Here is a 57,671-nt window from a genome sequence, read left to right on the forward strand (position 1 = left end):
TCTTCCACGCTAACCACAGCTGAGAAGCAATAAATAGTGAAGAATAAGCTCCAATTATTAAACCAATTAGAAGAGCGATCGAGAAGTTTTGGATGGATTCACTTCCAAAAATAAGAAGAGCGATGACAGTAATAACAACCGTTACGATTGTGTTAATAGAACGAGTAAATGTTTCTCGTAAACTTAAGTTCACGATATTTGCAAGCTCTTTACTTGTTTTCGGTTTGAAAATCCCCATATTTTCTCGGATTCTGTCAAACGATACGATTGTATCATTGATGGAATACCCAATAATAGTCAGAATGGCAGCAATGAATGTTACGTCAACCTCTAGCTGGAATAAGCTAAAGAGCGTAATAATAACAAATGCATCATGAAGCAACGCAATGACAGCGGCAAGTGCCATCTTCCATTCGAAACGAATGGATACGTAAATTATAATTCCAAGTGATGCAATTAAGACCGCGTAAAGGGCATTTTTAGCAAGCTCTCGACCAATTGTCGGAGAAACTGTACTGATGCTTGGTTCTGTTCCGTATTTCTCATCAAAATGGTCTTTAATTTTAGCAATTTCGTCTTTACTTAAAGCTCCTTTGAACTGTGCTGTTGCACGTTCATTATTTTGACCTGAAAGGGTAATATCCTCTGTTTCCATATTAATCTCAGCTAATTCTTTTGTAACTTCTTGCTGTGTTAAAGCAGAATCAGCTTTAATATCAACACGTGTACCACTTGCAAAATCAATTCCGAGATTCAACTTCATTGTTGAAAGCAGAATAATTCCAGCAATAGTAATCACAATAGAGAGCGTGAAAAACTTTTTACTATGTTTAACAAAGTCTACTTTATCAAACTTTGTCTTTGGAAAACTCTTTCCTTTATCCTCAGATAAATCTTCAATATCTTTTGGATTAACACCAAAAATTCTTGGTTTTTTATTTAATGCGCGGCTGTGCACCCATAATCCTAGGAATAAACGTGTACCATATACACAAGTAATAAAACTAATTAAAATCCCGACAATAAGCATTGTTGCAAATCCTTGAACAGAACTTGTTCCAAAATAGAAAAGAACTGCTCCTGCTAAAAGAGTCGTAATGTTTGCGTCAAAAATGGTGACAAGCGAGCGTCGGTTACCTGCTTTGTAAGCGGAAGGTATTGAACGCCCACGCTTAATTTCGTCTTTAATCCGCTCATACGTAATAATGTTCGCATCGACGGCCATCCCAACGTTCAGAACAAGCGCCGCGATTCCTGGCAGTGTTAAAACAGCTCCCATCCAATCATATACGAGTAGAATAAGGAAAACGTAAATCGCTAATGTAATACAAGCGATAAATCCTGGGAAGCGATAAAACGCTAGCATGAATAAGAACACAAGCCCAATACCAATTATTCCAGCGTACACCGTTGTTTCAAGAGCTGTTTGACCAAACTGAGCTCCAACGGACGTGGAATATACTTCTTTAAGCTGAACTGGAAGAGCTCCAGCATTGATAAGCTTCGCTAAATTTTGAGCTTCCTTAATATCAAAGCCGCCTTCAATTGTTACTTCTTTTTGGCTTAGCTTCTGGTTTACACTTGCTGCTGATAAATATTTTGGATCTTGTTTTTGGCTCTCAGCTTTATATGAATCTTTTCCTTTTTCATAATCAAGCCAAATCACAAGCAGGTTTTCACCAGTTCCAGCTTTTTGCGATAGCTCTTTCGTAATTTCTCCAAACTTCTTCGGATTCTTCAGTGTCAGCACTACGTTAGGCTGATTGTTTTGCGTATATGCTTGCTTGGCACCTTCAATTTCCGAGCCGTTAAGAAGGACTTTGTCATTCACATCTCGAAACGTTAAGTTCGCCTGCGTTGAAAGCAAATCACGTGCTTCATTTTGATCTTTTATGCCCGCAAGCTGAACACGAATGCGATGATCTCCTTCAATTTGAATACTTGGTTCGTTAACACCAAGCGCATTAACACGCTCCTCAAGCGCACCTGCCGCACTTTCTAGGGTGTCTTTTGTTAGTTTCTGACCATCAATCGGCTTGACGTCATAGAGAACTTCAAAACCACCTTGCAGATCCAATCCTAAGTTAATACGGTTGGCAATCCCATTGACTGTCGATCCCATGGTACTAAACAACAAAATAACCAAAAGAAAGAAAGCGACAATCCGACCTCTCTTTACCATGAGTTTAAAATCCTCCTTCGTTATGTAAAAAAAACATGATGATTTTCTAATCAGTACCAAACATTACAAAAAATGAGTATTTAAAGCAAAACTTACTCAACATTCCTATTATGTTCGATAGACTACAAAGTGTCAAACAAGCTTCATTTACAAAAGGTCTGAAATATCTTCAAGTCCTTTTTTAGCCCGATCATTCTTGAATACTTCAATTGTCATAAAGTTCATCACTTCAGATATTTTTACAGCAAGAATATCATTCACAAGTTCATAAAGCTTCAATTCTTCAATTTTTCGGTTCTTCCACTTCTTTTGCTGAAGAAACTGCCAAACAATTTCTTCTGTTACCTCTTCATAGCCGAAAAGTCGAAATTCTTCCATCTTGCTTCTCATAGCAGGTTCTACTAATCTTCGCGACGTTCTACTAACAGCTTGTCCCATGCTCGCATTCTCCTACCTTTACTTTATCTTTAATATCTAAAAAGATTTCCTCATACTTGTCATGCTTGGCCTATTATATTGCATATGTTTTATTGTATACAATATTAATTCGTTTGAGAAGGCAGGCGAATATATGTCAAAATTTTTACAAGGCACAATAATCCTTATCATCGCAGGCTTTATAACTAAAATATTAGGATTTGTTAACAGAATTGTCATTGCTCGACTCATCGGTGAAGAAGGCGTTGGTTTATATATGATGGCAGTGCCCACATTTATCTTAGCCATCACCATTACACAACTTGGACTACCCGTTGCGATTTCAAAACTGGTTGCAGAAGCAGAGATTAAGGGAGATAGAGCACGAATCAAGAAAGTACTTGTTGTCTCGCTCTCCATCACTCTTAGCATTAGTCTTATTTTTACAACTGCTATGCTATTTTTTGCTCCAGCAATTGCTCAAACCCTTTTAACAGATGAAAGAACCTATTACCCACTTATGGCCATTATCCCAGTGATTCCTATTATTGCTGTCTCAGCCGTTATTCGTGGTTATTTTCAAGGAAGACAGCAAATGCGACCTGCTGCTTATTCACAAATTATTGAGCAAGTTGTCCGCATTACGCTTGTAGCATTCTGTATTACTCTCTTCGCCCCATATGGAGTAGAATACGCAGCAGCAGGAGCTATGCTTTCTTCGGTATTTGGAGAACTTGCATCCCTTCTCTATATGGTATACACATTTAAGAAGAAAAAGCGAGTAAAGGTGCGAAAGCGTTTCTTTCATACTCTAAAAGGTGGAAAAGAGCCTCTTTATGATTTATTAAAAATTGCACTTCCTACAACAGGTGGTAGAATGATTGGCTCCCTTTCTTGGTTTCTAGAGCCCATTGTTGTTACGCATTCACTTGCCATTGCAGGAGTCGCCACAGCTCTTGCTACAAAACAATATGGGATGTTAGCAGGTTTTGCTCTTCCTGTTCTTATGCTTCCATCCTTTATTACAAACTCGCTCTCAACATCACTTGTTCCTGCTATTAGTGAAGCAGCAGCAGAAAATAAAAACAGGCTTATTCAATACCGCCTTCATCAAGCACTACGCTTATCTTTTCTAACTGGTGGACTTTCTGTTGTTGTTTTATACGTTTTTGCCCAACCGATTATGCTGCTTATGTATGGTACAGTAAACGGTGCCTTTTTTATTCAAATTATGGCCCCTTTGTTTATTTTCTATTACTTGCAAGGGCCTCTTCAAGCAACGCTTCAAGCCTTAAATTTGGCTCAAGCCGCCATGATTAACAGCCTTATTGGAGCGATTGCTAAGCTTAGCCTTATTTTTGCGCTTGCAACACAGCCTCATTTTGGAATCAAAGGAGCAGCATTAGGCATTATGGCGGGAATGACTATTGTTACATTTCTTCATCTTGCAACTGTTATAAAGGCAATCTCTTTTGTCGTATATATAAGAGATTATATAAAAAGCTTTATTGTAATGGTGATAACAGGGGTTGCAGGGCACTATATATACGAAACTATTCCCTCATCTGTTTCACTTTCATTACGAACAATCTTTTCCATCATTGTGCTTAGTTTTATCTATATTATTCTTCTGAAAGGCTTTAGGCTTGTAAGCCAAGAAGAACTAAAGCGATTTTCTCCGCTTCGGTTCATAAAAAAACACACTAAACGCTAAATGTTTAGTGTGTTTCTATGTCTTTTTCATCAATGTAAAACTTCCCTTGATTAAAACTGCAGTACGAAATTTTTTCAAAACTGCTATATCCTCTTTTCCCCAGCTCTTTTTGAAGCCATGGCAGGTCTTTGCCTGATCGTTCTAAATGATCAAATTGAATAATCCCATCTAATATTAAAGGAAGAGTAAGTGATTTCACACCTTGTTCTTTCTTAATTACGGAGAGCTTTCCTGAGGTTTCTAGAATTGCAAATTCTACATCTTCAATATTTGAAATATCTTTTTCACGAAGTTGAATAAGCAAATCGTTAAAATTATAACGCTGCTTTTTCATCTCTCTCTCCCTAATTTGACCATTTTCAATAATAATAGAAGCTCTGCCATCTAGAATTCTCCGGATATGCTGATTTTTAAGAGCCCAGACTGCAAATCCAATTTGAAGAACTGTTAATGTTACCATTGGAAGAAAGTTGTGAAGGAGTGGAGATTCTGTGTCTTCAATTGCTATAACAGCTATTTCTGCAATCATTAGAAAGACCACTAAATCTAGAATGCTAAGTTCACCAATTTCTCTCTTTCCCATTAGCCTGAAGATAAGCACAATGACTAAGTAAAGAAGAACAGTTCGACCAACAAGTAAAAGAAGTTCCATCTTTTCGATCCTTTCCAACTGTTTTTTATAGTTTGTACCTTTTCCGCTGAAACATGAATTCTAAATTCCCTTTCACCTGAATATGCTCGTACTAGAACACTTTTATTAAAGGGGGCTTTATATGGAGAGGTCAGGAATACCGCAAGCCATCTTAAAAGGAGTTATTGCCATTTTTATGATTGCCTTTTTAACAAGCATTGTGTTTGCTTTTCTCCTTAAATTTACAACGATTGCAGAACATTCACTTCAGTGGGTAATCACCGCTCTGTCGTTTATCGCTTTTTTTATTGGCGGTTTTATTTCCGGAAAATCAGGGGGAGAAAAAGGCTGGCTCTTAGGAGGCGCTACTGCTCTTTTATTTTCATGCCTCGTCTTTCTTCTTCAGTTCTTAGGCTATGATGAACAGTTTTCTCTTCTTCAACTTCTTTATCATGGAGGCTTTCTCGTTGCAGCTTGCTTTGGTGGCATCATTGGAGTAAATATTGCTACAAATAAAACATAAAAAAAACGCAGCCATATGGCTGCGCTTTTTTATGAATTTGTTACTTCTTGTTTAACTTGTGTTACTTCACGAATCGCTTGACGATCAAATGTTAGTTTTGAACCGTCTAAGCTTTTCACAACAATTTTGTTCTCATCAATTGCATCAATTGAACCGTGAAGGCCTCCGATTGTTACAATACGATCGCCTTTTTTAAGTTCAGACTGCATGTTTTGTACAGCTCTTTGGCGCTTTTGCTGAGGGCGAATCAGCAAGAAATAGAAGATAACAAACATCAATAAAAGGGGCCAAATGGTATTTAGAATTTGCATGGTGTTTCCTCCTTGAAAGTATATTCTTAAACAGGCAATCTCTAATTATAGAAGTAACCTGCTGTTCCCTAGAAGTTTTTAGCGTTTGGTTTATTAAATCCATATTGTTCAAAGAATTCGTCTCGGAAATCTCCAAGTCTGTCTTCGCGGATTGCTTGACGAACTTGTTCCATTAATTTTAGCAGAAAATAGAGATTATGGTAAGACGTTAATCGAAGACCAAATGTTTCATTCGAACGAATTAAGTGACGAATATATGCTCTTGAGTAATTTTGGCATGTATAGCAATCACAATTTTCATCAATTGGTCTGAAATCCTCAGCAAACTTCGCGTTACGTACAACAAGACGACCTTCGCTTGTCATGAGAGTTCCATTACGGGCAATACGTGTTGGTAAAACACAGTCAAACATATCAACGCCTCGAATAGCACCGTCTACAAGTGAATCAGGCGATCCTACTCCCATTAAATAACGAGGTTTATCAGTTGGAAGAAGAGGTGTTGTAAATTCAAGTACGCGATTCATTACATCTTTCGGTTCACCAACAGACAAACCTCCTATAGCGTAACCCGGGAAATCAAGAGAAATCAAATCTTTCGCACTTTGTTTACGAAGTTCTTCATATTCTCCCCCTTGAACAATTCCAAATAACCCTTGATCATTTGGTCTAGCATGGGCCTCAAGGCAACGCTCAGCCCAACGGCTTGTACGTTCAACAGACTTCTTCATATATTCATATGAAGCCGGGTATGGAGGGCATTCATCAAAAGCCATCATAATATCAGAACCTAAAGCATTTTGAATCTCCATCGCACCTTCTGGTGATAAGAAAAGCTTTTCACCACTTAGATGATTACGGAAATGAACGCCTTCTTCTTGAATCTTGCGGAATTCACTTAAACTAAACACTTGGAAACCACCTGAATCTGTCAAAATTGGACGATCCCAATTCATGAACTTATGAAGACCACCTGCTTTTTTGACAATTTCATGTCCAGGACGAAGCCAAAGGTGGTATGTGTTGCTTAAAATGATACCTGCTCCCATTTGTTTTAACTCTTCAGGTGACATTGTTTTTACAGTTGCAAGTGTTCCAACAGGCATAAAAGTTGGCGTCTCGAAAGTTCCGTGTGGCGTATGCACACGGCCAAGACGCGCTCCTGTTTGCTTACATGTTTTTATATGTTCATATCTTATTGCTGTCATTGCTGTTTTCCTTTCTCATCAAAAGTTCCCTTTTTAAGTTTTATCGAATAAACATTGCGTCGCCAAAGCTAAAGAAACGATATTTCTCTTCAACGGCCTTATTGTAAGCATGAAGAACATTTTCTCTCCCTGCAAGTGCACTAATAAGCATAATAAGCGTTGACTTTGGAAGATGGAAGTTTGTAATCATACCATCAATCCCCTTAAACTCATAGCCTGGAAAGATAAAAATGCTCGTCCATCCAGAAGAAGCTACAAACTGACCCTCGTGTTTAGAAGCAATTGTTTCAAGTGTACGAGTTGACGTTGTACCAACAGACACAATGCGTCCTCCCTGCTCTTTTACATTGTTTAAAAGAGCAGCTGTTCCTTCTGTCATCTGATAAAATTCAGCATGCATATCATGTTCTTCTAAATCTTCAGCACTTACAGGTCGGAACGTGCCAAGACCAACATGAAGCGTAATAAATGCAATATGAACTCCTTTTTCTTTCAATTGTTCAATCAAATCTTCAGTGAAATGCAAGCCAGCTGTTGGAGCCGCCGCAGAACCTTGCTCACGAGCATAAACAGTTTGATATCGTTCACGATCTTCTAGACGTTCTTTAATATATGGAGGAAGAGGCATTTCTCCAAGGCTTTCTAATACTTCATAAAAAATGCCTTCATAGTGAAACTCTAGCATTCTTCCGCCTTGATCCATTTCTTCTTGGCAAATGGCCTTCAAACGACCATCTCCAAACGTAATAACTGTCCCTTTTCTCACACGTTTTGCTGGTTTTACAAGCGTTTCCCATACATCGCCTTCTTCCTGTTTCAAAAGAAGAACTTCGATATTTGCACCTGTTTCTTCTTTCGTGCCAAAAAGCCGAGCAGGCAATACTCTTGTATCATTTAAAACAAGACAGTCTCCCTCTTGTAAGTAGTCTCCAATATTGTAAAAGTGATCATGAGCAAGCTCACCTGTTTTTTTATCTAATACCATTAAGCGTGACTTATCGCGCTCTTTCAATGGAGTTTGCGCAATTAACTCTTCTGGTAAGTGGAAATCAAATAAATCTACTTTCATCTCTTTCACCTGTTCCTATTATATTACATATTCATTTTAATCGATTAATCACGAAAAAAACGAGCGATAAAATAACACTGACGATAATGCATGTTACAATCGGAAAATAAAATGTTGTATTTCCCTTTTTAATCAAGATATCTCCGGGAAGCTTGCCGATAAATTGTATCAGTATCCCAAGCAAAAGTAAAACTGCTCCAGCACCCATTAATAACTTTGCAATTTCGCCCACTATTCATTAACCTCAATTCCAAAATGTTCATAAACTAAGTTTGTTACAACACGTCCACGCGGAGTTCGCTGTAAAAAACCAATTTGAAGCAAGTAGGGCTCATACACATCTTCAATTGTATGAGCTTCCTCTCCAATTGTAGCGGAAATGGTATCAAGACCAACAGGCCCTCCCCGGAATTTTTCAATAATCCCCATTAATAATTTATGGTCAATATTATCGAGGCCTAAACGGTCTACTTGCAGAAGCTCTAAAGACGTATCTGCCAGTTCTTTTGTGATTACACCTTCCCCTTCAACTTGGGCAAAGTCTCGAACACGTCTTAATAGACGGTTAGCAATTCGGGGTGTTCCTCTTGACCGTCTCGCAATCTCGGTAGCAGCCCGTGGATCAATTTCCACATCAAAGATTTGAGCTGTACGCACAATAATATTTTGTAAATCTTCTTCCTTATAATATTCTAATCTGCTTAATACACCAAAACGATCGCGTAAAGGTGCTGAAAGAAGCCCAGCTCTTGTTGTGGCGCCAACGAGCGTAAACGGCGGTAAATCAAGCCTTACAGAACGAGCGCTTGGCCCTTTTCCAATAACGATGTCTAAACAGAAATCTTCCATCGCTGGGTAGAGAACTTCTTCAATTGAACGATGCAGACGATGAATCTCATCAATAAACAAAACATCTCCTGGTTCAAGACTCGTTAATACAGCCGCAAGATCTCCTGGGCGTTCAATTGCAGGACCTGAAGTTGTCCGTAAATTCACGCCCATCTCGTTTGCAATAATGGCTGCAAGTGTTGTTTTACCGAGACCAGGGGGACCATATAATAAAACATGATCGAGTGTTTCTTCCCTCATTTTCGCCGCTTTAATAAAAACCGATAGATGACTTTTCACCTTATCTTGTCCAATATACTGCTGTAAAGTTTGTGGGCGTAAGCTATATTCCACGAGCGCTTCTTCGTTCAAAGCATCTCCTGTCACAATTCTTTCGTCCATTTAATCACCCTTTATTTTAAAAGCTTTTGCAATGCTTTCTTAATGTATTGATCCGTCGCTAAATTCTCTCCTGCAAGTGTTGGCAGTACTTTATTGATTTCACGTTCTGCATATCCCAGTACTTTAAGCGCTTCTTTTGCTTCTTGCATTGCTTTTTCATTTTCTGTTCTTTGCTCATGTTTTTCATGAGTGAACAGTGTAAACGTTTCGTCTGTAGCTAGATCATTTAGCTTTCCTTTTAAATCTAAAATCATCTGACGAGCCGTTTTCTTACCAACGCCAGGAAATTTCACCAGAAACTTTTCATTTTCTTCTTCTACCGCTCGAATAAGCCCTGCCGTATCACCTGAAGCAAGGACAGCAAGCGCTCCTTTCGGCCCAATTCCTGAGACGCTAAGGAGTTTTTTGAATAAATCTTTATCTTGGCGCGATAAAAAACCAAAAAGCGCGCTTATATCTTCACGTACGTGATGGTACGTATATACCGTAATTTCCTCCATCTCGTTAACTTGGAATAAAAACGGATTTGGGGTAAAAATCTGATATCCTATCCCTCCGTTTTCTACCGTTACATATTCAGGATTAAGGTATGTTACATATCCTTTAATATAGTCAAACAAAAAATTCCTCTCCTTTAACAAATTGAGAGCTCGTGCGTCCGTGTGAGCTAACATTCACTGTGTTCTATTTTATCATAACTTCACAATATTAGCGTAGTTTCAAACAACAAAAAACAGGGCAGCGTCTTTCACTACCCTGTTTTTGTTGCTGTTGTTTTTTTGGAGAAGGTTTTATAAAAATTAAGCAATGCTGTGTATTGCTCTTTCGTTTGAATCCGAATACCATCTTCTAGCTTTTTATAATCAAAGCTTTGCATCATTTCTACATCAAGTTGAAAAAATGATTGAATAACCCGCGTTGATTTCTGGTGGGGTGCACCTTCATAAACAGATAAAATTCCTTCTCTGTCCATCCCAATATATCCGTTCTCTTTTAAAAGCGGCGAGATATCATCCACTTCTTTTTGAAAAACTACTTGATCATCTTGCTCGTCAATAAGTTCCCAGCTTTTGAATTTCTCATACATTCCTTCTCTATTTTCACTATTAACTTCTATAATCTCTTCTTCTGTTACTCCATCTACATAGATGCGTTCTAATAAAATGGTCATTTTCTCATCTTCACCATTTTTGGCTAAAGCTTGTGAACCTACAAATAGAAAAAGTGACAAGCTTAAAAGAAGAAGGGCGCTTTGATAGGTTCGATTCATCGTATCTTCACCTCTTTAAAAACTTTTGAAAACAATCTAGTTATAGCTTCTCCTCTTTTAATATCTTTATCCATTTGTACAGATTCACCGAATCCTGCTAAGAAAAAACTGAATTTGTGGTATAAGCATTCTCTTCCTTAATTTATTTAAAATAAGGGCTTTTTCTATTTCATTTCGATTGCTTTTTTGAAGAAGTTTTGGCCATGCTTTGAAAAGATCATCTTGATAGAGCAAAGCATATAGGAAGCGAGGCTCTCTAAACCATGAAAGAAGCTCATTATGTAGGAATAAAGGAGTTAGAGAAGCATTTGTATAACATAAAAAACGCCTTGTCAATTGTAAATAATCATAGAAGACAGAATCATAGTGAACACGGTCAAAATCAATTAAGCGCACCATATCTGCACTTTTTAAAAAGTTATGTGAAGCAACATCACCATGATTAATTGCTTGTAGAGAAGGGTGAATCAATGAAGTTTCTCGTATTTTTCCAAGAAGAAAAGCTCCATCATATAGAATGTCTTCTCGCTCTCTTTGATGAAGAAAAGTGGAGTTCTGCTCGAAGTAAGAGAGTCTCTTTTCCCATCTCTCCTCAAGTAATAAAGGTGCAAGATTGTACGTATTGTTTGCCTTTGTGCTGTTATGAAAAGAGCTTAAAAGGCTAAGTGCTTCCTTTCGCTCGCTTCTCTTATAATAATTAAGCGCTCGTCCTTCTCTATAGTTCATAAGTGCCCAATACGCTCCCTCATATGAAAAGGTGAGCGTTCCATCAGGATAAGGAATAAAATTTATACTTTTGGTGAAAGACTTTTTTGAAGCTTCTTGTAATAAGTTATAAGTGTGAATAATCTTTTCCTTTTCTTTGTACCTCTTCATTACATATCTTCCTGTTTTGGACTCTAATTTCAAAACATGAGGCCTAATACGACTTACTTTTCCAACTTCGATTCCCTTCTTTTTTAAAAGATAGAGAAAAAGGCGATCGTAAACGACCTCGCCTTTTTCTAATTTCCTATTATTAATCATCGTCTTCCTCATAACGAGGCATACCGAACATTTGATGGTCTGGCGATTGTGGCATTGGCTCCTCATATCCCATATTGGCAAAACTTTGTGGGTAATATCCTTGTTCACTTTGCGGCTGTGGATAATAAGGCTGTGACATACCACCACACCCACAATCCTCCTGTTGACCGTGCATCATGCCGTATTGATGCATCTGTTCGTTTGGATCGTGATACTGCATTCCCATCTGTTCTCCATAGTGGTGCATTGGCATATATGGATTTTGAACAGGCATTTGATGCATTGGCATATATGGATTTTGAGCAGGCATTTGATGCATTGGCATATATGGATTTTGAGCAGGCATTTGGTGCATTGGCATATATGGATTTTGAACAGGATGGTGGTAGTGCTGTGGCATCGGCATGTAATCATGCTGTGCTCCCATTACGTATTCATCACTGTCATTATCATTTTCATCCTCCATATGATGCATTCCCATATTAGGCATTTGATGTTCATATGGATATGGTGTATTCGGATATGGAGCATTCATTGGCATATGAACAGGCATCGGCGGCATGCATGGATTATAACATGGTATATAATTAAATCCGCATCCTGGCATTACTGGTGTTAACGGCACTGGCATGCAATGTTGCATCGGCATTTGCGGCATCATTGGCATCTGTTGGTGCATCATCGGCATTTCGAAGCTTTCATTGTCCTCATAAGATTCTTCAAAATCGAGTATTGGCATCGGCTCTACTTTTGGAATTTCAATCGGCTCTTCTTTTTTAGGCATTTCTTTCTTTGGCTCTTTTTTCTTTGATTCTTCCTTTTTAGGCATTTCTTTCTTCGGTTCTTCCTTTTTAGGCATTTCTTTCTTTGGCTCTTCTTTCTTTGGCTCTTCTTTTTTTGGTTTTTCTTTCTTCGGTTCTTCCTTTTTAGGCATTTCTTTCTTTGGCTCTTCTTTCTTTGGCTCTTCTTTTTTAGGCATTTCTTGTGCCGGAAGTTGAACATTTAGGTTGTAATAATTGTTGACGTCAATCTCAGGAAACATCGGTTTCATCTTTGGCATCTTCGGCATTTTTGGCATTTCCTTTTTTGGAGAAGAAGGCATCTCTTTCGGCGGCATCATTGGCATTTCTTTTTTAGGAGAAGAAGGCATCTCCTTTGGCGGCATCATTGGCATTTCTTTTTTAGGTGGCATGTTCATATTATTCGGCTGTTGCGGCATCATTGGTGCTCCATTATAAGGGCCATTATAAGGCTGTTGCGGCATCATTGGGAGTTCATTATAAGATTGTTGTGGCATCTGTTGCTGCGGTTGTTGTGTCATTTGTTCATCTGTATCAATCTCTGTTATTGGAAGTTGTTTTTGCGGCATTTCTTTATACGGATGGTCCATATTTTGCATTTCATTTTTAATTTGTATACTATTTGTCGGCACCTTAATCTTCATTCCTGGCATAATCATATCAGGGTTGCTTAACTGTGAATTGACTTCTTTAATTTCTTCAAAATCAACTCCATATTTCTTTGCAATTTTCCAAAGGGTATCCCCTTTTTGGACGATATGGATTTTCAACGTTTTTCCCCTCCTGCAACAATATCTTTACAATGTATATTCAGACTGGGTGTCTTGCTAATTCAGACTTCCTCACAACATATGCTTGTAAAAAAACATTTATTCATAAGGTGGAAAAACATTAAAAAGGATGAGCTCCTTTTCTCACATAAGAGTTCATCCTTTTCTTATATTAGAGCATTCTTCCAATAGCTGCTAATGCTCCGTTTTGCACTTCTTCAGGAACTTTTATAATATTGATTGGCTTGTTATCCTCAATGCTCTCAAGCGCCCATGCAAGGTGTGGTAAGTCAATTCGATTCATTGTTAAACATGGACACATATAAGGATTCAAGGACATAATTTGTTTGTCAGGGTTGTTATCAATCAATCGTTTAACAAGGTTCATTTCCGTACCAATCGCCCACTTTGATCCTTTTTCAGCTTCATTAATTTTATCAATAATAAAAGAAGTTGAGCCCGAATAGTCCGAGGCTTGAACAACCTCATAACAACATTCAGGATGAACAAGAATATTAATATCGCTATGTGTTGCTCTCAATGCTTTAATATTTTTCACTGTGAAGTTTTGATGAACAGAGCAGTGCCCTTTCCATAAAATAATTTTGATGTCTTCATAATTACCTTCATATTCAAGCTTTTCTTGAATTGGATCCCATACAGCCATCTCTTCTAGCGAAATACCTAACTCGTACGCTGTATTTCTTCCGAGATGCTGATCAGGGAGAAATAAAATTCGTTCTTTTTTACCGAGCGCCCACTGCACAATTTTGGCTGCATTTGAACTTGTTAACGTTGCTCCATCATTTTCGCCAACAAATGATTTAATCTCAGCTGTTGAGTTTACATATGTGAGCGGCACAATCGTGTCTCCAAACTGTTCAGTAAGATATGACCATGCTACTTCTGTTTGTTGAAGGTTTGCCATATCGGCCATTGAACAGCCTGCTTGCATATCAGGTAAAATTACCTGCTGGTGAGGACTTGTTAAAATATCAGCGGTTTCAGCCATAAAATGCACACCACAAAAAACGATGTAGTCTGCTTTTGTCTGTTCTGAAGCGACTCTTGATAGAGCAAGAGAATCTCCTGTCACATCGGCAAACTGGATAACTTCATCTTTTTGATAATGGTGACCGAGAATAAACAATCTATCGCCAAGGTTTTTCTTTACTCGCTTAACAGTTGCAATAAGTTCTTTCTCATCTTGTTCCTTATATTTTTGTGGAATGATCGATAACTTCTCTTCAAAACCTGCTAAAATGCTCATTTTCCTTCCCCTTCCTTCTGTGAGGCAATATTAAAGCTAATATCAAGTCCTGAAACAGAATGTGTTAATGCACCGATTGAAATATAGTTCACACCTGTTTCTCTATACTGATGAATATTTTTGAGCGTAATGCCTCCCGAAACCTCTGTAATAATATCGTCTGGAACGTGCCTCATCCAGCTCTTAATTTCTTCTGGAGAACGATTATCAAACATAATGATATCTGCTTTCGCCTCTACTGCTTGGAGAAGCGCTTCTTCTGTTTCAATTTCTACTTCTATACGAATCATGTGACCAACTCGCCCTCGAACTTCTCTAATTGCAGCTCCTGTTGATCCTACGGCAGCTACATGGTTGTCTTTTAACATCACTCCATCATAAAGACCAAAGCGATGATTATAGCCCCCACCACATGTCACAGCGTATTTATCAAATATTTTTAAACCTGGCATAACTTTTCTTGTATCGCAAATCCGGATTCCTGAGCCATCAAGAACATGTACAAATTCATTTGTCATTGTCGCAATTCCACTCATTCGCTGCACAAGATTCAAAATCACTCGCTCCCCAGCCATAAGTGTTGAAAAAGTCCCTTCAACAGAAGCGATAATATCTCCCTTCATGACGCGATCACCGTCATGTTTAAAAAGAATCACTTCAACATCCTTACTAATCAATGAAAAACCTAACTTAATAATTTCTTCTCCTGCAAAAAGACCGTCTTCTTTTGAAATAAAATGACCTTGAATCCACTGATCCTTGTTTGGAAGAGAGCTAGTCGTTAGATCCCCACATCCAATATCTTCAATTAAAAATTCGGTTAACTTTTCTTTCACTTTTAACTCATTCATGATTCTATCTCCTATCCGATAAATTCTCGCTGACCTATCTCTTTTGTATCACTCCGCATATGCACGCCTAAACTTTCTCGGCGTTCCAAAGCAGCCAAGAAAATAAGAAAGCTTGTTCTAAGCATATTGATTTTTTCGATTGCATCTCGCTCATAAAGGTACAGCTTTTCTTCTGACACTTTTTCTAGATATTGAGCACACCAATTCATGCATCTTTCCAGTTCTTCCCTACACCGAACAATCCCAGCTCCCTCTTCATGATTTCTTTGAATCTCTTGAATAGATGGCAAGGTTATTTTTATTGTTTTTTTCGGTTTGAGTGGTGTAAAAAAGCTTCCTTGAATATTGCCTTCTCCTTCATTGTTTAAATGAGCAGCTAAGCGACTTCCATAAACAAGAATCTCTAATAAAGAATTACTTGCCAGTCGATTTGCTCCGTGAACTCCTGTACATGCAACTTCTCCAATTGCATAAAGATTAGGAATGGATGATTCGCTATTTTCATTTACAGCAATTCCACCTAGTTGAAAATGCGCACCAGGAGCGACAGGAAGTAAAGAAGGCTGATACCCAAATGCTTTTACACAATTGTGATGAATGGTTGGAAAGCGTTCTGGGAAGTTTGAGATATTTGTAATATCTAAAAATACTTTGCTTCCCTTTTTTAACTTCATATCAATGGTTTGTGCAACAATATCACGAGGTGCTAAATCTTTTAGGGGATGATGATCCATAACAGCCTTTCCATTTTCATCTATAAGCTTTCCGCCTTCTCCTCTTACAGCTTCTGAAACTAGTCCAAATGCTTTTCCATCTCTATGAAGAAGAGTAGGATGAAATTGGATAAATTCAAGATCTTTTAATGTAGCACCTGCACGGTAAGCAAGAGCTATTCCGTCTCCTCTGTTTTCATCTGGATTTGAGCTAAAACGATAAAGACCTCCACATCCACCTGAAGCTAGTACAGTATGGCGGCCGTAATAATGTTTTTTTTCGGTGAACACACCAATACAATACCCATTCTCAATATGTAATGTATGAACAGGCTCGTGTTCTACGATTGTTATATTTGATTGACCACATACTTTTTTTCGGAAATGGCGAACAAGCTCTCTCCCTGTTGCATCACCACCAGCATGCAAAATACGTCGTTTGCTATGCGCGCCTTCCATACCTAAAGCCACTTGGCCATTCTCTTTGTCAAAGGTCATTCCTTCATTTATTAGGATGTTTATTTCGGTTTGAGCTCTTCTAACGAGCATAGAAACTGCTTTCTTATCATTGTAATAATGACCAGCTTTTAAAGTATCTTCATAGTGATACCTCCAATGATCATCAGGTGACATAACAGCAGCAATTCCACCTTGTGCAAGACTAGAACTGCTTTGTTTCAATTCATCCTTTGTAATGACAAGAATCTTTTTGTTATCTGATAGCTTCGCTGCTGTCACAAGTGTTGCAAGGCCACTTCCAATCAAAATGACATCATATATCATAATCACCACCCCTTAACTTTACATGTGTCTTGACACCTATATTTACATATTATTTAATAAAATACAAGACTTTGATTTTTATAAAGGAGAAACAAAAATGATTTATTTAGACTATGCTGCAACAACACCAATAAGTAAAAATGCGCTACAGGCTTATTGTGAAAGTGCTAAAAAATTTTATGGAAATACAAATAGCCTTCATGATGAAGGAATAAAAGCGAAAGAAATGATGAAAATGTGTCAGGGTGAACTCGCTTCTTATATCCAAGCTAGCGAGGAAGAAATATATTTTACAAACGGTGGGTCTGATAGTAACTTGCTTGCTGTTAGGAGTATATTAGGGAGTTCTCCCTCTTCTAAAAACCATATTATTACTTCAAAGCTCGAACATTCGTCACTTCTGAGTCTTTGGGATACACTAGAAGAAGAAGGATATGATATCTCTTATGTATCCATTAGAGAAGATGGGACAATTAATCTTGAAAACTTGCGTGAATGTATTACAGATGCCACATGTCTTATCGCAATTCAACACGTCAATCATGAGCTTGGAACGATTCATCCTGTAAAAGAAATTGGAGAGATTGCAAAAATGCACAACATCCCTTTCCACTGTGATGGAGTTCAATCTTTCTTGAAACTTCCTATTAATGTAAGAGATATGCACATTACAAGCTTATCTATCGCAAGTCATAAAATATATGGACCAAAAGGAACTGGTGCTCTTTATCTTTCTAAAGAAATTCCTAAAATAAAGCACCATGGTACGATTGATTTGCCAAGTATTGTTGCGTTTACTGTTGCTGCGCAGGAACAAAAGAAAATATTGGCGGATACCTACAACAGTCATGTAAACTTAAGAAGAGAGCTTATCAATCATATCCCTGTATCAGCTGAAATTATAAGCCCTCCTGATGCTCTTCCTTCTATCGTTGGAATGAAGATGGAGAACTTAGAAGGTCAGTATGTTATGCTATGGTGCAATAAGTACAATATTGCCATTTCAACAGGAAGCGCTTGTCTTGTTGGACAGCAGGAACCTTCCCCATATATGATAGCAATGGGAAAAAACGTTCATGAAAGTAAACAGCTTTTTCGCATTTCATTTGGTACTTCAACAACGATTGAAGACATTAAAGCTTTTACAGACTGCTTAAAATTATTAACAACCTCATAAAGGAGTTCAAAAATGAAGGATGAACAAAAAAAGATTTTAGGGGAAAAAAGACGAGACCTTTTGCTTCAATGGTTAAAAGATTCGAACGCTCCGTTAACAGGCAGTGACCTATCAAAACGTACAAATGTGAGTAGACAAGTTATCGTACAAGACATCTCGCTATTAAAAGCGCGAAACGAGCCTATTATGGCAACAAGTCAAGGCTATCTTTATATGTCGAGAACACAAGCAGAGCAAAAACAAACGCGCATTATTGCTTGTAAACACGGCCCAGACGAATCGGAACGCGAGCTTCTTCTCCTTGTTGACCATGGTGTTACAGTAAAAGATGTAATTGTTGAACATTCTGTTTATGGAGAGCTTACGGCTTCGCTTGGTCTTCGCAATCGCAAAGATGTCGCGAACTTTATTGATAAAATCCGCTCAGCGAAAGCTGCTTTCTTGCTTGAACTAACAAAAGGCGGTCACCTTCACACAGTTGAAGCTGATTCCTCAAAACAGCTTGATGAAGCGTGTGACGCTTTGCGTGAGGCAGGTATTTTAGTCGAAGAATAAAATACTTTTAGCTACAGAAAAAAGAACGCTTGGAACTACAAGCGTTCTTTTCTTTATAGCTAAAAGGCTCCTAAGCTATACTAGGTTCCTATTTGATAATGTAGTAAGGATAGCTTCCTAAAAGAGTTACGTTACACCCTAATGCTTCGATTTCAGCAATTGCTCCAGGGATCAATACATCATCAAGCTTTTGCTCGATATCGATAATAAAGAAATAATTCCCAAGTCCTGTTTTCATTGGACGTGATTCAATTTTTGATAAGTTAAGATTACGCCAAGAAAAAGCAGACAACACGCGGTGTAGGGCTCCTGCTGGGTTTTCAGATAGTGTAATCATCAGCGTTGTTTTATAACCGTTATGTTCTAAAAGTGTTTGTTCTAGTGGGGCATTTTCTTGATTTAAAATGAGAAAACGCGTTGTGTTATGATCATAGTCATGCACATCTTTTTTGACAACTTGTAATCCATATTTTTTCGCCGCAAACTCGTTTGCAATTGCCCCTATCTTCTCATCTTCCTTTTCATAAACATGTTTTGCTGCATAGGCCGTTGATGTTACTTCATGTAGAGGTGTGTTACGAAATGTATCATGAAGAAATTTATGACATTGAGCAATTGCATGTGGATGTGAATATACGCCTTCAACATTTTGCCACTCATCTACATATTTAGGATGCACCATAAAATGCTGACGAATCGGCAGCACAATCTCTCCTACAATTGGCAGACGTTTTTCATGGATTAAATAATCGAGTGTTAAGTTTACGGAGCCTTCAAGAGCATTCTCTAACGGAACAACCGCATAATCTACTTCTCTGTCTGTTACGCCATCAATGCACGAAGGAATGGTGCGATACGGATGTGAGGTTATCTGTTTGAAAACAGATTCTACGGCAATATGTGTAAATGTTGCTTCTGGTCCTAAATATCCAACTTTCTTCACAGTTCTCTCTCCTATGTCTTTATTTTTTTATTTTTCAAAATTTAATATGTAAAGAAAACAGCTTGATTGATCGTCAAGCTGTTTTTATTAAGCTCCCGAGCCTAATACATCTACTTTATCAACAAATTCCAATGCCCGCAATCTCGAAAGAAGGTCTTCTAGATCTGTTTTTAAACCAGAAACATCTAGTGAAAGGGTTACATTTGCACGCCCTTGCAGTGGAATAGTCTGGTGAATTGTTAATACATTACACCCGCTTGAAGCAACAAGACCTAATAGATGTGAAAGAGTACCAGAGCGGTCTTCCAAGTGGAAGAAAAGCGAGATGATACGTTCTTTCACCATAGTATGAAACGGAAATACCGTTTCTCTATACTTGTAGTAAGCGCTGCGACTTAAATCAACAAGCTGTACAGCGTCAGCAATTGAGTCCGCCTTTCCACGTTCAAGCAGAAGTTTTGCATCAAGCGTCTTCTTCATTGCTTCTGGTAAGACATCCTCCCGAACTAAATAAAATTTCTGATCGATTTTCTTCAACGAGAACTCCCCTCTCTGTTCCCTTTTACCATCTACTCTAAGAATTCAAATTCATATTCAAGAAGTTTTACAATATCCCCATCTTGCGCTCCACGTTCACGCAATGCTTCATCAACACCCATGCCTCGAAGCTGACGAGCAAAACGGCGTACAGATTCATCTCTTGAGAAGTCTGTCATCTTGAATAGTTTCTCAATCTTCTCACCTGAAAGTACATAAGCTCCTTCACTATCACGTGTAAGATGGAACTCTTTATCTTCCTCTTGGAACTTGTACATAACATGTTGATTTGCAAGCTCTTCTTCACTATAAAGAGGAAACTCTGGTGTTGTTTCAAGAAGATCAGCAACGGTGAATAAAAGATCACGAAGTCCTTTACGTGCAATAGCTGAAATTGGAATAACTTTTACTTCTTCGCCAACTTTCTCCTGAAACGCTTTTAAGTTCTCTTCTGCTTCAGACACGTCCATTTTATTTGCTACAACAACTTGAGGACGCTCTGTTAAACGAAGATTATATTCCTTAAGCTCCTTGTTAATTGTAACGTAGTCTTCATAAGGATCTCTGCCTTCCATGCCAGACATATCAATCACGTGCACAATAACTCTTGTACGCTCGATATGGCGAAGGAATTGATGACCAAGTCCTACTCCCTCATGTGCCCCTTCAATAAGCCCTGGCAAGTCAGCCATCACAAAGCTACGATTATCTTCTGTTTCTACAACACCTAAGTTAGGCGCAATTGTTGTAAAATGATAAGCAGCAATTTTAGGCTTTGCTGCAGATACAATAGAAAGAAGGGTTGATTTCCCAACGCTTGGGAAGCCTACAAGACCGACATCTGCTAGCACTTTAAGCTCCATCACAATATAGCGCTCTTGACCTGGTTCTCCTTTCTCAGAAAGCTCTGGTGCTGGGTTTGCCGGTGTTGCGAATCGCGTATTTCCGCGTCCGCTACGACCACCTTTTGCAATGACCGCACGCTGACCATGCTCTGTTAAATCAGCGATAACTTCACCTGTATCATCATCTTTTACAACAGTGCCAGGCGGGACCTTTACAACAAGCGGCTCTGCATTACGACCGTGTTGGTTTTTAGGCATTCCGTTTTCACCATGTTTTGCTTTAAAATGGCGCTTATAACGGAAATCCATTAGTGTACGAAGTCCTTCTTCAACTTCAAAGACAACGTCTGCTCCTTTACCACCGTCACCACCTGCTGGTCCTCCATTTGGTACATACTTCTCGCGACGGAAAGCAACCATTCCATTTCCGCCGTCTCCACCTCTTACGTAGACTTTGACCTGATCGACAAACATTTCCTTTTCACTCCGTTCCCTATATCACGTTCTTACTTTTTATGAATTGCTGTGTTGCTTTTCATTCATAACAAGCTGAACCGTCAATTCATCTTTTGCTATTTTGTAGCAAGCTATATTAAACATGGTTAACGTTTCTTTTGATAACCATTCTTCTATCTTTTTTTCATTCTCTATTATGCCACTGAAATCAAAAAACAATGATGGACCTTCTTCAAGATAAAAAGAAACATCAAGGTGATGATTACTTTCTTTATTTGCTACATTTTCTAGTACATAAAAAAGCGATTCACACCAATCCGCAAGCTCTTCATCATAAGGAGATAAATCACACACTTCGCCGTTCACTTCGATATCGAGCTTTAAAACCGTTTCTCTAAACCCATATGTTAAAAGAAGCGCAGTCAACTTATGTGCCCCTGTACTCGTTAGCTTTGATTCATTTTTAGAGATGGCAATAATCTCTTCAATCGTTTGTTGGACACGGTCAAGACGATTCAATGATAAATTTCCCTTAATGAGCTGCAGCCTATTTAGCCAGTCATGGCGTGCATGCTTTAAAAGTTCAACAACATCCCACTCTTTACTCATTTTCCAACCCCTAACCTTAAAACATGCTTTGTTCTTCTTTCAACAGCAAAGAAAACAAAACAGACCATATATGCATTATAGCAAATTATCTAGTCTATGAGCACAACCCTAGCAATATGTCTCAACAAAAAGAAAAACTCTAACCAATCTTGGTTAGAGTTTTCTTTTTGTGTACGATTACGTTTTAAGCTTCTTGCGCTACTGGATAAACGCTCACTTTTTTACGGTCACGTCCATAACGCTCGAATTTTACGATACCATCGATTTTCGCGAAAAGAGTATCGTCTCCACCACGAGAAACGTTTGCACCTGGATAGATTTTTGTACCGCGTTGACGGTAAAGGATAGAACCACCAGTTACAAATTGACCATCTGCACGTTTAGCACCAAGGCGTTTAGAGATAGAGTCACGACCGTTCTTTGTACTACCTACCCCTTTTTTCGATGCGAAAAACTGAAGATCTAATCTTAGCATATGTTCCACCTCCTCTTTATTGAGATACAATGTTTATATATTGTCCATAATCACGCTCGATTGTTTCAAGTGAAACAACCATTCCTTCGAGAAGGAGCTGAACGTTGCGAGCAACATCCTCTTCTAAGTCTTCAGGAATGAGGCAGTTAAGATAACCGCCGTCCTCACCTTGTTCAAGGCCTGGCATTGTATCACATAAAGAAATAATCGCGTTTACTGTCCCAAATGACACAGCTGTAACAGCGGCACATACTAAATCTTTACCGTGTTCCGCAAATTCTGCGTGTCCACTTATTTCAAAAGAAGTAATATGACCTGCTTCATTACGAGAAAGAACTACTTTAACCATGCAACCATTCCTTATGCATTGATTTTATCAATAACAACTTTTGTGTAAGGTTGACGGTGACCTTGTTTACGGCTGTAGTTTTTCTTAGCTTTGTATTTGAATACAGTAATCTTTTTAGCGCGACCTTGTTTTTCAACTTTAGCGCTAACTGTTGCACCATCAACGTAAGGAGCTCCAACTTTAACGTTGTCCCCACCTACTAATAGTACTTTGTCGAAAGTTACTGTTTCGTCTTGCTCTACGTTAAGTTTTTCAATGTAGATAGCTTGACCTTCTTCAACTTTAACTTGTTTACCACCAGTTTCAATAATAGCGTACATTCTCTGCACCTCCCTGTAAGACTCAGACTCGCCATCCCAGGTGTCACAATGGACTTTAAAACCTGTTCTGCGCGGTTGTAGCACGGGTGCTACAATAATCACATAGAAAATAATACTATATTTCTTCTCCCTATGTCAATCATATTCTCTAATGAAGTCATTCCAAATTTTACACAAGAAAAAACTGCAGCATCTGCTGCAGTTTTTTTAGAAGGTGATGATCCCTGTAACAATAGCTACAGCAATCATCACGAGACAGCAACCCAGTGCCCATTTAAAATAAAACTTTTGGTGATCTCCAAATTCTACTTTCGCCATCCCTACTAATAAATATGCAGAAGCCATAAGTGGACTCATCGCGTGAATTGGCTGCCCTAAAACAGAAGCACGAGCCATTTCAACAGGATCTACACCGTAAGCTGAAGCCGTTTCTGCTAAAATCGGTAACACTCCGTAGTAGTATGGGTCGTTTGCCATAAAATACGTAAACGGCAAACTAGTTAATGCTGTAATGACAGGAAAAAATGAACCTAATGATTCAGGAATAACAGAAACAAGCGCATTTGCCATTGCATCAACCATCTCTGTTCCTGAAAGAATTCCTGTAAAAATCCCTGAAGCAAATACTAAGCCAACAACTGCAAGGACGTTTCCTGCATGATTGGAAATCCGCTCTTTTTGGTCATCAAATTTTGGATAGTTAATCATAAGCGCAACAACAAAAGCAATCATAAATAAAGTTGCAAGTGGAAGTACACCCATCACTAAACATACTAATAGAGCAATTGTTAGAGCTAAGTTTACATATAGAAGCTTTGGACGTTTAATAGAGGTATCGTCCGCTCCAATATCGACAGCAGCGCTCTGCTGGTTAAAAGCTAGATTTTGTGAATAGTCGATGTCGATAACACCTAAGCGTTTTTTCTCTTTCTTTCCTAAAATATAAGCTGTAAATAGTGTCCACAGTGCTGCTGAAATCATTACTGGAACAAGTGGTAAAAAGACGTCTGCCACATCAAGCTGAAGGGCACTTACTGCACGAGCTGTAGGTCCACCCCATGGAGACATATTCATAAAGCTAAATGAAAGCATAGCAACACAGGTTAGAATTAACGGATTCATTCCAAGTCTTGTATAAAGCGGCAGCATTGCTGAAACTGTAATCATATATGTTGTTGTTCCATCTCCATCTAAAGCAATAAGCATGGAAAGAATAGCTGTTCCCATGACAATCTTTACTGGATCTCCCTTTACAATTTTCAAGATTGTAGATACAAGTGGATCAAACAAACCAGCATCAATCATAATTCCAAAGTATAAAATAGCAAACATCAGCATAACACCTGTTGGTGCTACTTGCTCTACCCCTGCAAGCATCATATCGCCTAACCCTGCTGCAAATCCCCCAATTATTGCAAACAAGATTGGAATAATAATAAGTGCAACCATAGCTGACATTCGTTTCGTAATGATCAGATACATAAAGACGGCGATCATTAAAAATCCAAGCGTAGCTAACATATTTTTTCCCCCTTTGTCTCTCAAAAATTCCCCTTAAAAACGATAGTTCATCACTAAAAATAGTATAAATTAAAAAATTCTGAATGTAACCGTTTCCAAATTATTGAGCTTTAAATTCTTAATATCCTTTTTGTTCATTTTGTTCACGGGAAGATACTAAGTAAAAAAAAGAAGGTTTTACCCTTCTTTTTTAAAATAGAAATTCAACCTTATTTTCTTTTATTCTCTGCTCCACTTCTTCTCTTGAACCGATATGACGAAGACGGTAAAATGGCGTAAGTTCTCCTCCTACTGTTAGGTAAAGTTCTATCTCCTGCTCTTCTTTCCATTTTTCCATCTCTTCCTTGTTAAATGAAAGCAGAGGAGAAAGTTCTATCCATGCTGCCTCTTCTTTATATGAAAGCAGTTCCCCTTCTATATCATCCAACGTTTTTTTCTCATTTTTATATTTCCCCATTGTTTTACAAACATCACAATCTTTTAGGAAAAGATGCTGCAAGCTATCTCGCTCTTTTTTACGTGTCACCTCTACTAACCCAAGTCTTGTAAAACCAAAAATAAGCGTCCTTACTGGATCTTGTTCTGTTTCTGTTTTTAGCTTTTGTAACACTTTTTCTCCATCTTCTTTGTTTTTCATGTTAATAAAATCAATCATAATAATGCCTCCAAGATTGCGAAGACGAAGTTGTCGAGCCACTTCTTCTGCTGCTTCAATATTTGTCTCTAAAATAGTCTGAGCTTGAGAAGTTTTTCCTACAAACCTGCTTGTATTTACATCAATAACTGTCATCGCTTCTGTTTCTTCAATAACTAATGAACCACCACTCGGAAGCCAGACCGTTTTTTGCAGTGCTTTTTCAAGCTCTTTTTGAAGGTGGTATATGTCAAAAAGGCTCTCTTTCTCACGTTGAAAAATAACTGTTGCTTCTGGAAAAGAAGCTTGAAGCTTTTTTTTCATTTCAAACGAATCAACAATAAGCTCAAGCTTGTCCACTTTTGCCTTTTTTATCATATTTGTGATAAAATCTTCCCTTTGGTAAACAACTCGAGGTACTGTTCCTTCCGCTTGGAGTTCCCCGATAACTCCCTCCGCTTCTTTTCTAAGGGTAACAATTTCTTGTTCTATTTTGCTAGGAGACACTCCTTCAATGGCGCTTCGTAAGAGAAGACCTTCCGATCCTTCTACAATGCTCTCTCCAAAGCTTTTCCACTTTTCTTTTTCCGCTATCTTTTTTGAAACAGCTACGTATCCGCTATAAGGAAAATAAACAACGTACGAGCTTGAAAATTCAATAAACGTTGTCAACTTAGGTCCCTTTGTTCCTCTTTCTTCTTTGCTTACTTGTACGAGAATTTTTTGTCCTTCTTTTATACGTTCTGTAAACATTTCGTGCTCATCAAGAAACACTTCACTTTTATGTAAATATCCGTTTTTTTCTCCTCCAATATCTACAAAAGCAGCGTCCATCCCTTTTACAACTTTTTTTACACGTCCAACATAAATATTGCCAACATAGTGGATAGCTTTTTGTTCTTCAATATAAAAAGCCTGTACTTGGCTATCCTGTAAATGAGCTATCTTATGAAGATTTGTTGCAGTTTCAATTATCAATTTTGCTGTCATATGTCCAAATCCCTTTCGTTATCTCTTATGTAGTTGGATTTTACCATAACAAAAAGGAAAGTAACATGTTTGTCTGTTACTTTCCTTTTCACCCTCTTTTTAATAAAAGGCAACAAGCTCATCAATAGAATCATTAATGCGCTTATCTACAAAATAAGCATGAAGAAGCTCATTTTCATCTAGTTGCTTTCTTCCTTCTTTTTCCTCCACAATAATGATATGTTTTTGTCCTCTTTTAAACCTACGAATAATATGATAAATCTTTTCTCCCCCATTTACGGCAAGTGGGGAAAGATCAAGGATTGTTTCTCCTTTGCCATAGTATCGATCAAGAAGGAAACGAATATAAAGATAGTCCCTTTGTTTCCATTCATAATAAAGGCTATAACATAGATAGCCCAACACCATCCAAAGATGCAGATGAGTAGAATAAAGAAAAAGAGCGACTACTGCAATGCACGATAGAAAAACAGCTGAAATACGAAGCGTTTTTTCAAAGGACTTTTGAAAAGAATCAAAAAGACTAAACGAAACAAACATGAGTTTCCCCCCGTCAAGCGGATAAATCGGAAGCAAATTAAAACAAAGTAAAAGAACGTTTTGAAACATAAACTGTTCATAAAATTCCTGTGTAATAAGAGAAGACGAAAGAGCAATAAAAGATCCTAACATTAAAATAAGGTGAACAAACGGCCCGCTCAGAATGACAATCACTTCTTGATAAAGCGGTCTGTTTCCATATTCATCAATTTCAGCTACTCCTCCAAATGGAAAGAGCATAATTTTTTTGATTTTCCATGAAAAAAAGCTAGCGGCAAAAACGTGCCCAAGCTCATGTAATAATACTAATGAAAATAAGAGAATAAGGTCATAGATATGCCCTGTCATGATCCCTATTGCTAAGATAGCCCAAAGAAGCGGATGGATATGCGTTGAGCGAAAAAGATGAAGAAAGTTATTCAAAGGAGATCACCTTACTAGGGTCCATAAATTTACCATCTTTATAAAGAGCAAATCCATAACTTCCTTTTTTATCGTCCCCTTCCGCCTTCACTTTTCCAATAACCTGTCCTTTTTCAATAAAATCAAACGTTTTTACATCAATATTTGCAAGCCCGCTATACCACGACTCTGATCCGTCAGCATGCTGAATTGAAACTGTATTTCCAAATCCTTTTTTCTCTTCAATGCTTTTAACAAATCCTGCATCCATAGCTTGCACCGCTGTTTGACTTCCTGTTTCAACGGTTACCCCTTTTTTTGAGCTTGCAAATGTTTCAACAACATTCCCTGATGCTGGCACAACGTACTGAGAGTTTGCTTCCTCTGTCGGCTCTTCTCCTACAGATTTTGGAATGAGAGCGAGAGGTTCACCAAACTTCTCTTCATACCAAGCAGACATTTTAGCAAACTGAAAACTTTCCTCCATCGTATCTTCTACAAAAGCTCTTGCTCCGTCGAGCTGTACTGCTGGATTTCTAAAAAGAATAGCAACAATTAAAACAAGACAGAAAGAAGTTAACAGCTTAAATAGAAACCACTGAGGAGAGAATAACGGATGGTGTTCTTTGCTTTCTGGATTGTATTCATAAGTCGGAAATCGTTCTCCACTGTAGTTTTCCTCATCTGAAATTAAATCATCGTATGAAAACTTCCTTTGCGGCTTCTCTTCTTTTCCTCCATTTTTTCGCCGATCGGCTATTCGCTTACGAACTTCTTGGACACGTCGATTCATCGCTTCTCACCAATCCTTCAAGTCATTTGTAACAAATGTATGACTTGTCCTGTGAGGTTATGACAAAATAAAAAAGCTAGAGCTTTTGGAAGAGCTCTAGCTTTTTGATCATATATTATATAAACTAACGCACGCCGAAGAATTTCTTAATTTTAGAAAAAACACCTTGTTTGGTTTCATCTAGAGATTGAAGCGGTACAGACTCTCCTAAAATACGTCTTGCGATATTACGATAAGAAATCGCTGCTTTGCTTGATGGGTCCATCGCAATTGGTTCACCATTATTGGATGCTTTGATAACATCTTCATCATCCGCAATAATGCCAATTAAATCAATAGCCAGCAATGAGACAATTTCATCAACATCTAACGTATCTCCATTTTTCATCATATGACTGCGAATACGGTTAATTACAAGCTTTGGAGATTCGATGTCTTCTTTCTCTAACAATCCAATAATACGATCCGCATCACGAACAGATGAAATTTCAGGTGTTGTAACAACAAGAGCCTTATCTGCTCCAGAAACGGCATTTTTATATCCTTGTTCAATTCCAGCAGGACAGTCAATAATAATATAATCATAGTCTTGCTTTAGTTCTGTAATAAGTTCTTTCATCTGCTCCGGCGTTACGGCCGTTTTATCACTCGTTTGAGCAGCAGGCAACAAATATAAACATTCAAAACGCTTATCCTTAATAAGCGCCTTTTGAGGCGTACAGCGACCGTTCACAACATCTACTAAATCATAGATGATGCGGTTCTCTAACCCCATAATAACGTCTAAATTGCGCAAACCGATATCTGTATCGACTAGGCAAACCCGCTTACCAGTTAGGGCGAGTGCGGTTCCTAAGTTAGCAGACGTCGTTGTTTTTCCAACGCCGCCTTTTCCTGACGTAACAACAATAGCCTCTCCCAATGTCAACTTCTCCTTTCTAAGCGTGTCAAATTAGGGCGAAGATGAGACATAAGCTGTGAGCGTTCAATGACAATGCGCTTGTCTTCATCAAGATACGCACACTCCATATCATGTTCTTCATTTTTATCGGCTTCCTCTGCACGACTAAAAGCTTCACAAATGCGGAGCTGTGTTGGTTCCATTTTAGAAGCTGCAATAACAGCTTGATCATTTCCATAATAGCCGGCATGTGCAATGCCTTTTAATGCGCCAAGCACAAAAATATTTCCTCCAGCAATGACTGTTCCACCGGGATTAACATCTCCAATTAAAAGAAGATCTCCTTCAACGTGCAAGACTTGTCCTGAGCGTACGACTCTTGCTACTGAAACAATTTCATTTTGCTGCTTAATTTTTAATGCTTCTTCTTTTGACACGACGTTTGATTCAATGCTCTCTACTACAAGATGATTTTTACTCCGAACGAGTGACTTTATTTGTTCTTCTTGATCGGGCGTTAAATATCTGTTTCCTACTCTTAATTGAACAGACACAAGTTGATTGTGTCCTCCGTATTGATTCGAAGACAGTTTTCGCTCCAATTCATTTAGCACATCGTGAAACGAACACGTATCATCGAGATGCAACGTTAATCCATCTTTTGTTCCTTTTATAATTACATTTTGTTTCTTCACAACGTTCACCTCAACGAATGTTTATTTCGACAAGGGCTAGTTAAATTCCTCTTTATACGCAACTGTTAATCTGTTAGCTTATAAGCTACTTTTTCAAACTGTTTTTTTAATGGGTACGCTAGAAGAACCACAAAAACAAGGTTTAAGATTAGTGTCGGATAAAGGCGATATGTTAGGAAGCGGTCCATAGACATATGCGTCAAACCAATCATACTGTTAATCTCATAAACGTAAAACTCTAACAGCGTAATCCCCACAATTGTTAAAATCGTAATGATGACAACATTTGTTTGAAAAACTTTTAACAGCTTGGATACAATATAGCAAATTGCAGGCATCCCGAACATATAAACACCTAACAAGTCTGTATACACGATGTCATACAAAAGACCGAAAAAGAACGCATACTGAATTCCTTTTTTCGGATTTATGTAAATCGTCGCTAAAAGTAACACAATAAGCGTCAGTTTCGGTGATAAAATCCACTGATGAAACCAAGATTGATTAGCAAAAAAGTTCACGAATAAACTATCAGCAATAAACACTACAGAAACAATGATGGGAAGGAAGTAACGAATCACTCTTCTTCCTCCTCATCAAGTGATTTCTGTGGAGAAGGTTCTACTCGTTTTAATACAGTCACATCTTGGATATCTTTAAAATCAGCTGCAGGTTTTACATATGCTGTTTTTGTTAGCCCATAATTATCTGATTCAATATCGCTAATTTCTCCAACAATACGTCCTTGAGGGAAAACACCTGAATACCCAGACGTAATGACTTTTTGCTTTTCTTTTATCTTCGCGCTATGAGGAATACCTGTTAGAATCAATGCTTCACGTTTTTGATCGTATCCTGAAATAAGACCATTTACATTTTTAGATCCTTGGATTGTAACAGAAGCGCGGTTTGTTCGATCTTGAGAGCTTAGTAGTTGCACTGTTGATGTAAACTGTGATGCATCTACGACGCGTCCAATTAAACCGCTTGATGTCATAACAGCCATATCATTTTCGACTCCATGAACTTTTCCGCGATCAATTGAAATCGCTTCATTCCATCGATCAGGACTTCTTGCAATGACCGTAGCATTAATTGGATCGTAATCACGTAGTGTTGAATCTTTATCAAGTCGCTCATTAAGCTCTTTGTTCTTCCGCTCTAAATCTTTCACATCTGCTTCGAGCTGCATATATTTATCAAGATTCTTTTTTAGTACTTTGTTTTCCTCATATGTATTTTTGAGATCTTCGATGCTTCCAAAGAAATCGGCAACATACTGAGCCGGCTTATGGGCCGTTGACTGTACCAGTCCAACTGTATCCTTAACAAATTGCTCTGGCCATGTGATCGTTTTACGTCCGTTTAAAGAAAAACCAATCAATGCCACGAGAATAATGATACTTACTAGTAACACAATCAATCTTTTATTGAAGAAAAATTGTGGCATGACGTTACACCTCTAATCTTATCGCTTGGACTCTGCTCTGTTTTTAAATAGATCAATATGTTCTAAAGCTTTTCCTGTTCCGATAGCTACACAGTCAAGTGGATCTTCTGCAATAACAACAGGCATACTTGTTTCATCACTAATCATTTTATCTAGGTTACGAAGAAGCGCTCCACCACCTGTTAGAACAATTCCACGATCCATGATATCTGCTGCAAGCTCTGGAGGAGTTTGCTCAAGCGTGCTTTTTACAGAATCAATAATTGCTTGTACAGTATCTTTAAGAGCGTCTGCAATTTCATCTGCAGAAATCTCAATTGTTTTTGGTAATCCTGTTAAAAGATCTCGACCACGAATTTCCATATTTTCTACATCTTCTGGTGTACTTGCAGAGCCGATTTCTACTTTCATTGCTTCTGCTGTACGTTCTCCAATCATAAGATTGTAGTTTTTGCGAATATACTGAATAATAGCTTCGTCCATCTCATCACCAGCAATGCGAATAGATTGACTTGTTACAATCCCACCAAGTGAAATGATAGCAACTTCTGTTGTACCTCCACCGATATCTACTACCATACTACCAGTTGGCTCCCATACTGGTAAATTCGCTCCAATTGCAGCAGCAAATGGCTCTTCAATTGTGTAAGCATCACGTGCACCGGCTTGACGAGTTGCATCAATAACAGCGCGTTTTTCAACTGCTGTAATCCCAGAAGGAACGCAAATCATGACATATGGCTTACCTGAAAAGACGCTCTTATTTTTCTGTGCTTGTTTGATATAATACTTCATCATTGTTGCCGTTGTTTCATAATCAGCAATAACGCCGTCTTTCATTGGACGAAGAGCAATGACATTTCCAGGTGTACGTCCAATCATATTTTTAGCATCGTTACCAACTGCAACGATGTCTCTTGAATCTGTTTGTAGCGCTACAACCGATGGTTCACGAACAACAATTCCTTTTCCTTTTACATATACTAATGTGTTAGCCGTCCCTAAATCGATTCCAAGGTCACGTGTACCAATTCCAAACATAATGTGTATCTCCCTTTCTCTCTCAAATATCACAAAGTTTTATCTATTATTTTTAATTGATATAGGACTTTTTGTTTTTATTCACTAAAAGTCTAGTTCTATTGTTACTCATACAAAGAATGTTATAAAAAACCAACAATCTTTATTGTGTCGAGTCCAAGAGCATATGTCAATGTAAAAATGGATTCTGTCATCAAAAGGTAATCTTCGACAAAAACAGTATTTTTTCAAGACTTTCTCAAAAAATCCATGCCTTTTATTATAACGTAATCATAATAAAAAAGGTAGAGTAATCTTGTCCCTGTTTTTCTAGTTTTGATTGCTAATAATAACAAAAAAACCCTGCTTCCTTACTATTAACGTATGAAACAGATTTTTGTTACACATAACCTTTCTCTCTTAAACTAACAAATTTACGATCACCGATAATAATATGATCAAGAATGTCGATTCCCATCAAAATTCCGCATTCTTTAAGCCTTTTGGTTACTTCTATATCTTCTTTACTTGGTTCAGGACTTCCTGATGGATGATTATGAATACAAATAATTGAAGCTGCTGAGCGGCGTAACGCCTCTCTGAAGATGTCACGTGGATGAACAATTGAGGAGTTCAAACTACCAATGAAGATGGTCTTTTTTAGAAGAACTTGATTTTTCGTATTTAAAAAGAGGCAAACAAAATGCTCCTGTGATAAATGACGCATTTCTTCCATAACGTAGTTTGCGCCATCTTCAGGGCTTCTTACAACATATCGATCTGTCACATGTAGATTCGCTACTCTTCTTCCAATTTCAAGTGCTGCTATAATCTGAATGGCTTTAGCCATTCCAATACCTTTAATACTTGTAAGTTCTTCAACAGTAGCTTGATTCATAAGATGCAATCCGTCATATTTGTGTAAAATTCGATTGGCAAGTTGAAGCACAGATTCCTCTTTTGTTCCTGTGCGAAGTAAGATTGCCAAAAGTTCGTTGTTAGATAAATGACTTGCGCCAAACGATAAAAGGCGTTCTCTAGGCCTTTCATCATCCGGAAAGTCTTGAATCATAATCCATTCTTTTTTCACTTGTATTCCCTCCTTTTTATTGTGGAAGGAAAACCCCAAGTTTCTTTAATTCTCGCACCGTCTTTGAGAGCGGCAGACCAACTACAGCATAATAATCACCGCTAATTTCTTTAACAAACAAAGCTCCTTTTCCTTGAATACCATATGCCCCTGCTTTGTCCATTGGTTCTCCTGTCCCAATGTAGCGCATTATTTCTTCATCTGTTAACTCATAAAAAGTTACCTCTGTACGACTATAAAAGGTTGACGTCTCTTTTCCTTTTACAAGCGCAACTCCTGTAAAGACTTCATGAGTTCTTCCAGAGAGAAAACGAAGTGTCTTAAAAGCTTCTTCTTCATTAGACGGCTTACCGAGAATTTTTCCGTCTATAGTTACAATTGTATCTGCACCAAGAACAACTTCCTCATCATTCTTTGGAACAGATTCAGCTTTTTGAGCTGCAAGGTCTGTAACAACCTGTGAAGGAGGAAGTGTTTGATCCATATGCTCTTCAATTGTACTTGGGCGAATAGTAAATACAAGGCCTGCTTCTTGTAGAAGCTGACGACGACGTGGAGAATTAGAAGCTAATACCAATGCTGTTTTCATTGTGGAAACTCCTTTGCGTTTATGATTGAGTAGAGAGATACATTCTCATTTTAACAAAGAGAGGGAGCAATCACAATTTGTTCATAATAAAAAGACCCCTTTTAATTCAAAGAGATCTTTACGAAAGTTTAGCAATTACTTTTAAAAGGTTTTTTTGCATCCCTTCTCCACCTTCTTTTGTTAACGGGACTTCAATACTTTTTTCAAGACTGCTAAGAGAAGCTGTATATCCTTTCAAGTCATCTTTCTTTGAAAGCGTACCAAGCTGCGTTTTAAGTTCCTTTAAAGCTTCTTGTTCCACTTCCTCTCCCTCAACTGCTTTTGAAGATTGAGCAATGGCCGTCTGAAGAAGCGTTGTAAGATGCTCTCCATCTTTATCAGCAATATCTTTCGCTTGCAAAGATCCTTCGTACTTTTTAGCATATACAGATACGCCCTGTTCCTCTATGCTTTTACCAAGAGCTCTCGCTTCGCTCAAAGTTGGTGAGATTCCTGCTATAAGAGTGAATTTATCATTTTGCTTTATAACTTCAACAGGTACAGATAGCTTTCTCCCTTCTTTTTCAGCAGCCTCTTTTGTAGAGAAAACACCTGCTTGCACAATGAAAGCATCTAGCTTAATCGTAAAAGAAGATTTCTTTTCCTCTTTCTGTTCTGTCTTTTTTTCCTCACTATTTGAACTGACCGCTTCTTTTGGTTCAGAATCTTTTCCTTCTTTTGCTTGTGCTGTTTTCTCTTGTTTAGGCGTCTTCTCTTCCGTTGCTGTCAGCATATTTACGCTAAACAAACCAAGACCTATTCCTACTAGACAAGCACATGCTACAATTCCTATTATCTTAAACCAGAACGGTTTTTTCCCTGGTGGAAGAGAAGATTTCCTTTTAATAAGCTTCTTGTTTCTTTCCTGTTTATAGCGATCTACCTTTTTAAGCGGAACAATGTTTGATTCCTCCGCAGATGCTGATATTTCCTTTTCTGTTTCTGGAAGCACCCATGAAAACGTCTTTTTATTATTCTGTTTCTTGCTTAACGTTGCTTCTTGTTTCTTTCCATTAATTTTAACTAATATTTTATCTGAGGATTGCTTGTCCACCATTTCACCACCCTGTTATTCCATGATTGTACGTTAGAATAGTACCGTCTCCTTAAAACCTACACCAACCCTATCACATTAAAATAAAAAAAGAACAAGACATTTGTCGCCTTGCTCGTAGTTTCTTTCGACAATATGTGTTGTTCTTCTTTGTATTATTCGTTTTTAAAAGGCGTTGTTTTCCCTTCACTATCAGGAGTGCTGAGTTCACTCGGTTTAGTTGGCATGCTAGCTAATGACGGATAATAAAAAGCTGTGAAGCTAAGCACATACTGTGGCACCTGCTCAGTTGTACTTTCACTTTCCTCATCTGAAAGCTCAACGTTCTCCTCACTTTTAGCTGGTTGAAATGATAGCCCTTCAATCGCAACTCCACGCTCACTTTTATTAAATTCATTTAGAAAGCTTAGCGCTTCTTCATATGTTGAAGCTTCGAATGTCACTTCAATGCTTTGACCCTTTAGATTTCCTGGCATATGCAGAGGCATATTTCCAACCTCTCGCTTATGCTCATTCCATCTTTCATAGTCTTCTAAGCTTTGATTTTTCTCGCGCTGTTTCTTTATGATTTCATCTTTCCCAAAAGCCATATCAATGATTGTTATATTTGCTTTTAGCTCTGATTTTTCTATCGAAAGTAAAATGTCTTGTAAGTTCACGTCAATCGGAATAGTTTTTTGTAAATTATAGGCATCTTTTGCGGTAACTTCTTTTCCTTCACTTTCTATTTTCAGCTTGTTAGTATATACTTGCTCTTTCTTTAACGTCTCTGCCTTTACTTCTTCTTTAAGTTCAAGAGGAGCATAGTAGTGATGATAAAGCCAAAAAATGAGAAAGAATAAAACAAGAAAACAAATACTTAATATCAATACATGTTTTTTCTTTACAGACCATACCATTTATTCTGTCTCCTCTTGCTTCTCACTCTGTTTCTTAAGCTGCTCTAAGTCTATGATGAGAGAATATGTTGCTTGATATGTTGATAGTTCCCCATCTTGCATCTCCACTTCTTCTGTAACATTAGATGTATCAATAGACAAAAGGCTCGCTTTCTCAACAAGTGATGAATCTTTTAGGTTTTGTAAATAAAAAGCTGCATCACGATGATTTTCAAGCTGGATTTCTAATGAAAGCACGTTATAGTCATCTAGATAAAATTGCTCGATATAACCATTTTGAGGAAGCTCTTCAACTAAACTTGTTAATAGAAGGTTAAGATCTCCTTTTCTACTTTCACTCCACTCTACTGCATTTTTTAAATCATGATACTCTCCGATCCAGCTTGGCACATTTAAGGATTCTCTCGTTTCTTTTACTTTTGTGATTTGCGCTTCTGTACGGCTAATGTTTTCTTTCTTATCTTGATATTGAATATATCCATAAAGAAGAACTCCAATAGCAAGAACGATGAGTATTAGAAAAAGAAGCAATGGAGCTATATTACGCGGTTCTTTCTCAGGTAAGAAATTCACATCTCCTATCATAAGTGCACCTCTCTAAGTGCAAGACCAAATGGAACATAGCCACTCTCTGGCACACCAACTCGGTCATGAAGAAATAAAGCGTCTTTTTGAATATGAGATACCTTCACATGTAATGATTGTTGAAGCTTTTTGTGAAGGGAGCTAAAAGCTGGGTGATGCCCACTAATCAGTACACCATTTATTTTCTTCCCAAGCGTTATTTCACTTGATGTATACACACTAATCAATCCTTCTATTAACCGATTCATATAGTCGTTAAACTCACTGTCAGTGCCTTTCCAAATAAAAGCGTTCTCTTCGTTCTTCCAGTACTCCATCCACTCATAAAAAGATAAAAACTTTAAAAATACAGGTTGATGTTTTTCGAAAGTCGCAATTTGTACCCCTTCTAAATCAATATTCATTAGCATAAAAACTCCATCACCTGCTAAATCGAGATGATAAAAAAGCCTGTACAAAGCAATGGATGAAACACTAGCTCCAATTGGTTTTAAATTTGTTTCTTCTAAGAGCGCTACATAATCAATAAGCTCTTTTTCAGGTGTTGCAAAAACAATAGCTTTTTTTTCTTCTTTCATTTCTTCTTTATAAAAATAGTCAATCATAGGATCTTCAAATGGGATATCGTCTTTTAATTCTTGCAATATGTACTCTTTTTCTTCATTTTTATCCATTTCAAAGGGAAGAATAACTTCCTTTAGGACAACAAGATCATCAGGGACTGTAAAATGAACGAGCTGTTTTTGCATTTTCCACTCTTTTAAATGTTTTTGTAAAATTGCTTGTAGCTTTACATAATCCTTAATTCTCCCTTTTTCTACAATTCCCCTTTTCAAAGCAATCTTATGATAGATTGGCTGTTCAAAGGCATTTTCTTTGTTTGTCTGAAGTACTCTTATTTCATAATCCTTGATTACAATGTTAACCAGCTTGTTTTTTTGAAAAAAACGAAATTTCATGCTGTTCACACACCTATTCCTACAAAAGTCATCATGCAAAGACCTAGAGTAATATGATTCTAGCTCTTTGTATATTAAACAATTATCACTTCATCTATCATTAAATGAAAAATCCCATATACCAACTAAATAACTGATCACCTTTCATAAATACAATAAACGTTCCAAACGCAATATAGGGGCCAAAAGGAAATGGCTTCCCCTTTTGAACTCTTCCAATCATCATCCCAATAACTGCACCACATGCTCCAAACAAGACAGCAAGAAATAAAGAAAGAAATACCCCTTTTATTCCTAGAACAAGACCGATAACACCAAATAGTTTCACATCCCCTCCCCCTATACCATCTCTGCTAAGGAGGAGAATAGCAAGCAGAACAAGATAACCAAGTATTCCTCCTATTGCCATATGTGAAAAAGAAGCAAGAGAAAAATACCATTGTTCCAAAATGAGGATAGGTAAGAAAAATAAAAGAAGTGAATTCGGTATAACCATATAAGAAAGGTCTGACACAATGACCATTATTAATAAAGAAGAGAGCGTTATATATAACAAACCTTCTCCAAATCCATTTGTTATAAAAGGAGCAATGGAAAAAAGCACAGCAGTACTGAGCTCAATAGTTGGATAAAGAGCTGATATCTTATATTTACACACTCTGCAGCTTCCTTTTTGCCATATGTATGAAATAACGGGAATAAGCTCTATTACCTTTAGCCTTGAGCTGCATGAAGGACAGCTTGATGATGGATAAATTAAAGATTTTCCAATAGGAAGTCTTAATCCAACAACATTAAAAAAAGAGCCTAAAACTAAACCTGAACAAAATAGATAAATCGTAATGATTGTCATTTTCCGATCATCCCATCTAAAGATTTTTAATCTTTCAAATGGAAACCTCATCCGTTTTTCTATTGATTTGAAAACCATTCTCCAATGCTCGGAATTAGAAATGATGCAAATATTGCAAGAATGAAAACAATCACAATAATCCCGAGAAGAGAAAAACCTTGATCTGTTTTTAAAGTCAAAAGCTTAAATTTATTCATAAAAAGCATACTCCTTTTTCTTTCTAGTATGCTCTTGTCTACAGCGAGAATTCATAAGAAGAGGAGATTTTATTCAGTACGGTTTCCATCCCTCTCTTCTTTTGGACCTCTAACTTCTTTTGAAAAAACAGGCGGGTAATAATCATCGTTCATCACTTCAACAACCTGATCTTCTTTGCCATTTGTTATGTATCGTACAACTTCAATACTCTCCCCCTGTTTTCCTGTTCGTTCAATACGGGTTTCATTAACATTCAAAAGCGGGTCATACTCTACAATTGTTCGAGGAGGATATGTCTCTTTCCTTCTCTCTTTTACTACAATTTTCTTTTTTAATTCCTTTCCACTTACTGTCGTAATAAGCTTATTACCCACAACTTTAACAGTGATAACATAGGAAGTTAAATGAGGATTTTCGAAGGTTAAATCTTCTTTTCCGAGTGAAACATAAGCTTCATATCCAAGAGGAACATGATTCTGCCTTGTAGTGCTTATATGTCGTTCTGTGATTGTAAAATCGGTATGTAACATAGCTTCGTAGAGGGAGGAAGTGAGCACTTCCTTACTTTCTTGTAAAAAGCTTTCCTCATATTGAGTCAGAACTGCATAATTAAATGAAAATTCGTCCTTGCTGCCAACTGTCCATGAAGAAGAAGATCCAAGTAGTTCTGAAAGATTTTCTTTACTTTCTTTTGATAATGGTCGTTCAACTTCAGCTACTACGGTCTCTTCTAAAGGTTCCGGTTCTTTTATATAGGATTGCAACACAAATAACGTCTTTGTAGCTAAACGTTGGCTTTGGTCCGCTATCGTTTTTTCAAGGCTTTTTTTATTTACTTTCTTTTGATCTTCAGCTGTGACATGATTATAAAGATCTCCATATAACTTATCCTTGTTGATATCAACAATTAAAGACTCATTTTTTTGAGTTTCAACACGTTTCAGTGATTCTTTAAGATGAAAAACAATGACTGATCGGTCGAGCAGCACTTCTTCTTTATCATATGAAAAAGTAAGATGGCCACTTTGTTGCCACTCCTTAACTTTATTATTAACCTTTTCATATGCTTTCTCATAAGAAAGACCACCAATTGAGATGCCTGCTATTTTTGTTCCTTTTGCAAACGATGTGTTTGAACCCATGATTTTTTCGTAAGCCCATACGCTTCCCTGTGAAATAACAATGCACGAAAAAACAAAAAGCAATAAAAATAAAAAGATTTTCTTTCCCTTTTTAGTGAATCTCACTAGAACACCTACCTCTGTCCTATCTCTTTCTTTTTTCAGAATCATTAGTTTTTTCCACACTCACTATGGTGCTCTTTATACATACCTAACAACGTGCATGTAAACTAACAATACCCCTTACAACAAAAGGACTTTAGACCTAGTTCTATATAACTTGTTTTTTCCTTTATAACCAAGACTTTACACCTCCTATTTTATACTAAGCTAGTAAATTTTGAAAGACTCCGCTGTAAGTTAATACATAAAAAAAAGAGAACTCTTTTTAGAGCTCTCTTTTTCTTTTCCTTACGATAGAAGATAGTTTCGAACTTCTGAAATAAAATAAAGGGAACCTGTTATAAGAAGAAGATCTTTCTCTTTTGTGAGATTTTGTTTCCCTTTTTCAATCGCTTTTTTAAAATCCATTTCTATCACTTTTGAACTATGTTGACTAACAGCCGCTATATGTTCTGGATTGTCTGCTCTTGGAAAATCAAATGTCGTGAATATAATGCTTGTTGCGATTTCCTCAAGTCTTGTAACAAGTTCTGTAGCTTCTTTATCTTTTAAACATGAAAACACAACGTGAACATTATATTCCTTATAATGACGTTTCACCGTTGAAACAAGGCTCTCAATCCCTTGAATGTTATGAGCACCATCTAGAAAAATAAGTGGATTTTGGCTTATTTGTTCAAAACGTCCAAGCCATGCTGTTCGTTTTAATCCTTCATATATCTTGTTAACTTCTATATTCAAAATTCCTGTTTTCTTTAAATAGAGAAGTGCTGCAAGAGCTAAAGCTGCATTTTTCACTTGATGAGCACCAAGCATTGACAGCTTAACGTTTGAAAGAACAATATCAAATCCGGAAAATTGAAATCTTTCACTTAACTCTTCAACTTCTAGAGAAGAAGTGTAAAAATCTCTTTCAAGCACATAAACAGGTGCATTTTCAGCTTTGGCCTTCTGTTGGATGACATCAAGCGCGCCGTTTTGCTCAACAGCAGTAAAAAGCGGGGTATTTCTTTTAATAATACCTGCTTTTTCTCCTGCAATTTCTTCGATTGTATTTCCTAAAATATTCATATGATCGAATCCAATGTTTGTAATAATAGTAGCAATTGGATTCAATACATTTGTAGAATCAAGACGCCCCCCAAGACCTGTTTCAAAAATAACAAAGTCTTGTTTATTCACTTTTCCAAAATAGTAAAAAGCCATCACTGTAATAACTTCAAATTCTGTAGCTTCTCCAAAGTTTGTCTCATTTAAGCTCTCTACTACAACTTTTACCTCATTTACAAGATGAACAAGTTCTTCATCTCGTATTGGCTTGCCGTTTACGCTAATCCGTTCATTGAAGGTCTCAATGTATGGAGAAGTGAATGTTCCAACAGTATATCCTCCTGCACAAAGCATCTCACGCAAATAAGAAAGCGTAGAGCCTTTTCCATTTGTACCTGCAATATGAATTGCCTTTAGGTGCTTATGAGGGCTTCCTAGCTTTTCTAACATCCAGCTCATTCTCTCTAAGCCAGGCTTAATGCCAAACTGAAGTCTTCCATGAATCCAGCTCCGTGCTTCATCATATGTAGAAATCATTCTCTTCTGTCCTTTCATGTATAGGAAAGACGAATCTTAAAAAAGATTCGTCTTCTGATTATCCCTTAATTTCTTCAATACGTTTTTTCACAATTTCTCTTTTCTCTACATAATCTTTCTCTTTTTGGCGTTCTTCTTCTACCACTTGTTCTGGCGCCTTGCTCACAAAACGTTCATTGCTTAATTTCTTTTGAACGCGATCTACTTCTTTATTAAGTTTTTCTAGCTCTTTTTCTAAACGAGCAATTTCTTCTTCAATGTTAATAAGTCCTTCAAGCGGTAAAATAAGCTCTGCCCCTGTCACAACAGCTGTCATTGCTTTATCAGGAGCTGTTAAGTCTACATCAATTGTAAGCTCACTTGGATTACAGAAACGCTCAATATACGCCTTATTTTTTGAAAGTTTCTCTTTAATATCTGCGCTATTTGCTTTAATAAGCAGCTTAATTTGTTTGCTCATTGGCGTATTTACTTCAGCACGAATATTACGAACAGAACGAATAATATCAACAAGAAGATTCATTTCCCCAGCAGCTTCTTTGTTTGTTAACTCCTCTTTTACTGTAGGCCAGCTTGCTGTTGTAATTGATTCGCCTTCATGCGGCAAGTTCTGCCAAATTTCCTCGGTAATAAACGGCATAAACGGATGAAGAAGGCGCATTGTTTGATCTAATACATACGCTAAAACAGAACGAGTTGTTTTCTTAGCCTCTTCATCTTCTCCGTAAAGCGGAAGCTTCGCCATTTCAATATACCAATCACAGAAATCATCCCAAATGAAGTTATATAGTGCACGGCCAACTTCCCCAAATTCGTAGCGATCAGCAAGGTTTGTCACACTCTCAATTGTTTCATTTAAGCGTGTTAAGATCCATTTATCCGCTACTGATTTTTCACCTGATAAATCCAGTTCTTCATATTTAATTCCGTTCATATTCATTAGAGCAAAACGTGATGCATTCCAAATTTTATTTGCAAAGTTCCACGTTGACTCTACTTTTTCAAAGCTAAAACGTAAGTCTTGACCAGGAGAGCTTCCTGTTGAAAGGAAGAAGCGAAGTGAATCTGCTCCGTATTTTGCAATAACGTCCATTGGATCAACGCCATTACCTAATGACTTACTCATTTTGCGCCCTTCAGCATCACGTACAAGACCGTGAATAAGAACATCTTTAAATGGGCGCTCGCCTGTGAATTCTACACCTTGGAAAATCATACGAGATACCCAGAAGAAAATAATATCATAGCCTGTTACAAGCGCTGCTGTTGGATAGTAACGCTTAAAGTCTTCTGTTTCTTCTGGCCAACCCATTGTTGAGAAAGGCCAAAGAGCAGAAGAAAACCATGTATCTAATACGTCATTATCTTGTTCCCAGTTTTCAATATCTGCTGGCGCTTCTTCTCCAACATATACTTCACCTGTTTCTTTATGATACCAAGCTGGAATGCGGTGTCCCCACCAAAGCTGACGTGAAATACACCAATCACGAATATTTTCCATCCAGCGTAAATATGTTTTTTCAAAACGATTTGGCACAAAGTTTACTTTGTTTTCTTTCTCTTGAAGTTCTACAGCTGCATCTGCTAAAGGCTGCATTTTTACAAACCATTGTGTTGAAAGGTATGGTTCAACAACTGCTCCACTTCTTTCACTATGACCTACAGAGTGAAGATGCTCTTCAATTTCAAATAGAACGCCTTCTTCTTGCAGATCTTTTACAATTGCTTTTCGACACTCAAAACGGTCCATTCCTTCATACTTCAAAGCTTTCTCATTCATCGTACCATCTTGATTCATAACAAGAATGCGTTCAAGATTATGACGGTTTCCAATTTCAAAGTCGTTCGGATCGTGTGCAGGTGTAATTTTAACAGCTCCTGAGCCAAACTCCATGTCAACATAGTCATCGCCAACAATTTCAATCTCACGGCCTACAATTGGTAAAATCGCTTTTTTACCAATAAGATGCTTATAGCGTTCGTCTTCAGGATGAACAGCAATTGCTGTGTCACCAAGCATTGTTTCCGGACGAGTTGTTGCAATTTCAATATGCCCAGAACCATCTGCAAGAGGATAACGCATATGATAAAACGCACCTTGTACATCTTTATAAATAACTTCGATATCTGAAAGAGCCGTTTTTGTTACAGGATCCCAGTTGATAATATATTCCCCGCGGTAAATAAGTCCTTTATTATAAAGACTAACAAACACTTGACGAACAGCTTTTGATAAACCTTCATCTAATGTAAAACGCTCTTTAGAGTAGTCTAAACCAAGCCCTAGTTTTGACCATTGTGTACGAATATGTGCTGCGTATTCTTCCTTCCATTTCCACGTTTCTTCTACGAATTTCTCACGCCCTAAATCATAGCGAGACTTGCCTTCTTCACGTAGCTTCGCTTCCACTTTAGCTTGTGTCGCAATTCCGGCATGGTCCATCCCTGGAAGCCATAGCACATCATAACCTTGCATTCTTTTCATACGTGTTAAAATATCTTGTAATGTTGTATCCCATGCATGACCTAAATGAAGCTTTCCTGTTACGTTTGGCGGTGGAATGACAATTGTGTATGGTGGCTTATTCTTATCATCTTTTGCTTCAAAAAACTTTCCTTCTAACCAGTATTGATAACGGCCTTCTTCGATCTTTTGCGGATCATACTTTGTCGGCATCGTGTTTTCTTGTTCTGACATTTTATTCCCTCCAGCTAAAGTAAAATAAATAGTATGCAAAAATGCATACAAAAAACTCCTTCCATCTTGAAAAGGACGAAAGGAGTGAAGTTCGCGGTACCACCTTTTTTCAAAAAACGCCACACTTTGGGCGCTTTTGCACTTGAAAAGATAACGGCTTTTCGCCGACTTTTTCTAATAGGACAGAGCCGTTCAAAAAAGCAACTTGCAGGTGACTTTCTAACGCGATTGCTTAAGAAACTTCTCAGCATATAGTCTCTCTCTCTTGAAGCATCTTTCGTTATACTCTTCCTGCGCACTGTATTAGCATTAATTTCGTTTACTTCTATATACTATACAAAAAAATTATAAATCGTCAATAAGCTTCTCCATCTTTTTTCACTTTTATTCCTCATTTTTCACTTTTCTTCTTTAGGCACATTGCCTAAGTGTTCAACATATAGTGTAAAAACATCTGTTATCGTAAGGAGATGAGAAATTTGAAGCAGCGTTTCAATTCTTATTCATTAAAGAAATGGGCCCAGAATGCAGGAGCTGTTTGCTCTCAATTTATTATCCCGCTCACTGTTTTTCAAGCGGTACGTACAATTGTTTTTCCATCTATCCTAGACGTTTTTCTTCTGTTGATTTTTATAGCTATTCTATTATCAATTTATTTTGAATGGATTTAAAAAAGAACTAGCCCTCTTGTTCAGAGGCTAGTTCTGCCATTTCTTTTTGTTTTTCAACTTCTACAATTTTTGTAACAAGTGTTTCAACATTTTTCATGTGCCAGTAGCTTTCCATAAGCATCTTGACGTGATATTGCTCATTATTATTGTTCCGCTGATATCTTTCAAATGCTTTGTAGAAACGTTCAGGGAAAGCTAAATATGCACAAAATAGCCGTTTCTCTGTCTCATTTAAAGGAAAATGGTTTTCATAGTTCTCAAACCACTCATAAACATCTAGATTTTGAAGAGGATATGTTTTTAAAGAGCGATAATAGAAATCTGCTAAATCATATACAGGTGAACCTTCTCTCGCTTCTTCAAAGTTAATAAAATAACCATTTTCATTCTCATCATAAACAAAATGTTTTGTAGAAACCTTACCATGATTAATTACTAAGCGGGTTTTTTCTTCCTCTTTTGCGGTCTCATACCATTTCTCAAATTGTTCTTTTGCAAATGTAAGCGACCTTGTCATTTCATAGTAAAAGGTACAAAAATACAGCTGAAAAGGAGACATATATACCTCCTTTTCGCTTTGTTCTACATATGTTGCCATAGCTGTTTCTCTTTCGTTCCATCGTGAGACAAGCTCTTCATAATGTTTTTCTTTTTCTTTTATATCGATTTTCTCTTCATAAGATGAAAAGGCATGAAGCTCAGCAAGCTCTCGAAACAGCTTATATGGCAATGAATCCTGTTCTTCTCTCCGTTCGTTCAGAAACCAATGTGTCAAATAAAACTGTTCTGACACTTCTTTGGAAAAGTACTGACCTTCTAACGTTGGATAAACAGGCACAAGCTTTGTAAACCCATTTTTTTGTAGCTTTTTCATCTTCTGAACAAAATGGGGATTACGCCAAGAGGAGGATAGCCTTTTAAGCGCAAATACTCCTTTTGGCGTAAATATTTTTTTCACTTTGCCATAGTCTTCAATATAGTTTGCCTGTAAGCCATATTGCTGTAGAAGGGGCCCATATGCTCTTAGACTATTTTCCATTCTTGCCCCACTCTCTTTCTTCCTTTAATTCACTCAGACAGGAATTGTTAAAACCTGACCTTCTGTTACATCTTGTTCATCTTCTAGATTGTTTGCCTGTACAAGCTGATGAACAGGCAGATCGTAACGCCCTGCAATTTGCTCAAGGGAATCTCCTTCTTGAACAATACACATTTTAACGCACGTTTTCGTTTCCTGCTCATCTCTATCAAACAGCTCTGTTAAATAAAGCGTATTTTCTTTACGGTGAGCTTTCGGTTCTTTTGGCTCATCTTCTTCCCTTGTCGATGTAACAACTGTTGGTGAACTGCTTTCAACCTCTTCCTTCTCTTCCACTTTCTCAAGGAGGTCAGCCTCTGAAAGTGGTCTTTCCTCATCTAGGTCTGCTAAGTACAACGCATTGTCCTTACGATGAGTTGTTTCCAACTCTTTCGTCTCAACTTCTTCCCTTACAGATGTAACAGCCGCTGGTGAACTGCTTTCAACAGTTTCCTTCTTCTCTTCCACTTTTTCAGAGGAAACCGGTCTTTCTTGATGGGGTTCTGCAATATTATTTTCTTCCGAAGGAGAATCTTCTTTGCTCAACTGCAAAGGCTCAAATACAGGAGCTTCTTCTTTTTCCTCTGTTTTTTCTCTCTTTACTTCTACTTCAAATGGTTCCTCAATTTCACTTATATCTTCTTCCTCTTCTTCTCGTTCATCTTCTGGAAATTGATAAGGATTCTGAATAGATCGTGAGCTATTTGTAATTCTTTCTGTCCATTCATCCTCTTCTTTTTCTACTTCCTCTTCGCTTGGAGCAGAACGGTACAATGGCTCATATACAAGCTCATCATCTAATTTGCTTTCTTCCTCCAAACTCCCCTCATCTTGCGGAGCTGACTGCTGTGGTTCTGCTGTGGCATCCTCAATGCCTATAATGCAAATATCGGCTGTTAGCTTTAAAGAACGTTGATCAAACAAATCATAATCAAAACTTTCAACATCAACATAAAGCTCTTCTAAGCTCGATATTCTATCTCGTGGAATCGTAATGTCAATTGGAAAACGATGAGCAAATGTTGTAATGCCATCTTCTCTTAACTCAATGGCTTCAATCATTCGCCCTTCTGCTTGGTCACGAATAGAGCTTTCCCCTTCTTTTTGTACATATTCTCCTACAAGCATTAGTGCTCCATAAATGGATACTTGATCTCCAAGTTCATTAGTTGCTACATCAGGAGATAAAGAAATAGATAAAAGCTGATCTACTTCCTGATCAGAACGAAAATAAACAGATTCCTCTACAGAAAAACGTAGGCAAGACAGATTGTCCTTTGACAATGTCTGTTCCTCCTTTCAATTCCCCATTCAATAAGATAAAAGCCATACGGCTCGTTTCACCATTTGATACTTTCCTTGTTGCTATTTCACGCTTCTTAGCGCATAAGATGAAAATCATTTGTCTTTATAGATGTATGAGTAAAAGGTATATTTATGACTAAAAGATACCCCTAACCCTTACACTGCTCTTTTTTCACATAAAAAGAAGCCCTTTTCGTAATGAAAACGGCTCTAGGTAAGTTCATGGAAGGTTTTAAGAAATAGGTTGTGCATCATAACTGTTCCCGCTTGTCCTCTTTCTAAACATCATGAATTGGAATCCCGTATATTTTTAAAATTCTCTTTTTCATTTCTTTTTCCGTAATCAATCCTATCATTCTGGCATGAATCAAATCCTTTTCTCTTTCGGTTAGTTCATTGTTTTTTATATTAAATTCTTTCTTCAATTCAATTATTATATTTTCTAATTTTTGTTTGTCCATTTCGATCCCCCTTTATAAAGAATTTACGTATAGACTTGATTTATCCTTTACTTTTGTTTAACATTCACATGACGTTTTCTTTTAATTACATAGTTTACGATTAAGAAGACAATAGTTATCACTGGACGTATTCGTTTAGAATACTCCTTTGATCTTTGTAATTTTACCCTTATCGGGAGAAACTAACCTAAAAAAGAAGGGAGTGTTGTATGATGTGGACAGAATTTAAAAAGTTCGCTTTAAAAGGAAATGTACTAGACCTAGCTGTTGCTGTTGTAATTGGAGCTGCTTTTGGGAAGATTGTTTCTTCTCTTGTAGATAGCATTATTATGCCACTTGTAGGAATCATCTTGGGCGGATATGACTTTAAAGGATTAAGTGTAAAGATTGGTGATGCCACTGTAGCCTATGGGGTATTTATTCAAAATGTTGTAGATTTCTTTATTGTTGCGTTTGCTATTTTTCTTTTTGTTAAAGGTATTGAGCGGTTTAAAAAGAAAAAGGAGGAAGAGCCCGCTCTTACTCCAGAGCCTGACAGAAAAGAAGAGCTCTTACAAGAAATTCTCATTACACTGCAAAAATCAAAACAAAAGGACAGCCTATAAGGCCGTCCTTTTGTCTTTTATCCACGAATACGTGAAAATGCTTTTTCTGCTGCTTCAATTGTTTTTTCAATGTCTCCATCGCTATGTGCTGTTGATAAAAACATTCCTTCAAACTGAGAAGGAGGAAGGAAGATACCTTCATTTGCCATTTCTCTATAATATGTTGCAAAATACTCAAGATTAGACGTTTTAGCCGTTTCGTAGTTAATAACTTCTTCATTTGTGAAGAAAAAGCCAATCATTGAGCCTGCACGGTTTGCTGTAAAAGGAATGTCATACTTTTTAGCAGCGCTCACAAGACCTTCTTCAAGACGATCTGCTTTGCGATTAAATTGTTCATATGAAAGAGGAGTGAGCTGTGTTAAAGTTTCATAACCACCTGTCATAGCTAATGGATTTCCTGAAAGTGTTCCTGCTTGATAGATTGGACCGCTCGGAGCTACTCTTTCCATAATTTCAGCTTTCCCACCATATGCACCAACAGGCAGACCTCCGCCAATTACTTTTCCAAGACAAGTCAAATCAGGTGTCACACCATAATATCCTTGAGCACAATTATAATCAACCCGGAACCCTGTCATAACTTCATCAAAAATTAAAAGGGAGCCATATTCATTTGTAAGATTACGAAGCCCTTCTAAAAAGCCTTCAACAGGAGGAACAACGCCCATATTCCCTGCTACAGGTTCAACAATTACCCCTGCAATATCCTCTCCAAACTGTTCAAATGCATAACGAACGCTCTCTATATCATTATATGGAACAGTGATTGTATTTTGGGCAATACCTTCTGGCACACCAGGACTGTCTGGTAAACCTAATGTTGCTACACCTGAGCCTGCTTTAATTAAAAGAGAGTCTCCGTGGCCATGATAACAACCTTCAAACTTTAAAATCTTATTTCGATTTGTGTAGCCACGTGCTAGACGAAGTGCACTCATCGTTGCTTCTGTTCCTGAACTCACCATGCGCACAATTTCAATCGATGGCACGCGCTCAATTACAACTTTTGCAAGCTCATTTTCCACAAGCGTTGGTGCACCAAAGCTTGTCCCTGCTTCAGTTACTTTCTTTAAAGCTTCAATAACACGATCGTTTGAATGACCATGAATTAAAGGCCCCCATGATAACACATAATCAATATATTCGTTACCATCAATATCATAAATTTTCGAGCCTTTTCCACGTTCTATAAAAATCGGATCCATGTTTACTGATTTAAACGCACGTACAGGGCTGTTCACCCCGCCAGGCATAAGTTGCTGAGCTTCTAAAAATGCAGCTTTTGATTTTTCATAACTTCTCATTTAATGTGCTCTCCCTTCAATTCACTAGTTTTTTTCACGCAACCATCTTGATGCATCTTTTGCATGATACGTAACAATTAAGTCTGCTCCTGCTCGCTTCATACTAATCAACTTTTCAAGTACAATATCGCGTTCATTTACCCAGCCGTTTGCAGCAGCAGCTTTGACCATTGAGTACTCACCGCTTACATTGTACGCTACAACAGGTACGTTAAATCTGTCTTTTACATCACGGACAATATCTAAGTAAGATAACGCTGGCTTAACGATAAGGAAATCTGCATCCTCATCAACATCTGACTGAGCTTCACGAATAGCTTCTGTACGATTTGCTGGGTCCATTTGATATGTTTTACGGTCACCAAATTGTGGTGTAGAATGCGCCGCATCACGGAACGGACCGTAAAAAGCAGAAGAGTATTTCACAGCATATGACATGATTGGCACATCTTCAAATCCTTCTTCATCAAGGCCATGACGGATTGCCGCTACAAATCCATCCATCATATTTGATGGTGCAATAATATCTGCTCCTGCTTTTGCTTGGCTAACAGCCGTTCTTGCTAAAAGATCAAGTGTTGGATCGTTTAAGATTTTCCCGCCTTCAATAACGCCACAATGTCCGTGATCTGTATATTGACAAAGACAAGTATCTGCAATAACAACCATTTCAGGGAAGTTTTCTTTAATTTGAGAAATAGCTTTTTGAACAATTCCGTACTCATTATATGCTTGTGAGCCAACTTCATCTTTATGAGCTGGAACTCCAAAAACCATTACAGATAAAACACCCAGTTCAACAAGTTCCTCTATTTCTTTGTTTAAATGATCAAGAGAAACATGATACACGTCAGGCATTGAAGAAACTTCACTTCTAATGTTTTCTCCTTCTACAACAAAAATTGGATAAATAAAATCTTCTGGGCGAAGATGATTTTCACGAACTAAAGCTCGCATATTTTCTGAACTACGTAAACGACGATGACGATCAAACATAAGCTGTTCCACGTCTAGTCACTCCCTTTTTTTGAAAAATAATGTATTAATACTTTCATCATACCATCTACAGAAGCCCTGTGCGCAATATGGCGCTCAGAAAAACCGCATGCTTCTGCTCTTTTTCCTGTTACATCTCCAACACACACAAGCGGCAGGTTCCGACCGTTTTCCTTTTGTGCGTATGGAACCAATTCACAAAACGCGTTAACAGCTGATGGGCTCATAAAAGTAATAGCATCCATTTGCTCCTCTTTCACAAGAAAATCAAGCTCTTTCTGCTTGTCCTTGTCAGCCACTGTTTCATATACTGTTATGGTCTCTACTTCTAATCCTTGCTCTTTTAGTCCTTTAGGGATAGTGTCTTTTGCTAGATTTCCACGAACAAAGAGAATTTTCTCTTCCTTTGGCACAACTTTTAAAAGTTCTTCTAAAAGAGCTTCTCCTGTAAACACAGAAGGTTTTAAAATGGAAGAATATCCATGTTCTTTTAGTACCTTTTCTGTCTTGTCTCCAACTACCGCTATCTTTGCTGTAGTTTTTATTTTTTTGTTAACAGATGGATCTTTTAACAAATCAAAAAAAATGGAGACTCCATTTTGGCTTGTAAAAACAAGCCATTGATATTCATGTACATGTCTCAGCGTTTCTTTTACTTTTTCTTTATTTTTTACATGGCGAATTTTTAAAAGAGGCACTACAAGCGGTGTTCCCCCATATTGTTCAATTAACCGAACAAATGGAGCACTCTGCTCTTTTGGGCGCGTAATTAAAATGCGTTTACCAAAAAGAGGAGCTGAGTCCATCACGACTCACCAAGCTCCTCTTTGACTTTATCAATTAACTTTTTTGCACCTTGACTTGATAAAATGCGAGCAGCTTCATGTCCTACCTCTGTTGGATTATTACCGACAACACGCTCTTTATACATTTGTTTCCCGTCTGGTGAAGCAACAAGAGCTGTTAATACAACTTCTTCGCCTTCAAGTGTAGCATAACCTGCAATCGGAACTTGACAGCCACCTTCCATCTTATGAAGAAAAGCACGCTCTGCTGTAACGGTTACACTTGTTTTATAATCATCTAACTTGTGAAGAAGATCCATTAGTTCTTGATCATCTTCTCGACATTCAATCGCTAAAGCACCTTGACCAATTGCAGGAACACAAACTTCTTCATCCATATATTCACTTACAACATCATCAGACCAGCCCATACGCTTTAATCCTGCTGCAGCAAGCACAATTGCATCATAGTCTTCACTTTCTAGCTTTCCTAACCTTGTATCAATATTTCCGCGAATCCATTTAATTTCAAGGTCTGGACGATAGGACAAAATTTGCGCTCCGCGTCTTAAGCTACTTGTGCCGATAATAGCTTTTTCTTTAATATTTGCTAGCCCTTCGCCAGTTTTTGAAATGAATGCATCACGATGGTCTTCACGAACCGGAATGCAGCCAATTGTAAGTCCATCTGGAAGAACAGCTGGCATGTCCTTCATGCTATGAACAGCGAAATCAATTTCTTTATTTAACATTGATTGCTCAATTTCTTTCACAAAAAGACCTTTTCCCCCTACTTTAGATAATGTTACATCTAAAATTTGGTCGCCTCGTGTTACAATCTCTTTAATTTCAAAGTCATAGTTTCCACCAAGCTTTTTCAGCTGTTCAATCACCCATTTTGTTTGTGTTAATGCTAATTTACTTTTTCTTGAGCCAACAACAATTTTCCGCATAAAATCCTCCTACTACGAGTTCCAAAAATGAAAGTTAGATAAACTTCCAAATAAAAAGAAGTTTATTAGTAAAATTAAAAATGAAGCCATATTCCAAAAGGCCATTGATTTTCCTTGCTGTCCCCTACTTATTCTTACATAAAGATAGACGCTATAGACAATAAGTACAAGAAAAGAACCAAGTACTTTTACGTCATACCAATGAAAGTGATCAAGTTTCATATAAGCCCACATAACGCCCAAAAGAAGGGAGAGGAGCAAGAGCGGAAGAGCAACAACATTTAAAAGATAAGAGAGATAATCAAGTCTTGATAAATCTCCAAGCCTTATCAGCCGTTTCCCCCACTTTTTCTTTTTCAAGAGATGATATTGCAGAACATAAAGTGATGAAAAAACAAAAGAAATCGAGAATGCCCCATACGACAAAATTGCCATTGTAATATGAAAAATTAATAACTCTGAAACTAGGCGTTCTCCTTGAACAGTAGAATAGTCTTGCATAGGTACAAAAGTATGTAACGCCATCACAAAAAAACCAATTACATTTGTGAAGAACACAAGAAAATCCACTCTCAAAAAGCGATTGATAAGAAGAGAGAGTGTAATAAGTACCCATGCATAAAAATAGATCCCTTCAAATATCGTTAAGATGGGAAATCTTCCTGTTTCTATCATTCTGAACAGGAGAAAAAACGTTTGTAATACCCAGACAATAGCAAGCAACCAGAAGGCTGTTCGATTCGCCTTCCGGTTGTTAAGTAAAAAATCGATAAAATATAATAGCACACTTATAGCATAAAGTACGACAACAAGCTCATAAATTCTTGTTAAATTGATTTCTACCATTTAACAATCCTTTCTTATGACGGATGTACAATTTCATGAGCAAGGGGCGCTTTTTCTACCTTCTTTTCAATAGTACGTTCATCTTGTACCATATGTTCAATATCAAAAATCTTCATAAATAACTGAAGTGACTCTTCTGCACCTTTCTGACCGGCAAGCTCTTTCGCACTTAAAATTGGATCTTTCAGCAGCTGATTAATAATGCTTTTTGTATGTTTATTTAATACTTTCCGCTCACGTTCTGTCAAATTTGGAAGCTTTCGCTCAATGCTTTTCATTGTTTCACTTTGGATATTGAGCGCTTTTTGACGAAGTGCTGAAATGACAGGAACCACACCAAGCGTTCCAATCCATGTTTTAAATTCTACAACAGCTGCTTCAATCATAATTTCAATTGTCTCAGCTGCCTTCTGACGTTCTTGCAGGTTTGCTTCCACAATACCCTCTAAATCATCAATATCATATAAGAAAACTGTTTCTAGTTCGCTAAGAGACGGATCTAAATCACGTGGAACCGCAATATCTACCATAAAAATCGGGCGACCTTTGCGCAACTTTTCTACTTCTTTCATCGTCTCTTTTGTAATAACATATTCTGTTGCTGATGTTGAACTAATGACGATATCCGCTTCAAGCAAGGCACCTGCAAGGTCTTCAAAACTTCTTGCATTTCCTTCAAAACGCTGTGCTAAGGCTTCTGCTTTTTCCTTTGTACGATTAATAACCGTCACATTGCCAACCCCACTGCCAGATAAATTTTTAGCAGCAAGCTCGCCCATTTTACCAGCACCTAAAATAAGGACGTGCTTTTGTGACAGATTACCAAATATCTTTTTCCCAAGTTCAACAGCTGCATAGCTAACAGACACAGCATTTGCACCGATATCCGTGTAGTGATGTGCTCGTTTTGCAAGTGTCACAGCTTCTTTAAAAAGCTGATTAAATACCGTTCCTGTTGCTCCTTGGCCTTGCGCTGTTAAAAAGCTTGAACGAACTTGACCAAGAATTTGAGTTTCACCTAAAACCATTGAATCTAACCCGCTAACAACACGATATAAATGCTCAATCGCAGCATCATGCTCGTATATTGTTAAATATGGAGAAAGTTCCTCTTTACTTATATTAAACCATTCAGCTAAAAAAGCTTTTACATAATAACGCCCTGTATGCAATTGATCAACAACTGCATAGATTTCTGTCCGATTGCATGTTGACACAATTACGTTTTCTAAAACGCTCTTTTGCTCTTTAAGAACACGCATCGCTTCAGACAGTTCACTATCGTTAAAACTTACCTTTTCGCGAATTTCAACAGGGGCTGTTCGATAATTTAAGCCGATCGCAATAATGTGCATTCTTTTCTGTACCCCCTTAACGTAATGCTCGTATTATCCTTTACTTATTATAACATGTTTCCTTTAGCTCTTTTCATACAAAATGTGAACATTATTTAAAATGATTATAAAGTAATATTTCTTATTATGTAATTAGTTTAGCACACTTTCTTAAATTCTCAACTTTTTTGATTATTAATAGAAAGCGCTAGCATTTATGAGAAGCTCCGTTACTATCTTCTTCGCATAGCTTTATTTTTCCTTTTTCTTTATTGTTTTACAAAAGAAAAAAATTATACAAGAGACCCTTTAATTTTCTAAAGGGTCTCTTGTATAATATAAAATTCCATCACATAATATGCTTGTTTTCTCGTAAAAGCAGACGTTTTTATAGAAAGCTTTTAATAGCATTCCACGCCGTGTCTTTTCCTTGAGCCGTTTCCGACGAGAATAAAATCATTTCATCGCCCTCTTCAAGCTCCAGCGTGTCTTTTACGATTTTTAAATGCTTTTGCCACTTCCCTTTTGGTATCTTATCAGCTTTTGTAGCAATGATAATAACGGAAAGTCCGAAATGCTTTAGAAAATCATACATCATAATATCATCTTGAGTTGGCTTATGACGTACATCTACGATAAGTACAACAGCTTTAAGCTGTTCTCGGTTTGTTAGATACGTTTCAATCATTTTGCCCCATGCTGCGCGCTCTGTTTTTGAAACGCGAGCATATCCATAACCTGGAACATCTACAAAATGTAGAATGTCATCAATATTATAGAAATTTAACGTTTGGGTTTTACCTGGCTTTGAAGATGTACGCGCTAAATTTTTACGATTCAGCATTTTATTGATAAAAGATGATTTCCCCACATTTGAACGCCCTGCAAGTGCAATCTCAGGAAGATGGCCAACGGGGTACTGTGCTGGTTTTACAGCACTTATCACAATCTCTGCGTTTTTTACTTTCATAAACTCTCTCCTACTAATGCGTGCTTTAGCACCTCATCCAAATGAGAAACTGGAACAATTTCAAGGTGCTCCCGCACGCTTTCTGGAATTTCCTCAATGTCCTTCTCATTATCACGTGGAATCAATACTTTTGTCAAACCGGCTCTATGAGCACTAAGCGTCTTTTCCTTTAACCCTCCGATTGGAAGCACGCGTCCTCGAAGTGTAATCTCACCTGTCATTCCTACTTCTTTTCTAACAGGATTGTCTGTTAAAGCTGAAATAAGAGCAGTAGCCATCGTAATACCTGCTGAAGGGCCATCCTTTGGAACTGCTCCTTCTGGAACGTGAACATGAATATCTAACTTTTCATGAAATGAAGGGTCAACTCCTAGCTCATCTGCCCGTGAGCGAATATAGCTAAAAGCAGCTTGTGCCGATTCTTTCATTACATCGCCAAGTTTCCCTGTTAAAATTAATTTTCCTTTACCAGGAGCAGCACTTACTTCAATAGAAAGTGTATCTCCACCAACCGTTGTATAAGCAAGACCTGTTGCAACGCCAACTTGATCTTCTTCTTCAATTTGCCCATAGCGGAAACGTGGTTTTCCTAAGAAATCCTCAAGCGTTTTTGGCGTAACCGTAATTCTTTTTCTCTCTTCTCCAACAATTTGTTTTGCTGCTTTTCGGCAAATAGAGGCTAATGTTCGCTCAAGGCTACGAACTCCCGCTTCTCTCGTATACATGCGAATAATTTTTAGAAAAGCTTCGTCTTTTATATTAAGCTGGGTTTTTCCTAATCCGTGCTCTTTTAGTTGTTTTGGGAAGAGATGACGCTTTGCGATTTCTAACTTTTCTAGCTCTGTATAACCAGCAATATCAATAATTTCCATCCGATCACGAAGCGGACCTGGAATTGTTGCTAAATTATTTGCTGTAGCAATGAAAAGGACATTAGATAAATCATAAGTTTCCTCAATATAGTGGTCACTGAACGTATTATTTTGCTCCGGATCTAGTACTTCTAAAAGAGCTGATGAGGGGTCGCCACGGAAGTCATTCGACATTTTGTCAATTTCATCGAGCAAGAAAACCGGGTTGATTGTTCCTGCCTTCTTCATCCCTTGAATAATACGACCAGGCATTGCTCCAACATATGTGCGTCGATGTCCCCTAATTTCTGACTCATCGCGTACACCGCCAAGAGAGGCTCTAACAAACTGACGGTTAAGAGAAGTAGCGATTGATCTAGCAAGCGATGTTTTCCCAACTCCAGGCGGTCCTGATAAGCAGAGAATTGGACCTCTTAATGATTTTGTCAGCTGCTGAACAGCCAAGTATTCCAGCACGCGTTCTTTCACTTTTTCAAGTCCATAATGCTCGTCATCTAATATTTTTTCTGCTCGTTTAATATTTAAAATATCTTCTGTTTCTTTTGTCCAAGGTAGCGAAATGAGCCATTCAATATAGTTTCTAATTACAGAGCTTTCAGCAGAACTTGCAGGTACTTTTTCATATCGATCAAGCTCTTTTAAAGCAACCTCTTTAATATGATCTGTCATACCGGCTTTTTCAATTTTCTCAAGCAATGAAGACACTTCAGCCGTCTTGCCGTCCTTATCTCCAAGTTCCTTTTGAATTGCCTTCATTTGTTCTCGAAGATAATATTCCTTTTGAGTACGCTCCATTGATTTTTTAACACGCTGACTAATTTTCTTCTCAAGCTGTAAAACTTCTTGTTCGTTATTAATATATTCAATAACTTTTTCTAACCGTTCTTTAACGTCAAGCATTTCTAGAATTTCCTGTTTTTGCTCAACTTTAACAGGAAGATGTGACGTTATAATATCAGCAAGACGTCCAGGCTCATCAATATCTGTTACTGTTGCAAGTGTTTCCTGAGATACTTTTTTAGACAATTTTATGTATTGCTCAAAATACTGTAGCAACGTTCTCATTAAAGCTTCATCTTCTGAAGTTTTTTCATGCTCCTCGGTGTACTGCTCAATATCTACAGAAAACATCTTTTCCTCTTGCTTAAAAGATACAATTTTCGCTCTGTTTAATCCTTCTACGAGAACGCGCATCGTTCCATTTGGGAGTTTTAACATTTGCTTAATTTTCGCTAGTGTTCCTGTATGATAAAAATCTTCTTCGGTTGGTTCATCAATACCCATTTCCTTTTGTGAAACAAGAAAAATGAGGTGATCTTCTATCATTGCTGTTTCTAAAGCTTGCACAGATTTATCTCGACCAACATCTAAATGAAGAACCATTGTTGGATATACAAGCAAGCCTCTTAGTGGCAGAAGCGGAACTGTTGTTGTTTGTTTGATTGCCACTTTTCTACACCTCCATCTAAGCTATTCGGTTAAAGGGGAGTCTTGTATTATAGGAAGAAAGCCTTCACTTTATTCCACTATTTACTACATTAATGTAATAAAAAATATTTTTTCTCCATAAAATTAACCGAAAATTCAATACGTATAGTCTTTCAACAATTCTATCTTATTTAAAAAACATTGTCTAATCTAAAACATTGTCTCTTCCTTATTGTGAGCCTTTCTTATGGAGAACATGTAAAACATCTCCTCTTATTTTCAGAA

The 57,671-nt window shown here is 37.6% G+C and carries 58 protein-coding genes, 1 pseudogene and 2 other annotated features (1 of these 61 cut by a window edge); of the genes and pseudogenes, 6 read left to right on the forward strand and 53 right to left on the reverse strand.

Going from position 1 to position 57,671, the window contains the following annotated elements; all coding sequences use genetic code 11:
- Together secDF and ACK3CR_RS22710 are read right to left on the reverse strand one after the other, a co-directional pair.
- A protein-coding gene (gene secDF / locus ACK3CR_RS22705; protein WP_243517463.1) for a protein translocase subunit SecDF crosses the window boundary here: on the reverse strand, positions 1–2,182 show its 5' portion. Its footprint begins 56 nt before the window's first position; 2,182 of the gene's 2,238 nt are visible here — the first part of the coding sequence; it begins with the start codon at positions 2,180–2,182; its stop codon lies beyond the left edge, outside the window.
- Between the two features lie 147 nt (positions 2,183–2,329).
- Positions 2,330–2,620, reverse strand: a complete 291-nt coding sequence (locus ACK3CR_RS22710) for a post-transcriptional regulator (RefSeq protein WP_328122457.1) — start codon at positions 2,618–2,620, stop codon at positions 2,330–2,332.
- A gap of 133 nt (positions 2,621–2,753) precedes the next feature.
- Here ACK3CR_RS22710 and spoVB point away from each other — a divergent pair, with 133 nt between their 5' ends.
- Entirely contained in the window at positions 2,754–4,313 is a 1,560-nt protein-coding gene (gene spoVB, locus ACK3CR_RS22715; RefSeq protein ID WP_410913981.1) for a stage V sporulation protein B, read from the forward strand.
- A gap of 4 nt (positions 4,314–4,317) precedes the next feature.
- Here the strand turns inward: spoVB and ACK3CR_RS22720 are convergent, their stop codons facing one another.
- Positions 4,318–4,965 (reverse strand): DUF421 domain-containing protein, encoded by a 648-nt coding sequence (locus ACK3CR_RS22720; RefSeq protein WP_410913983.1) that lies wholly within the window; start codon positions 4,963–4,965, stop codon positions 4,318–4,320.
- Between the two features lie 121 nt (positions 4,966–5,086).
- Between ACK3CR_RS22720 and ACK3CR_RS22725 the strand changes: the two genes are divergently transcribed.
- Positions 5,087–5,467 carry a TIGR04086 family membrane protein gene (locus tag ACK3CR_RS22725; protein ID WP_328122460.1) on the forward strand — a complete coding sequence of 127 codons (381 nt, stop codon included), beginning with the start codon at positions 5,087–5,089 and terminating at the stop codon, positions 5,465–5,467.
- A gap of 29 nt (positions 5,468–5,496) precedes the next feature.
- On the opposite strand, the gene yajC is transcribed toward ACK3CR_RS22725, so the two are convergent.
- From yajC to nadB, 12 genes and pseudogenes are all read right to left on the reverse strand, one after another.
- Complete coding sequence (yajC, locus tag ACK3CR_RS22730; RefSeq protein ID WP_243517457.1) at positions 5,497–5,778, reverse strand: preprotein translocase subunit YajC; 282 nt, start codon at positions 5,776–5,778, stop codon at positions 5,497–5,499.
- Between the two features lie 68 nt (positions 5,779–5,846).
- Entirely contained in the window at positions 5,847–6,986 is a 1,140-nt protein-coding gene (gene tgt / locus ACK3CR_RS22735) for a tRNA guanosine(34) transglycosylase Tgt (RefSeq protein ID WP_040056842.1), read from the reverse strand.
- 40 nt (positions 6,987–7,026) lie between these two features.
- Positions 7,027–8,055, reverse strand: a complete 1,029-nt coding sequence (queA, locus tag ACK3CR_RS22740) for a tRNA preQ1(34) S-adenosylmethionine ribosyltransferase-isomerase QueA (RefSeq protein WP_243517454.1) — start codon at positions 8,053–8,055, stop codon at positions 7,027–7,029.
- Positions 8,056–8,086: 31 nt separating this feature from the next.
- Positions 8,087–8,287, reverse strand: a complete 201-nt coding sequence (locus ACK3CR_RS22745; RefSeq protein WP_019391353.1) for a DUF2905 domain-containing protein — start codon at positions 8,285–8,287, stop codon at positions 8,087–8,089.
- Complete coding sequence (ruvB, locus tag ACK3CR_RS22750; protein ID WP_488976131.1) at positions 8,287–9,285, reverse strand: Holliday junction branch migration DNA helicase RuvB; 999 nt, start codon at positions 9,283–9,285, stop codon at positions 8,287–8,289. Before ruvB ends, ACK3CR_RS22745 begins: the two co-directional genes overlap by 1 nt.
- A gap of 11 nt (positions 9,286–9,296) precedes the next feature.
- A complete protein-coding gene (ruvA, locus tag ACK3CR_RS22755) occupies positions 9,297–9,905 on the reverse strand; it encodes a Holliday junction branch migration protein RuvA (RefSeq protein ID WP_243517453.1) in 609 nt (202 codons plus the stop codon).
- 131 nt (positions 9,906–10,036) lie between these two features.
- On the reverse strand, positions 10,037–10,555 hold the full coding sequence (locus tag ACK3CR_RS22760) for a BofC C-terminal domain-containing protein (RefSeq protein ID WP_488976132.1): 519 nt from the start codon (positions 10,553–10,555) through the stop codon (positions 10,037–10,039).
- Positions 10,556–10,639: 84 nt separating this feature from the next.
- Positions 10,640–11,581 (reverse strand): phosphotransferase, encoded by a 942-nt coding sequence (locus ACK3CR_RS22765; RefSeq protein WP_488976133.1) that lies wholly within the window; start codon positions 11,579–11,581, stop codon positions 10,640–10,642.
- Between the two features lie 1,422 nt (positions 11,582–13,003).
- A pseudogene (gene safA, locus ACK3CR_RS22770) lies at positions 13,004–13,151 on the reverse strand (SafA/ExsA family spore coat assembly protein); the annotation flags it as partial.
- A 172-nt stretch (positions 13,152–13,323) separates the two neighbouring features.
- The gene (gene nadA, locus ACK3CR_RS22775; RefSeq protein WP_488976134.1) at positions 13,324–14,421 is read right to left on the reverse strand and encodes a quinolinate synthase NadA; all 1,098 of its coding nucleotides are present in this window, start codon (positions 14,419–14,421) and stop codon (positions 13,324–13,326) included.
- A complete protein-coding gene (gene nadC / locus ACK3CR_RS22780; RefSeq protein ID WP_430237820.1) occupies positions 14,418–15,272 on the reverse strand; it encodes a carboxylating nicotinate-nucleotide diphosphorylase in 855 nt (284 codons plus the stop codon). The genes nadA and nadC overlap by 4 nt, the downstream gene beginning before the upstream one ends.
- A gap of 11 nt (positions 15,273–15,283) precedes the next feature.
- On the reverse strand, positions 15,284–16,768 hold the full coding sequence (nadB, locus tag ACK3CR_RS22785) for an L-aspartate oxidase (protein ID WP_488976135.1): 1,485 nt from the start codon (positions 16,766–16,768) through the stop codon (positions 15,284–15,286).
- A gap of 97 nt (positions 16,769–16,865) precedes the next feature.
- Between nadB and ACK3CR_RS22790 the strand changes: the two genes are divergently transcribed.
- Together ACK3CR_RS22790 and ACK3CR_RS22795 are read left to right on the forward strand one after the other, a co-directional pair.
- A complete protein-coding gene (locus ACK3CR_RS22790; protein WP_488976136.1) occupies positions 16,866–17,945 on the forward strand; it encodes an IscS subfamily cysteine desulfurase in 1,080 nt (359 codons plus the stop codon).
- Between the two features lie 12 nt (positions 17,946–17,957).
- Positions 17,958–18,500, forward strand: a complete 543-nt coding sequence (locus ACK3CR_RS22795; RefSeq protein ID WP_111921960.1) for a transcription repressor NadR — start codon at positions 17,958–17,960, stop codon at positions 18,498–18,500.
- A gap of 88 nt (positions 18,501–18,588) precedes the next feature.
- Here the strand turns inward: ACK3CR_RS22795 and pheA are convergent, their stop codons facing one another.
- The 27 genes from pheA to ACK3CR_RS22930 all read right to left on the reverse strand — a co-directional run bounded on the left by pheA (position 18,589) and on the right by ACK3CR_RS22930 (position 43,775).
- Complete coding sequence (gene pheA, locus ACK3CR_RS22800; RefSeq protein ID WP_243517432.1) at positions 18,589–19,443, reverse strand: prephenate dehydratase; 855 nt, start codon at positions 19,441–19,443, stop codon at positions 18,589–18,591.
- Positions 19,444–19,530: 87 nt separating this feature from the next.
- Complete coding sequence (locus ACK3CR_RS22805; protein ID WP_019391341.1) at positions 19,531–19,980, reverse strand: ACT domain-containing protein; 450 nt, start codon at positions 19,978–19,980, stop codon at positions 19,531–19,533.
- A 32-nt stretch (positions 19,981–20,012) separates the two neighbouring features.
- On the reverse strand, positions 20,013–21,299 hold the full coding sequence (gene obgE, locus ACK3CR_RS22810; protein ID WP_488976137.1) for a GTPase ObgE: 1,287 nt from the start codon (positions 21,297–21,299) through the stop codon (positions 20,013–20,015).
- A gap of 39 nt (positions 21,300–21,338) precedes the next feature.
- A complete protein-coding gene (locus tag ACK3CR_RS22815) occupies positions 21,339–21,890 on the reverse strand; it encodes a Spo0B C-terminal domain-containing protein (protein WP_124049698.1) in 552 nt (183 codons plus the stop codon).
- Between the two features lie 184 nt (positions 21,891–22,074).
- Positions 22,075–22,365 (reverse strand): 50S ribosomal protein L27, encoded by a 291-nt coding sequence (gene rpmA, locus ACK3CR_RS22820; RefSeq protein ID WP_019391338.1) that lies wholly within the window; start codon positions 22,363–22,365, stop codon positions 22,075–22,077.
- 16 nt (positions 22,366–22,381) lie between these two features.
- Positions 22,382–22,714, reverse strand: a complete 333-nt coding sequence (locus tag ACK3CR_RS22825; RefSeq protein WP_243517424.1) for a ribosomal-processing cysteine protease Prp — start codon at positions 22,712–22,714, stop codon at positions 22,382–22,384.
- Between the two features lie 11 nt (positions 22,715–22,725).
- A complete protein-coding gene (rplU, locus tag ACK3CR_RS22830; RefSeq protein ID WP_019391336.1) occupies positions 22,726–23,034 on the reverse strand; it encodes a 50S ribosomal protein L21 in 309 nt (102 codons plus the stop codon).
- A gap of 14 nt (positions 23,035–23,048) precedes the next feature.
- Positions 23,049–23,121: a sequence feature (ribosomal protein L21 leader region), on the reverse strand.
- Positions 23,122–23,241: 120 nt separating this feature from the next.
- Complete coding sequence (locus tag ACK3CR_RS22835; RefSeq protein WP_243517422.1) at positions 23,242–24,555, reverse strand: CitMHS family transporter; 1,314 nt, start codon at positions 24,553–24,555, stop codon at positions 23,242–23,244.
- A 190-nt stretch (positions 24,556–24,745) separates the two neighbouring features.
- Positions 24,746–26,179: an Rne/Rng family ribonuclease gene (locus tag ACK3CR_RS22840; RefSeq protein WP_243517420.1), complete on the reverse strand. Its 1,434-nt coding sequence runs from the start codon at positions 26,177–26,179 to the stop codon at positions 24,746–24,748.
- Between the two features lie 99 nt (positions 26,180–26,278).
- Positions 26,279–27,142 (reverse strand): site-2 protease family protein, encoded by an 864-nt coding sequence (locus ACK3CR_RS22845; protein WP_243517417.1) that lies wholly within the window; start codon positions 27,140–27,142, stop codon positions 26,279–26,281.
- Positions 27,135–27,914, reverse strand: a complete 780-nt coding sequence (locus tag ACK3CR_RS22850) for a M23 family metallopeptidase (protein ID WP_243517414.1) — start codon at positions 27,912–27,914, stop codon at positions 27,135–27,137. Before ACK3CR_RS22850 ends, ACK3CR_RS22845 begins: the two co-directional genes overlap by 8 nt.
- Positions 27,915–28,038: 124 nt before the next feature.
- Complete coding sequence (gene minD, locus ACK3CR_RS22855) at positions 28,039–28,836, reverse strand: septum site-determining protein MinD (RefSeq protein WP_019391331.1); 798 nt, start codon at positions 28,834–28,836, stop codon at positions 28,039–28,041.
- Positions 28,837–28,838: 2 nt separating this feature from the next.
- A complete protein-coding gene (gene minC / locus ACK3CR_RS22860) occupies positions 28,839–29,519 on the reverse strand; it encodes a septum site-determining protein MinC (protein ID WP_061802106.1) in 681 nt (226 codons plus the stop codon).
- 56 nt (positions 29,520–29,575) lie between these two features.
- A complete protein-coding gene (gene mreD / locus ACK3CR_RS22865; protein ID WP_019391329.1) occupies positions 29,576–30,091 on the reverse strand; it encodes a rod shape-determining protein MreD in 516 nt (171 codons plus the stop codon).
- Entirely contained in the window at positions 30,088–30,960 is an 873-nt protein-coding gene (gene mreC, locus ACK3CR_RS22870) for a rod shape-determining protein MreC (protein ID WP_243517409.1), read from the reverse strand. Before mreC ends, mreD begins: the two co-directional genes overlap by 4 nt.
- A gap of 18 nt (positions 30,961–30,978) precedes the next feature.
- Complete coding sequence (locus ACK3CR_RS22875; RefSeq protein ID WP_019391327.1) at positions 30,979–32,001, reverse strand: rod shape-determining protein; 1,023 nt, start codon at positions 31,999–32,001, stop codon at positions 30,979–30,981.
- Between the two features lie 379 nt (positions 32,002–32,380).
- Positions 32,381–33,052 carry a RadC family protein gene (gene radC, locus ACK3CR_RS22880; protein ID WP_040057064.1) on the reverse strand — a complete coding sequence of 224 codons (672 nt, stop codon included), beginning with the start codon at positions 33,050–33,052 and terminating at the stop codon, positions 32,381–32,383.
- Positions 33,053–33,086: 34 nt separating this feature from the next.
- Positions 33,087–33,659 carry a Maf family protein gene (locus ACK3CR_RS22885; protein ID WP_430237838.1) on the reverse strand — a complete coding sequence of 191 codons (573 nt, stop codon included), beginning with the start codon at positions 33,657–33,659 and terminating at the stop codon, positions 33,087–33,089.
- A gap of 118 nt (positions 33,660–33,777) precedes the next feature.
- On the reverse strand, positions 33,778–34,755 hold the full coding sequence (locus tag ACK3CR_RS22890; RefSeq protein WP_328122468.1) for an SPOR domain-containing protein: 978 nt from the start codon (positions 34,753–34,755) through the stop codon (positions 33,778–33,780).
- A 152-nt stretch (positions 34,756–34,907) separates the two neighbouring features.
- Positions 34,908–35,651 (reverse strand): hypothetical protein, encoded by a 744-nt coding sequence (locus ACK3CR_RS22895; RefSeq protein ID WP_488976138.1) that lies wholly within the window; start codon positions 35,649–35,651, stop codon positions 34,908–34,910.
- A complete protein-coding gene (locus ACK3CR_RS22900; RefSeq protein ID WP_243517401.1) occupies positions 35,652–36,236 on the reverse strand; it encodes a hypothetical protein in 585 nt (194 codons plus the stop codon). It lies immediately after the preceding gene.
- Positions 36,233–37,195: a type IV pilus biogenesis protein PilM gene (gene pilM / locus ACK3CR_RS22905; protein WP_328122470.1), complete on the reverse strand. Its 963-nt coding sequence runs from the start codon at positions 37,193–37,195 to the stop codon at positions 36,233–36,235. The genes ACK3CR_RS22900 and pilM overlap by 4 nt, the downstream gene beginning before the upstream one ends.
- Before the next feature lie 100 nt (positions 37,196–37,295).
- Positions 37,296–38,048: a prepilin peptidase gene (locus ACK3CR_RS22910; protein ID WP_328122471.1), complete on the reverse strand. Its 753-nt coding sequence runs from the start codon at positions 38,046–38,048 to the stop codon at positions 37,296–37,298.
- 59 nt (positions 38,049–38,107) lie between these two features.
- Positions 38,108–38,245 (reverse strand): pilus assembly FimT family protein, encoded by a 138-nt coding sequence (locus ACK3CR_RS22915; RefSeq protein WP_243517396.1) that lies wholly within the window; start codon positions 38,243–38,245, stop codon positions 38,108–38,110.
- A gap of 69 nt (positions 38,246–38,314) precedes the next feature.
- Positions 38,315–39,493 carry a VanW family protein gene (locus ACK3CR_RS22920; protein WP_243517394.1) on the reverse strand — a complete coding sequence of 393 codons (1,179 nt, stop codon included), beginning with the start codon at positions 39,491–39,493 and terminating at the stop codon, positions 38,315–38,317.
- Between the two features lie 285 nt (positions 39,494–39,778).
- Entirely contained in the window at positions 39,779–41,077 is a 1,299-nt protein-coding gene (locus ACK3CR_RS22925) for a bifunctional folylpolyglutamate synthase/dihydrofolate synthase (RefSeq protein ID WP_328122472.1), read from the reverse strand.
- 58 nt (positions 41,078–41,135) lie between these two features.
- Positions 41,136–43,775, reverse strand: coding sequence for a valine--tRNA ligase (locus ACK3CR_RS22930; RefSeq protein ID WP_328122473.1), 2,640 nt, complete (start codon positions 43,773–43,775; stop codon positions 41,136–41,138).
- 68 nt (positions 43,776–43,843) lie between these two features.
- Positions 43,844–44,083 (reverse strand) — a binding site (T-box leader).
- Positions 44,084–44,245: 162 nt separating this feature from the next.
- On the opposite strand from ACK3CR_RS22930, the gene ACK3CR_RS22935 reads away from it, so the two are divergent.
- Complete coding sequence (locus ACK3CR_RS22935) at positions 44,246–44,446, forward strand: hypothetical protein (RefSeq protein ID WP_040056863.1); 201 nt, start codon at positions 44,246–44,248, stop codon at positions 44,444–44,446.
- Between the two features lie 7 nt (positions 44,447–44,453).
- Here the strand turns inward: ACK3CR_RS22935 and ysxE are convergent, their stop codons facing one another.
- The 3 genes from ysxE to ACK3CR_RS22950 form a co-directional block, all read right to left on the reverse strand.
- Positions 44,454–45,485, reverse strand: a complete 1,032-nt coding sequence (gene ysxE, locus ACK3CR_RS22940) for a spore coat protein YsxE (RefSeq protein WP_243517384.1) — start codon at positions 45,483–45,485, stop codon at positions 44,454–44,456.
- Between the two features lie 33 nt (positions 45,486–45,518).
- Positions 45,519–46,808: a LysM peptidoglycan-binding domain-containing protein gene (locus ACK3CR_RS22945; protein ID WP_243517381.1), complete on the reverse strand. Its 1,290-nt coding sequence runs from the start codon at positions 46,806–46,808 to the stop codon at positions 45,519–45,521.
- Between the two features lie 299 nt (positions 46,809–47,107).
- Positions 47,108–47,290, reverse strand: coding sequence for a hypothetical protein (locus ACK3CR_RS22950; protein ID WP_113749457.1), 183 nt, complete (start codon positions 47,288–47,290; stop codon positions 47,108–47,110).
- A 212-nt stretch (positions 47,291–47,502) separates the two neighbouring features.
- Here ACK3CR_RS22950 and mscL point away from each other — a divergent pair, with 212 nt between their 5' ends.
- Positions 47,503–47,895, forward strand: coding sequence for a large conductance mechanosensitive channel protein MscL (gene mscL, locus ACK3CR_RS22955; protein WP_243520707.1), 393 nt, complete (start codon positions 47,503–47,505; stop codon positions 47,893–47,895).
- Between the two features lie 17 nt (positions 47,896–47,912).
- Here the strand turns inward: mscL and hemL are convergent, their stop codons facing one another.
- From hemL to lon, 8 genes are all read right to left on the reverse strand, one after another.
- Positions 47,913–49,202: a glutamate-1-semialdehyde 2,1-aminomutase gene (gene hemL / locus ACK3CR_RS22960; RefSeq protein WP_243517378.1), complete on the reverse strand. Its 1,290-nt coding sequence runs from the start codon at positions 49,200–49,202 to the stop codon at positions 47,913–47,915.
- A gap of 24 nt (positions 49,203–49,226) precedes the next feature.
- Complete coding sequence (gene hemB, locus ACK3CR_RS22965; RefSeq protein ID WP_488976222.1) at positions 49,227–50,198, reverse strand: porphobilinogen synthase; 972 nt, start codon at positions 50,196–50,198, stop codon at positions 49,227–49,229.
- Between the two features lie 14 nt (positions 50,199–50,212).
- Positions 50,213–51,004, reverse strand: coding sequence for a uroporphyrinogen-III synthase (locus tag ACK3CR_RS22970; RefSeq protein ID WP_243520705.1), 792 nt, complete (start codon positions 51,002–51,004; stop codon positions 50,213–50,215).
- Positions 51,004–51,936 (reverse strand): hydroxymethylbilane synthase, encoded by a 933-nt coding sequence (hemC, locus tag ACK3CR_RS22975; protein ID WP_111921979.1) that lies wholly within the window; start codon positions 51,934–51,936, stop codon positions 51,004–51,006. Before hemC ends, ACK3CR_RS22970 begins: the two co-directional genes overlap by 1 nt.
- A gap of 12 nt (positions 51,937–51,948) precedes the next feature.
- Positions 51,949–52,782, reverse strand: coding sequence for a cytochrome C assembly family protein (locus ACK3CR_RS22980; protein WP_040056868.1), 834 nt, complete (start codon positions 52,780–52,782; stop codon positions 51,949–51,951).
- 14 nt (positions 52,783–52,796) lie between these two features.
- A complete protein-coding gene (gene hemA / locus ACK3CR_RS22985) occupies positions 52,797–54,137 on the reverse strand; it encodes a glutamyl-tRNA reductase (RefSeq protein ID WP_040056869.1) in 1,341 nt (446 codons plus the stop codon).
- A gap of 367 nt (positions 54,138–54,504) precedes the next feature.
- Positions 54,505–55,086 (reverse strand): ribosome biogenesis GTP-binding protein YihA/YsxC, encoded by a 582-nt coding sequence (gene yihA, locus ACK3CR_RS22990; RefSeq protein ID WP_243517370.1) that lies wholly within the window; start codon positions 55,084–55,086, stop codon positions 54,505–54,507.
- Positions 55,083–57,341, reverse strand: a complete 2,259-nt coding sequence (gene lon / locus ACK3CR_RS22995; RefSeq protein WP_243520702.1) for an endopeptidase La — start codon at positions 57,339–57,341, stop codon at positions 55,083–55,085. The genes yihA and lon overlap by 4 nt, the downstream gene beginning before the upstream one ends.
- Between the last annotated feature and the right edge of the window lie 330 nt (positions 57,342–57,671).

The organism is Priestia sp. TRM10, assembly GCF_057808375.1.

What these genes read in the sequence shown, in the direction of transcription:
- ACK3CR_RS22835 (WP_243517422.1), bottom strand. Translation starts at nt 24,555, where the DNA reads ATGTTAGCTACGCTTGGATTTTTAATGATCGCCGTCTTTATGTATCTG.
- yihA (WP_243517370.1), bottom strand. Translation starts at nt 55,086, where the DNA reads ATGAAAGTAAAAAACGCAGAGATTGTGATAAGTGCTGTAAAACCAGCA.
- nadC (WP_430237820.1), bottom strand. Translation starts at nt 15,272, where the DNA reads ATGAATGAGTTAAAAGTGAAAGAAAAGTTAACCGAATTTTTAATTGAA.
- ACK3CR_RS22970 (WP_243520705.1), bottom strand. Translation starts at nt 51,004, where the DNA reads ATGGACTCAGCTCCTCTTTTTGGTAAACGCATTTTAATTACGCGCCCA.
- spoVB (WP_410913981.1), top strand. Translation starts at nt 2,754, where the DNA reads ATGTCAAAATTTTTACAAGGCACAATAATCCTTATCATCGCAGGCTTT.
- tgt (WP_040056842.1), bottom strand. Translation starts at nt 6,986, where the DNA reads ATGACAGCAATAAGATATGAACATATAAAAACATGTAAGCAAACAGGA.
- ACK3CR_RS22725 (WP_328122460.1), top strand. Translation starts at nt 5,087, where the DNA reads ATGGAGAGGTCAGGAATACCGCAAGCCATCTTAAAAGGAGTTATTGCC.
- radC (WP_040057064.1), bottom strand. Translation starts at nt 33,052, where the DNA reads ATGATTCAAGACTTTCCGGATGATGAAAGGCCTAGAGAACGCCTTTTA.
- nadB (WP_488976135.1), bottom strand. Translation starts at nt 16,768, where the DNA reads ATGATATATGATGTCATTTTGATTGGAAGTGGCCTTGCAACACTTGTG.
- ACK3CR_RS22840 (WP_243517420.1), bottom strand. Translation starts at nt 26,179, where the DNA reads ATGACAGCAAAATTGATAATTGAAACTGCAACAAATCTTCATAAGATA.
- obgE (WP_488976137.1), bottom strand. Translation starts at nt 21,299, where the DNA reads ATGTTTGTCGATCAGGTCAAAGTCTACGTAAGAGGTGGAGACGGCGGA.
- pilM (WP_328122470.1), bottom strand. Translation starts at nt 37,195, where the DNA reads ATGAAATTTCGTTTTTTTCAAAAAAACAAGCTGGTTAACATTGTAATC.
- ACK3CR_RS22720 (WP_410913983.1), bottom strand. Translation starts at nt 4,965, where the DNA reads ATGGAACTTCTTTTACTTGTTGGTCGAACTGTTCTTCTTTACTTAGTC.
- ACK3CR_RS22710 (WP_328122457.1), bottom strand. Translation starts at nt 2,620, where the DNA reads ATGGGACAAGCTGTTAGTAGAACGTCGCGAAGATTAGTAGAACCTGCT.
- ACK3CR_RS22910 (WP_328122471.1), bottom strand. Translation starts at nt 38,048, where the DNA reads ATGACAATCATTACGATTTATCTATTTTGTTCAGGTTTAGTTTTAGGC.
- ACK3CR_RS22900 (WP_243517401.1), bottom strand. Translation starts at nt 36,236, where the DNA reads ATGATAGGAGATGTGAATTTCTTACCTGAGAAAGAACCGCGTAATATA.
- nadA (WP_488976134.1), bottom strand. Translation starts at nt 14,421, where the DNA reads ATGAGCATTTTAGCAGGTTTTGAAGAGAAGTTATCGATCATTCCACAA.
- ACK3CR_RS22885 (WP_430237838.1), bottom strand. Translation starts at nt 33,659, where the DNA reads ATGAAAACAGCATTGGTATTAGCTTCTAATTCTCCACGTCGTCGTCAG.
- ACK3CR_RS22790 (WP_488976136.1), top strand. Translation starts at nt 16,866, where the DNA reads ATGATTTATTTAGACTATGCTGCAACAACACCAATAAGTAAAAATGCG.
- ACK3CR_RS22890 (WP_328122468.1), bottom strand. Translation starts at nt 34,755, where the DNA reads ATGGTGGACAAGCAATCCTCAGATAAAATATTAGTTAAAATTAATGGA.
- mscL (WP_243520707.1), top strand. Translation starts at nt 47,503, where the DNA reads ATGTGGACAGAATTTAAAAAGTTCGCTTTAAAAGGAAATGTACTAGAC.
- ACK3CR_RS22950 (WP_113749457.1), bottom strand. Translation starts at nt 47,290, where the DNA reads ATGGACAAACAAAAATTAGAAAATATAATAATTGAATTGAAGAAAGAA.
- hemL (WP_243517378.1), bottom strand. Translation starts at nt 49,202, where the DNA reads ATGAGAAGTTATGAAAAATCAAAAGCTGCATTTTTAGAAGCTCAGCAA.
- rpmA (WP_019391338.1), bottom strand. Translation starts at nt 22,365, where the DNA reads ATGCTAAGATTAGATCTTCAGTTTTTCGCATCGAAAAAAGGGGTAGGT.
- ACK3CR_RS22980 (WP_040056868.1), bottom strand. Translation starts at nt 52,782, where the DNA reads ATGGTAGAAATCAATTTAACAAGAATTTATGAGCTTGTTGTCGTACTT.
- yajC (WP_243517457.1), bottom strand. Translation starts at nt 5,778, where the DNA reads ATGCAAATTCTAAATACCATTTGGCCCCTTTTATTGATGTTTGTTATC.
- ACK3CR_RS22850 (WP_243517414.1), bottom strand. Translation starts at nt 27,914, where the DNA reads ATGAATCGACGTGTCCAAGAAGTTCGTAAGCGAATAGCCGATCGGCGA.
- ACK3CR_RS22915 (WP_243517396.1), bottom strand. Translation starts at nt 38,245, where the DNA reads ATGAATAAATTTAAGCTTTTGACTTTAAAAACAGATCAAGGTTTTTCT.
- rplU (WP_019391336.1), bottom strand. Translation starts at nt 23,034, where the DNA reads ATGTACGCTATTATTGAAACTGGTGGTAAACAAGTTAAAGTTGAAGAA.
- mreC (WP_243517409.1), bottom strand. Translation starts at nt 30,960, where the DNA reads ATGCCACAATTTTTCTTCAATAAAAGATTGATTGTGTTACTAGTAAGT.
- ysxE (WP_243517384.1), bottom strand. Translation starts at nt 45,485, where the DNA reads ATGGAAAATAGTCTAAGAGCATATGGGCCCCTTCTACAGCAATATGGC.
- ACK3CR_RS22930 (WP_328122473.1), bottom strand. Translation starts at nt 43,775, where the DNA reads ATGTCAGAACAAGAAAACACGATGCCGACAAAGTATGATCCGCAAAAG.
- ACK3CR_RS22925 (WP_328122472.1), bottom strand. Translation starts at nt 41,077, where the DNA reads ATGATTTCTACATATGATGAAGCACGGAGCTGGATTCATGGAAGACTT.
- ACK3CR_RS22795 (WP_111921960.1), top strand. Translation starts at nt 17,958, where the DNA reads ATGAAGGATGAACAAAAAAAGATTTTAGGGGAAAAAAGACGAGACCTT.
- ACK3CR_RS22875 (WP_019391327.1), bottom strand. Translation starts at nt 32,001, where the DNA reads ATGTTTGGAATTGGTACACGTGACCTTGGAATCGATTTAGGGACGGCT.
- ACK3CR_RS22825 (WP_243517424.1), bottom strand. Translation starts at nt 22,714, where the DNA reads ATGGTTAAAGTAGTTCTTTCTCGTAATGAAGCAGGTCATATTACTTCT.
- ACK3CR_RS22760 (WP_488976132.1), bottom strand. Translation starts at nt 10,555, where the DNA reads ATGAATCGAACCTATCAAAGCGCCCTTCTTCTTTTAAGCTTGTCACTT.
- ACK3CR_RS22765 (WP_488976133.1), bottom strand. Translation starts at nt 11,581, where the DNA reads ATGATTAATAATAGGAAATTAGAAAAAGGCGAGGTCGTTTACGATCGC.
- queA (WP_243517454.1), bottom strand. Translation starts at nt 8,055, where the DNA reads ATGAAAGTAGATTTATTTGATTTCCACTTACCAGAAGAGTTAATTGCG.
- ruvB (WP_488976131.1), bottom strand. Translation starts at nt 9,285, where the DNA reads ATGGACGAAAGAATTGTGACAGGAGATGCTTTGAACGAAGAAGCGCTC.
- lon (WP_243520702.1), bottom strand. Translation starts at nt 57,341, where the DNA reads ATGGTTCTTCATTTAGATGTTGGTCGAGATAAATCTGTGCAAGCTTTA.
- ACK3CR_RS22935 (WP_040056863.1), top strand. Translation starts at nt 44,246, where the DNA reads ATGAGAAATTTGAAGCAGCGTTTCAATTCTTATTCATTAAAGAAATGG.
- hemB (WP_488976222.1), bottom strand. Translation starts at nt 50,198, where the DNA reads ATGTTTGATCGTCATCGTCGTTTACGTAGTTCAGAAAATATGCGAGCT.
- ACK3CR_RS22815 (WP_124049698.1), bottom strand. Translation starts at nt 21,890, where the DNA reads ATGAGTAAAGAGTGGGATGTTGTTGAACTTTTAAAGCATGCACGCCAT.
- hemC (WP_111921979.1), bottom strand. Translation starts at nt 51,936, where the DNA reads ATGCGGAAAATTGTTGTTGGCTCAAGAAAAAGTAAATTAGCATTAACA.
- hemA (WP_040056869.1), bottom strand. Translation starts at nt 54,137, where the DNA reads ATGCACATTATTGCGATCGGCTTAAATTATCGAACAGCCCCTGTTGAA.
- ACK3CR_RS22895 (WP_488976138.1), bottom strand. Translation starts at nt 35,651, where the DNA reads ATGGTATGGTCTGTAAAGAAAAAACATGTATTGATATTAAGTATTTGT.